Source organism: Micromonospora sp. NPDC051924, from assembly GCF_055586005.1.
In genome coordinates, this window is the sequence record NZ_JBVJJA010000045.1 from 1 (window position 1) to 48902 (window position 48902).

General features: G+C 69.5%; 46 protein-coding genes, 1 tRNA gene and 5 pseudogenes. 20 read left to right on the forward strand and 32 right to left on the reverse strand.

The genetic code is table 11. The features are described 5' to 3' along the window. Window positions 1-112: 112 nt before the first annotated feature. Window positions 113-1258 (reverse strand): LolA family protein, encoded by a 1146-nt coding sequence (locus ACZ6S5_RS28090; RefSeq protein WP_466005172.1) that lies wholly within the window; start codon window positions 1256-1258, stop codon window positions 113-115. A gap of 95 nt (window positions 1259-1353) precedes the next feature. On the opposite strand from ACZ6S5_RS28090, the gene ACZ6S5_RS28095 reads away from it, so the two are divergent. Further along, the gene (locus tag ACZ6S5_RS28095; RefSeq protein ID WP_466005174.1) at window positions 1354-2010 is read left to right on the forward strand and encodes a response regulator transcription factor; all 657 of its coding nucleotides are present in this window, start codon (window positions 1354-1356) and stop codon (window positions 2008-2010) included. Window positions 2011-2057: 47 nt separating this feature from the next. Further along, a complete protein-coding gene (locus ACZ6S5_RS28100; protein WP_466005247.1) occupies window positions 2058-3461 on the forward strand; it encodes a HAMP domain-containing sensor histidine kinase in 1404 nt (467 codons plus the stop codon). A 94-nt stretch (window positions 3462-3555) separates the two neighbouring features. Here the strand turns inward: ACZ6S5_RS28100 and ACZ6S5_RS28105 are convergent, their stop codons facing one another. From ACZ6S5_RS28105 to ACZ6S5_RS28120, 4 genes and pseudogenes are all read right to left on the reverse strand, one after another. Next, on the reverse strand, window positions 3556-4128 hold the full coding sequence (locus tag ACZ6S5_RS28105) for a hypothetical protein (protein WP_466005255.1): 573 nt from the start codon (window positions 4126-4128) through the stop codon (window positions 3556-3558). A 129-nt stretch (window positions 4129-4257) separates the two neighbouring features. Then, window positions 4258-4671, reverse strand: a pseudogene (locus ACZ6S5_RS28110) (sigma factor); the annotation flags it as partial. Between the two features lie 38 nt (window positions 4672-4709). Continuing rightward, a complete protein-coding gene (locus ACZ6S5_RS28115; protein WP_466005176.1) occupies window positions 4710-6293 on the reverse strand; it encodes a tetratricopeptide repeat protein in 1584 nt (527 codons plus the stop codon). A gap of 57 nt (window positions 6294-6350) precedes the next feature. Beyond that, window positions 6351-6812, reverse strand: a complete 462-nt coding sequence (locus tag ACZ6S5_RS28120) for a MarR family winged helix-turn-helix transcriptional regulator (protein WP_466005178.1) — start codon at window positions 6810-6812, stop codon at window positions 6351-6353. A gap of 50 nt (window positions 6813-6862) precedes the next feature. Here ACZ6S5_RS28120 and ACZ6S5_RS28125 point away from each other — a divergent pair, with 50 nt between their 5' ends. Further along, window positions 6863-7384, forward strand: coding sequence for a VOC family protein (locus ACZ6S5_RS28125; protein ID WP_466005180.1), 522 nt, complete (start codon window positions 6863-6865; stop codon window positions 7382-7384). Window positions 7385-7429: 45 nt separating this feature from the next. Continuing rightward, the gene (locus ACZ6S5_RS28130; RefSeq protein ID WP_466005182.1) at window positions 7430-8338 is read left to right on the forward strand and encodes a hypothetical protein; all 909 of its coding nucleotides are present in this window, start codon (window positions 7430-7432) and stop codon (window positions 8336-8338) included. On the opposite strand, the gene ACZ6S5_RS28135 is transcribed toward ACZ6S5_RS28130, so the two are convergent. From ACZ6S5_RS28135 to ACZ6S5_RS28150, 4 genes are all read right to left on the reverse strand, one after another. Continuing rightward, on the reverse strand, window positions 8298-8822 hold the full coding sequence (locus ACZ6S5_RS28135; RefSeq protein WP_466005184.1) for a potassium channel family protein: 525 nt from the start codon (window positions 8820-8822) through the stop codon (window positions 8298-8300). The two genes, ACZ6S5_RS28130 and ACZ6S5_RS28135, sit on opposite strands and share 41 nt — an antisense overlap. Window positions 8823-8926: 104 nt before the next feature. Next, window positions 8927-9106: a DUF4236 domain-containing protein gene (locus ACZ6S5_RS28140; RefSeq protein WP_466005186.1), complete on the reverse strand. Its 180-nt coding sequence runs from the start codon at window positions 9104-9106 to the stop codon at window positions 8927-8929. A gap of 120 nt (window positions 9107-9226) precedes the next feature. Continuing rightward, window positions 9227-9682 (reverse strand): RrF2 family transcriptional regulator, encoded by a 456-nt coding sequence (locus ACZ6S5_RS28145; protein WP_466005188.1) that lies wholly within the window; start codon window positions 9680-9682, stop codon window positions 9227-9229. Between the two features lie 7 nt (window positions 9683-9689). Then, the gene (locus ACZ6S5_RS28150; RefSeq protein WP_466005190.1) at window positions 9690-10604 is read right to left on the reverse strand and encodes a helix-turn-helix transcriptional regulator; all 915 of its coding nucleotides are present in this window, start codon (window positions 10602-10604) and stop codon (window positions 9690-9692) included. 169 nt (window positions 10605-10773) lie between these two features. Here ACZ6S5_RS28150 and ACZ6S5_RS28155 point away from each other — a divergent pair, with 169 nt between their 5' ends. Continuing rightward, window positions 10774-11553, forward strand: a complete 780-nt coding sequence (locus ACZ6S5_RS28155) for an SDR family oxidoreductase (RefSeq protein WP_466005192.1) — start codon at window positions 10774-10776, stop codon at window positions 11551-11553. Between the two features lie 67 nt (window positions 11554-11620). Here the strand turns inward: ACZ6S5_RS28155 and ACZ6S5_RS28160 are convergent, their stop codons facing one another. Beyond that, window positions 11621-12052, reverse strand: a complete 432-nt coding sequence (locus ACZ6S5_RS28160; RefSeq protein WP_007457244.1) for an SsgA family sporulation/cell division regulator — start codon at window positions 12050-12052, stop codon at window positions 11621-11623. A gap of 272 nt (window positions 12053-12324) precedes the next feature. Here ACZ6S5_RS28160 and ACZ6S5_RS28165 point away from each other — a divergent pair, with 272 nt between their 5' ends. Together ACZ6S5_RS28165 and ACZ6S5_RS28170 are read left to right on the forward strand one after the other, a co-directional pair. Next, window positions 12325-12858: a TIGR02611 family protein gene (locus tag ACZ6S5_RS28165; RefSeq protein WP_466005249.1), complete on the forward strand. Its 534-nt coding sequence runs from the start codon at window positions 12325-12327 to the stop codon at window positions 12856-12858. A 51-nt stretch (window positions 12859-12909) separates the two neighbouring features. Beyond that, window positions 12910-12981, forward strand: a tRNA-Val gene (locus ACZ6S5_RS28170). Window positions 12982-13058: 77 nt separating this feature from the next. Here ACZ6S5_RS28170 and ACZ6S5_RS28175 read toward each other — a convergent pair. From ACZ6S5_RS28175 to ACZ6S5_RS28210, 8 genes and pseudogenes are all read right to left on the reverse strand, one after another. Next, complete coding sequence (locus tag ACZ6S5_RS28175) at window positions 13059-14279, reverse strand: tyrosine-type recombinase/integrase (RefSeq protein ID WP_466005193.1); 1221 nt, start codon at window positions 14277-14279, stop codon at window positions 13059-13061. Further along, window positions 14279-14476 carry a MerR family transcriptional regulator gene (locus ACZ6S5_RS28180; RefSeq protein ID WP_466005195.1) on the reverse strand — a complete coding sequence of 66 codons (198 nt, stop codon included), beginning with the start codon at window positions 14474-14476 and terminating at the stop codon, window positions 14279-14281. Before ACZ6S5_RS28180 ends, ACZ6S5_RS28175 begins: the two co-directional genes overlap by 1 nt. Then, window positions 14473-15964: pseudogene (locus ACZ6S5_RS28185) on the reverse strand (replication initiator). Before ACZ6S5_RS28185 ends, ACZ6S5_RS28180 begins: the two are co-directional and overlap by 4 nt. 609 nt (window positions 15965-16573) lie before the next feature. After that, complete coding sequence (locus tag ACZ6S5_RS28190; protein ID WP_466005196.1) at window positions 16574-16891, reverse strand: hypothetical protein; 318 nt, start codon at window positions 16889-16891, stop codon at window positions 16574-16576. A 717-nt stretch (window positions 16892-17608) separates the two neighbouring features. Then, window positions 17609-18175 (reverse strand): SDR family NAD(P)-dependent oxidoreductase, encoded by a 567-nt coding sequence (locus ACZ6S5_RS28195; RefSeq protein WP_466005198.1) that lies wholly within the window; start codon window positions 18173-18175, stop codon window positions 17609-17611. A 26-nt stretch (window positions 18176-18201) separates the two neighbouring features. Then, window positions 18202-19443: a low temperature requirement protein A gene (locus ACZ6S5_RS28200; protein WP_466005200.1), complete on the reverse strand. Its 1242-nt coding sequence runs from the start codon at window positions 19441-19443 to the stop codon at window positions 18202-18204. A 149-nt stretch (window positions 19444-19592) separates the two neighbouring features. Further along, the gene (locus tag ACZ6S5_RS28205) at window positions 19593-20615 is read right to left on the reverse strand and encodes a DUF4331 family protein (RefSeq protein WP_466005202.1); all 1023 of its coding nucleotides are present in this window, start codon (window positions 20613-20615) and stop codon (window positions 19593-19595) included. Between the two features lie 641 nt (window positions 20616-21256). Continuing rightward, entirely contained in the window at window positions 21257-21835 is a 579-nt protein-coding gene (locus tag ACZ6S5_RS28210) for a hypothetical protein (RefSeq protein ID WP_466005204.1), read from the reverse strand. Window positions 21836-22069: 234 nt separating this feature from the next. Between ACZ6S5_RS28210 and ACZ6S5_RS28215 the strand changes: the two genes are divergently transcribed. Both ACZ6S5_RS28215 and ACZ6S5_RS28220 read left to right on the forward strand, forming a co-directional pair. After that, window positions 22070-22402 (forward strand): hypothetical protein, encoded by a 333-nt coding sequence (locus ACZ6S5_RS28215; RefSeq protein WP_466005206.1) that lies wholly within the window; start codon window positions 22070-22072, stop codon window positions 22400-22402. A 498-nt stretch (window positions 22403-22900) separates the two neighbouring features. Then, window positions 22901-23683: a transposase family protein gene (locus tag ACZ6S5_RS28220; RefSeq protein WP_466005208.1), complete on the forward strand. Its 783-nt coding sequence runs from the start codon at window positions 22901-22903 to the stop codon at window positions 23681-23683. Window positions 23684-24036: 353 nt separating this feature from the next. On the opposite strand, the gene ACZ6S5_RS28225 is transcribed toward ACZ6S5_RS28220, so the two are convergent. Continuing rightward, entirely contained in the window at window positions 24037-24288 is a 252-nt protein-coding gene (locus tag ACZ6S5_RS28225; protein WP_111211926.1) for a winged helix-turn-helix domain-containing protein, read from the reverse strand. 220 nt (window positions 24289-24508) lie between these two features. Here ACZ6S5_RS28225 and ACZ6S5_RS28230 point away from each other — a divergent pair. Both ACZ6S5_RS28230 and ACZ6S5_RS28235 read left to right on the forward strand, forming a co-directional pair. Then, window positions 24509-24865 (forward strand): annotated as a pseudogene (locus ACZ6S5_RS28230) (hypothetical protein); the annotation flags it as partial. Continuing rightward, entirely contained in the window at window positions 24862-25170 is a 309-nt protein-coding gene (locus ACZ6S5_RS28235) for a hypothetical protein (RefSeq protein ID WP_466005210.1), read from the forward strand. The pseudogene ACZ6S5_RS28230 and the gene ACZ6S5_RS28235, both read left to right, overlap by 4 nt. Window positions 25171-25305: 135 nt before the next feature. On the opposite strand, the gene ACZ6S5_RS28240 is transcribed toward ACZ6S5_RS28235, so the two are convergent. After that, complete coding sequence (locus ACZ6S5_RS28240) at window positions 25306-25848, reverse strand: hypothetical protein (protein WP_466005212.1); 543 nt, start codon at window positions 25846-25848, stop codon at window positions 25306-25308. A gap of 140 nt (window positions 25849-25988) precedes the next feature. On the opposite strand from ACZ6S5_RS28240, the gene ACZ6S5_RS28245 reads away from it, so the two are divergent. The 4 genes from ACZ6S5_RS28245 to ACZ6S5_RS28260 all read left to right on the forward strand — a co-directional run bounded on the left by ACZ6S5_RS28245 (window position 25989) and on the right by ACZ6S5_RS28260 (window position 30941). After that, on the forward strand, window positions 25989-27479 hold the full coding sequence (locus ACZ6S5_RS28245; protein WP_466005214.1) for a peptidoglycan-binding protein: 1491 nt from the start codon (window positions 25989-25991) through the stop codon (window positions 27477-27479). Continuing rightward, window positions 27466-28665, forward strand: a complete 1200-nt coding sequence (locus ACZ6S5_RS28250) for an ABC transporter permease (protein ID WP_466005216.1) — start codon at window positions 27466-27468, stop codon at window positions 28663-28665. Before ACZ6S5_RS28245 ends, ACZ6S5_RS28250 begins: the two co-directional genes overlap by 14 nt. Before the next feature lie 87 nt (window positions 28666-28752). Next, entirely contained in the window at window positions 28753-30285 is a 1533-nt protein-coding gene (locus ACZ6S5_RS28255; protein WP_466005218.1) for a HAMP domain-containing sensor histidine kinase, read from the forward strand. Further along, window positions 30282-30941: a response regulator gene (locus ACZ6S5_RS28260; protein WP_466005220.1), complete on the forward strand. Its 660-nt coding sequence runs from the start codon at window positions 30282-30284 to the stop codon at window positions 30939-30941. Before ACZ6S5_RS28255 ends, ACZ6S5_RS28260 begins: the two co-directional genes overlap by 4 nt. Window positions 30942-30944: 3 nt before the next feature. Here the strand turns inward: ACZ6S5_RS28260 and ACZ6S5_RS28265 are convergent, their stop codons facing one another. Then, a complete protein-coding gene (locus tag ACZ6S5_RS28265) occupies window positions 30945-31610 on the reverse strand; it encodes an ABC transporter ATP-binding protein (RefSeq protein WP_466005222.1) in 666 nt (221 codons plus the stop codon). A gap of 291 nt (window positions 31611-31901) precedes the next feature. On the opposite strand from ACZ6S5_RS28265, the gene ACZ6S5_RS28270 reads away from it, so the two are divergent. Continuing rightward, a complete protein-coding gene (locus ACZ6S5_RS28270) occupies window positions 31902-32465 on the forward strand; it encodes a dihydrofolate reductase family protein (RefSeq protein WP_466005224.1) in 564 nt (187 codons plus the stop codon). A gap of 461 nt (window positions 32466-32926) precedes the next feature. After that, window positions 32927-34030 carry a phospho-N-acetylmuramoyl-pentapeptide-transferase gene (gene mraY / locus ACZ6S5_RS28275; protein WP_466005226.1) on the forward strand — a complete coding sequence of 368 codons (1104 nt, stop codon included), beginning with the start codon at window positions 32927-32929 and terminating at the stop codon, window positions 34028-34030. A 359-nt stretch (window positions 34031-34389) separates the two neighbouring features. Here the strand turns inward: mraY and ACZ6S5_RS28280 are convergent. The 7 genes and pseudogenes from ACZ6S5_RS28280 to ACZ6S5_RS28310 form a co-directional block, all read right to left on the reverse strand. Continuing rightward, a pseudogene (locus ACZ6S5_RS28280) lies at window positions 34390-34611 on the reverse strand (site-specific integrase); the annotation flags it as partial. 63 nt (window positions 34612-34674) lie between these two features. Continuing rightward, window positions 34675-34968: a hypothetical protein gene (locus ACZ6S5_RS28285; RefSeq protein ID WP_466005228.1), complete on the reverse strand. Its 294-nt coding sequence runs from the start codon at window positions 34966-34968 to the stop codon at window positions 34675-34677. Between the two features lie 62 nt (window positions 34969-35030). Continuing rightward, the gene (locus tag ACZ6S5_RS28290) at window positions 35031-35531 is read right to left on the reverse strand and encodes an HIT family protein (protein WP_466005230.1); all 501 of its coding nucleotides are present in this window, start codon (window positions 35529-35531) and stop codon (window positions 35031-35033) included. Window positions 35532-35642: 111 nt separating this feature from the next. Further along, window positions 35643-36809, reverse strand: a complete 1167-nt coding sequence (locus ACZ6S5_RS28295; RefSeq protein ID WP_466005232.1) for a low temperature requirement protein A — start codon at window positions 36807-36809, stop codon at window positions 35643-35645. Between the two features lie 226 nt (window positions 36810-37035). Next, a complete protein-coding gene (locus ACZ6S5_RS28300) occupies window positions 37036-38214 on the reverse strand; it encodes a low temperature requirement protein A (protein WP_466005251.1) in 1179 nt (392 codons plus the stop codon). A 390-nt stretch (window positions 38215-38604) separates the two neighbouring features. Next, window positions 38605-39555: an NADP-dependent oxidoreductase gene (locus ACZ6S5_RS28305; protein WP_466005234.1), complete on the reverse strand. Its 951-nt coding sequence runs from the start codon at window positions 39553-39555 to the stop codon at window positions 38605-38607. A gap of 648 nt (window positions 39556-40203) precedes the next feature. Then, entirely contained in the window at window positions 40204-41328 is a 1125-nt protein-coding gene (locus tag ACZ6S5_RS28310; RefSeq protein ID WP_466005236.1) for an FAD-dependent oxidoreductase, read from the reverse strand. Window positions 41329-41358: 30 nt separating this feature from the next. Between ACZ6S5_RS28310 and ACZ6S5_RS28315 the strand changes: the two genes are divergently transcribed. Next, window positions 41359-42084 carry a TetR/AcrR family transcriptional regulator C-terminal domain-containing protein gene (locus ACZ6S5_RS28315; protein ID WP_466005238.1) on the forward strand — a complete coding sequence of 242 codons (726 nt, stop codon included), beginning with the start codon at window positions 41359-41361 and terminating at the stop codon, window positions 42082-42084. Between the two features lie 470 nt (window positions 42085-42554). Beyond that, on the forward strand, window positions 42555-43094 hold the full coding sequence (locus ACZ6S5_RS28320; protein ID WP_466005240.1) for an MOSC domain-containing protein: 540 nt from the start codon (window positions 42555-42557) through the stop codon (window positions 43092-43094). A gap of 590 nt (window positions 43095-43684) precedes the next feature. Here the strand turns inward: ACZ6S5_RS28320 and ACZ6S5_RS28325 are convergent. From ACZ6S5_RS28325 to ACZ6S5_RS28335, 3 genes and pseudogenes are all read right to left on the reverse strand, one after another. Next, window positions 43685-44527: a GNAT family N-acetyltransferase gene (locus tag ACZ6S5_RS28325; protein ID WP_466005242.1), complete on the reverse strand. Its 843-nt coding sequence runs from the start codon at window positions 44525-44527 to the stop codon at window positions 43685-43687. 82 nt (window positions 44528-44609) lie between these two features. Beyond that, on the reverse strand, window positions 44610-46034 hold the full coding sequence (gene rox / locus ACZ6S5_RS28330; RefSeq protein WP_466005253.1) for a rifampin monooxygenase: 1425 nt from the start codon (window positions 46032-46034) through the stop codon (window positions 44610-44612). A 444-nt stretch (window positions 46035-46478) separates the two neighbouring features. After that, a pseudogene (locus ACZ6S5_RS28335) lies at window positions 46479-46940 on the reverse strand (integrase core domain-containing protein); the annotation flags it as partial. A gap of 347 nt (window positions 46941-47287) precedes the next feature. Between ACZ6S5_RS28335 and ACZ6S5_RS28340 the strand changes: the two are divergent. Then, the gene (locus tag ACZ6S5_RS28340) at window positions 47288-47590 is read left to right on the forward strand and encodes a DUF4193 domain-containing protein (protein ID WP_466005243.1); all 303 of its coding nucleotides are present in this window, start codon (window positions 47288-47290) and stop codon (window positions 47588-47590) included. Between the two features lie 640 nt (window positions 47591-48230). Here ACZ6S5_RS28340 and ACZ6S5_RS28345 read toward each other — a convergent pair. After that, window positions 48231-48689 (reverse strand): SRPBCC family protein, encoded by a 459-nt coding sequence (locus ACZ6S5_RS28345; RefSeq protein ID WP_466005245.1) that lies wholly within the window; start codon window positions 48687-48689, stop codon window positions 48231-48233. Between the last annotated feature and the right edge of the window lie 213 nt (window positions 48690-48902).

Sequence of the window (48902 nt, forward strand, 5' to 3'; positions counted from 1 at the left end):
CCCCCCCCCCCCCCCCCCCCCCCCCCCCCCCCCCCCCCCCCCCCCCCCCCCCCCCCCCCCCCCCCCCCCCCCCCCCCCCCCCCCCCCCCCCGACGGGTCCCGCTTCCTCAGCTCAGCCCTTGGCCACCTGGTAGAGCCGCTCCGGGGTGACCAGCCCGGCCAGCACCCGCCCGTCGTCGGTGAGCAGCACGCTGAACAGCTTCGAGGTGAGCAGCCGGCCGCTGCCCCAGTCCCCGCTCACCTTCGGCAGCGCGTCCAGCAGCCCGGCCACGTCGGCGCCCGGGCGGTCCGCCCCGGCCGCCGGCCCGCCCCGGTCCGGCTCCCGCGGCAGCGCGGTCGCGTCGGCGCCGCCGCCCGGGCCGGCCTTGTCGAGAGGCGCCACCAGCACCGTGGTCCAGCCGGTCCCGACCGTACGCACGTCCGAGCCGTCCGGCCGCCGGTCGGTCGGCAGGTCCTTCTCCTTGCCGGGCGCGCCGGCCTTCTCCTCGGTCACCTTCACGCCGGCCGGCGGGTTGAACCGGAACTGGTCCGCCTCCGGGGCGCGGAAGTCCACCTGCGTGAAGGCCACCTCGAAGGCCGGCTCGTCGGCGCCGTCGGCGAGCACCTCGAACCGCAGCGGCACGTGCTCCTTCGCGTCCAGCGCGATCCGCACCTGGTGCACCAGGGAGTCCTTGTCGCGCGGGGTGAGCACCAGCTCGTAGACGCTCCGGCCGGCCACGGTGGCGGAGCGGCCGACGGTCACCGCGGTGCTCGGGTCGATCGCCGCGAGGGCCCGGTCGGCGGCGTCGGCCGGGGTGGCCGGCGCGGAGGACAGGTCCGCGTCGTCCGTCGGCAGCGTCCGGTGCGACGCGGTGTTGGTGCGGCTGCTCCACGTCCACAGGTCGCGGCCGTTGCGCAGCACGTCCCGCTCCCCGAGCGTGTCGACCAGCGCCAGCCGCTGCCGGTCCGGACCCGCGTACCAGACCCGCAGGGTGTGGGTGCCGGTGACCAGGCTGGTCAGCTCGTCGCCGCCGGCCATGCCGGCCAGGTTGGCCAGCGGCGGCAGCCCGAGGTCGGCGCGTTGCACGACGGTGCCGGAGAGGCCGTCGAGGCGGGACGTGCGCAGATCCTCCAAGAGCTGCGCGGCGGTCCGCGGCGGCAGGGCCGGGTCGGCGGTGGCGGCGAACGTGCCGACGGCGACGCCGCCTCCGATCACGACGACCCCCGCGGTCACCGGGACCAGCCAGCGCAGCGCGGCTCGGTTCTTCAGTACGGACATGGTGTACACCTCCTGACGGTAATGCTGCATTCCGGCCGCTGTGAGCGCGCTGAGGAGAATCCCTAGGGGGTGTCACCTGGTGGCACCCTGGACGGGTGCGTTTGCTGGTGGTGGAGGACGAGTCGCGGCTCGCGGCCGCGCTGTGCCGGGGTCTCCAGGCGGAGGGGTTCGCGGTGGACGTCGAGTCCACCGGCCCGGCCGGCCTGGACGCCGCCCGGCACGGCGAGTACGACGCGATGATCCTCGACGTGATGCTGCCCGGCCTCTCCGGGTACGAGGTGGTGCGCCGGCTGCGCGCCGAGGAGCACTGGCTGCCGGTGCTCATGCTGTCGGCCAAGGACGGCGAGTACGACCAGGCCGACGGGCTGGACTGCGGCGCCGACGACTACCTCACCAAGCCCTTCTCGTACGTGGTGCTGCTGGCCCGGCTCAGGGCGCTGCTGCGCCGGGGCGCGCCGCAACGCCCGGCCGTGCTCACCGTCGGCGACCTGCGCCTGGACCCGGCGCGGCGGCGGGTGACCCGGGCCGACGTCGAGGTGGCCCTGACCGCCCGCGAGTACGCGCTGCTCGACTACCTGATGCGCCGGGCCGGCGAGGTGGTCTCCAAGACCGAGCTGCTGGACCACGTCTGGGACGCCAGCCTGGACACCGCCCCGAACGCCGTCGAGGTCTACGTCGGCTACCTGCGCCGCAAGATCGGCCGGGACCGCCTGGAGACGGTCCGGGGCGCCGGCTACCGGCTCGGCACATGACCGGCTGGCGCGGGAGGCTGCCCAGCCTCGGCCTGCGGGCCCGGCTGCTGGTGATCGGGGTGGCCGGGCTGAGCGTCGGGCTGGCGCTCGGCGGCATCCTGCTGCTCGGCGCGCTCGGCTGGACGTTGCAACGCTCGGTCGACGCCGAGGCGTTGCGGACCGCGGACGCGGTGGCGCTGCTGGCCGATTCCGACGCCCTGCCGGACCCACTGCCGGTGGCCGGCGGGCAGCTACGGGTGCAGGTGCTGGACGGGCAGGGCCGGATCCGGGCCGCCTCCATCGACGCCGACCGGCTGGTGCCGATGCTCCGCTCCGACCAGCTGCGCGCCGGGCAGCGCCAGCGCCTCGTGGTCGACGGGCGGCGGGTCGGGCTCACCGGCCCGGTGCGGGTGGTGACGGTGCCGGCGGGCAGCCCGGCCGACCCGCTCACCGTGCTGGTGGCCAAGTCGATGACCGACGTCCGGCACAGCCTGCACGTGGTCCGGACCCTGTTGCTGGTGGGCTTCCCGCTGCTGGTCACCGGGCTGGCCGTGGTCGCCTGGCGGGTGGTCGGCGCGACCCTGCGCCCGGTGGAGGCGCTGCGCCGGGGCGCCGCCGAGATCACCGACCGGGCCGGGCCGGGCCGGCTGCCCGTACCGGGGGCCCGGGACGAGATCCACCGGCTGGCGGTCACCCTCAACGACATGCTGGACCGGTTGGCCGCCGCCCGGGCCCGGCAGCGGGCGTTCGTCGCCGACGCCGCGCACGAGCTGCGCAGCCCGCTGACCAACATGCGGACCGAGCTGGAGGTGGCCCGCCGGCTGGGCGACGCGACGGACTGGCCGGCGGTCGCGGACGACCTGCTCGCCGACACCGAACGGCTCGGCCGGCTGGTCGACGACCTGCTTCTGCTGGCCCGCCTCGACGAGGAGCCGGGCCGGCCGGGCGCGCCGTTGCGTACCGTCGGCCCGGTCGAGCTGGGTGAGCTGCTGCGCGGCGTGGCGTACCGCTACCCGTCCCCGCCGCTGCGGCTCGTGCCGCCGGCCGGGCCGGTGTGGACCGAGGGCGACCCGGCCGAGCTGCGCCGGGTGCTGGTCAACCTGGTGGACAACGCGCTGCGGCACGCCCGCGGCGAGGTGCTGCTCGCGGTGACCGGACCGGACCCGGACGGGCCGGTGCCCGGTTCGCGGCTGGCCGGGCCGGGGGAGCGGGCGTACCACGTGGTGACGGTGACCGACGACGGGCCGGGGATCCCGGCGGCCGACCGGGAGCGGGTCTTCGAGCGGTTCACCCGGCTGGACGACGCGCGGGCGCGGGACGACGGCGGCGCGGGGCTGGGTCTGGCCATCGTGCGGGAGCTGGTCCGCCGGGCCGGCGGCCGCGTCGAGCTCGCCGACGCCGGGGCCGGCGTCGGGTCCGGGCTGCGGGTGAGCGTACGGCTGCCGGCGCTGGCCGAGCCCGAGGCGGACTAGAGCGGAGGCCACCAACGGTCGCGGGCCGACGTCGCCAGCAGTGCGGCGTCGGCCCGCGGCAGGCGTGTTGTCATGGACGTGAAGTGCGGGATGGCTACAGGTGGGGGCAGATCAGCTTGTTCTTCCACGCAATACCGAACTGCACCGGGCCGTCGGAGTCCTTGTACCCGATGCTCACCACGGCGCCCTTCGGGATGCCCGACGGGGTGATCACCAGGAGCAGTTTCCCGTCCTCCATCCTGTCGGAGAAGACCCGCTCCAGGTGCCCCGGGGGAGGCACGGAGTAGCAGACCGAGCCGACCCTGACCTCCGCCGGCACGCCGGCTCCGGACAGCGCCTCGCGGACCGCGTCCGGGTCGGCGAGCCGCTTCAGCGACAGCGTGAGGGTCACCGTGCCGTTGGGGTTGCCGACCACCGAGAATGCGGCCAGGTTTGCCGGGGCCATGCTGGCCGGCCGCTCCGCGGTCGGCGGCGCGGCGGGTCCCGAGCCGGCGAGCGGTACGGCCACGGCCAGCCCGGCGGCGAGCGCCATCCCGGCCCCGGACACCGCGGCCAACCGCCGCCGGCGCCGTGTGTTGCCCGAGGCGATGATCTCCTCGGCCGGCCGGTCCAGGTCCAGGCTGGACAGGCCGTCCGACACGACCCGCAGTACGTCTTGGTCTCTCACTGCTTGATCTCCATGGTCTCGGCAGGTACGAGTTGGCCGCGCAGCGTCGCGACGGCCCGGGACAGGGTGAGCGGTGACGGTTCCCGCAGCGATGCCGAGCACCTGAGCGGTGGTCCGGGTGTCCAGGTCCAGGAAAGCCCGCAACGCGATCACCTCGCGCTGGCGGACGGGCAGGCCCCGCAGCGCCGCCATCAGCGTCGCGTCCACTCCTCCGACGTCCGGGGCAACCGCCACGTCATGCCCGTCCGCCAGGGCGACCTCGCGACGGCGTCGCCGCCACGCCGACACCCTCAGGTTCAGGGCGGTGCGCACCACCCATGCCTGTGGGGCCGGGTGTCGGCTGACCTTTCGCCAGGACATCCAGGCCCTGGTGAAGGCCTCTGCCACCAGATCTTCAGCGCCCAGGCGATCGCCCGTGGCTGCCACCACTGCCTTCAGGCAGGCGGCACGATGGACCTGGTAGAACTCTGCGAATTGTGCGTGCTCACGTCCCACGTCTCTTACACGCCTGAGCCCGTCGGGCCACTTACCCTCGGTCCGCATTCGCACGGGGAAAGGTAACCGCACCGGCCGGTGCGGGATCAGCCCCGCCGGGTGCAGACGGGGGCGGCCCGGGCGACGGTGTCGGTGGACCAGACCACCGCGACGGTGAAGCAGTAGTCCTGGCTGCGGTTCAGCCCGTACGCGATGTAGCTGTCGCTGCCGGCCGGCAGCTCCTCGAAGGTGTGCTGGGTGTCCCGCGAGCGGCCCCCGGCGATCACGACCGGCCCCTCCGCGCCGGCCGGGTACGTCCAGCTCAGCACGATGCTGTCCCGCCGGTCGGTGAGCCGGACCCGTCCGGGCGGGGTGCCCGGGGCGGCGGGAGTGGCCACCGGCGTGCCGGTGGGCGCGGCGGGGGTGCCGCTCGGCGACGCGCCGGCGGTGGTGCGGGCCGGCGTCGGGTTGCCGCGGGAGCGGTCCACCCGGGACACCCCGGCCACCACCGCGATCGTGCCGAGCAGCAGGGCCACGATCACCCCGGCCACCACCAGCGGCAGCCAGGGCGTGGCCCGGCGTTCGGGCGCGGGCGCGCGGGGCACGTGCACCGGCAGGTAGGGCGACGGCGGCTCGGGTTCGGTGGCCCCGGGCACGCGGCGTACCCCGGCCGGCTCGTCCCCGGTCAGGCCGACCACGGTCGGTGGCAGCGCGCACTCCGCGGCGGCCCGGTCGTCGAGGGGCGGCTCCTCCGGCGGCCACCAGTCGTCCGTCGCCCCGGCGAGGTCGTCGTCGGCGTCCGGCGGCGTACGCGGGGTGGGCACGTGCGCCGCCTCGGCCGGCTCGGCACGGTCCGGCGGGTAGTAGAGCAGCTGCTCCGGCGGCGGCTCGGTGTCCGGCGGCTGGGGGAGCAGCGGCTCCGGCGGCCCCTCGGCGGCCGGGGGGATCCGGGCGCCGGGCACCACCGGCGTCTCGCGGGCCGGTGGATCCGGCGCGACGCAGACGTGGTCCGGGTCGGCGGCCGCCCGGGCCAGCGCGGCCACCTGCGCGGCGAGCGGGTCGTCGGGGGCCAGGTGCAGCGAGCACAGCTCCTCGGCGAGGGTCAGGTGCTCGTGGGACTCGGCGTACCGGCCGCAGTCGCGTTCCATCGCGCCGAGCTTGGCCAGCATCTTGATCCCGCTGGGGTGGCCGTCGCCGTACACCTCCCGGTGCAGCTCCCAGGCGTCCTGGAGGTGGTCCCGGGCGACCTCGCACTGGCCCCGGGCGTACTCCACGGTGGCCAGGTCGGCGTGCGCGGCCAGCACCCGCTGCGACTCCGGGCCGTCGTGGGCGGTCAGTTCGATGATGACGTCGGAGTAGAGCCGGGCGGCCCGGGCGTCGCTGCCCACCCGGTGCAGCACGGCGGCGAGGGTGGCGGCGGCGGTCACGGTGCGCTCGTCCGACTGGCCGTACAGCCGGGTGGCCGCCGCGTACGCGAAGGCGGCCCAGCCGCGCGCCGAGTGCGGCTCGCCGAGGGCGATCAGCACCCGGGCCTGCAGGCCGGCGGCGTCGGCCAGCTCGGGGGAGGCGTTGGCGGGACGCGGATCGGCGTCGGTCAGCGCGTCGGCGAGCAGCCGCTGGGCACCGGCGAGGTCGCCCTCGGACACCAGGTGGTGCGCCTGGACAGTCAGTTCACCGAAGCCGGAGGACACGTCCCATCGTGCTCATCCGACGACGGTAAGTACAACCCCTGGAGTGGATCAGTTTGGTCAGGATCCGGTCAGGTGGTCGGCGAGGGTCTCGCTGATCCGCCGGAGCTGGTCCACCTGGGCCGGGCTCAGGGCGTCGAAGAGGTGCCGGCGTACCCCCTCGACGTGGCCGGGCGCGGCGGCGGCGAGGGTGGCGAAGCCGGCGTCGGTGAGCACGGCGATCTGGCCCCGCCGGTCGGTGGGGCAGTCCTGCCGGTGGACCCAGCCGGCCGCCTCGAGGCGGGCGACGGCGTGCGAGAGCCGGCTGCGCGAGGAGCCGGTGGCCTCGGCCAGTTCGCTCATCCGCAGCCGGCGCTCGGGGGCCTCGGAGAGCCGGACCAGGATCTCGTAGTAGGCGTGCGGCATCCCCGCGTCGCGTTGCAGCTCGCGGTCGAGGGTGTCCATCAGCGCCCGGCTGGCGGCGAGGAAGGCGCGCCAGGTCCGCTGTTCGTCGGGGTCCAGCCACCGGGTCATGACGACCATCATAGCCGAGGTTGTTGAACGCTCAACCAAATCGGGGTACCGTCGGTGGCATGGGAATCCACCGCCTCAACCACGCCGTGCTCTACGTCCGCAACCTCGAGCGCAGCGTCGCCTTCTACCGCGACGTGCTGGGCTTCCGCCCGGTGTCGATGACGCCGGACGGGTTCCGGGGCGCCGCCTTCCTCCAGGCGCCCGACTCCACCAACGACCACGACCTCGGCCTGTTCGAGATCGGCGCCGCCGCCGGTCCGTCCCCGGCCGGCCGGGCCACCGTCGGCCTCTACCACCTGGCCTGGGAGCTCGACACACTGGACGAGTTGGCCGCCACCGCCGAGCGGCTCTCCGCCGCCGGCGCCCTGGTCGGCGCCTCCGACCACGGCACCACCAAGAGCCTCTACGGCCAGGACCCGGACGGCCTCGAATTCGAGATCGTCTGGATCGTCCCCGCCGACCTGCTCGACGACGACGCCCTCGCGGCCCGCAAGCGGATCGGCCGGCTCGACCTCGACCGGGAGCGGCAGCGCTACGGCGGCCAGACCCGCGGCGGGGTGGGCATCTCCATCCCCGCCTGACCCACCGCCGCGCGGGCCGGGGCGCCGGTGCGGTAGAACGGCACCATGTCGACCGAAGCCGTCCTGCGCGAGCTGCTCGTCCGGCAGCTCGACCACTGGCTGCCGGGAGCGATGCACCGCTCCCGCCGGGCCACCCTGGCCCTCGCGTACGCCGGGAGCGACACCGGCGGCGCGGAGGCCGCGTTGCGGGTGGTGGCCGAGTTCGCCGACCGGCTGCGCGGCCGGCGGCTGACCGTGCTGGTGCTCGCCGAGGGCGGCGCGGAGCTGCCGGCCCGGCTCGGCGCGGCCGAGGCCGCCCTGCCGGCGGAGGTGGCGGTGCACGTGGTGCCCGGCCACCCGGACCGGCTGCCGGTGGCGCTCAAGGCCGCCGGCGCGGCCGGCGCCCCGTTGCTGGCCGTGGTCGACGGCGGCGATCCCGACCCGGCCCTGCTGGCCGCCGTGGCCGCCGGCCGGCCGGCCGAGCTGCTGCTGGTCACCGCGCCGGGGCGACCCGTCCGGCCGGCCCTGACCGCTGCCGGGTTCCCGCTGGTCACCGAGGTCGAGCTGGTCCCCGCGGACGGTGGGCCGGCCCGGCTGCTGGGCTACGCCACCGCCTCCGACAAGGGTCTCGAAGCGCTCAAGGACGCGCTCTGGGCGGTCGACGAGTACGCCGGCGTCCGCTACCGCGATCCGGCCGACCCGGCGGGGCGGCTGCTCGACATCAGCCTCGACCCGGACCCTGGCCCGCTGCGCCGGGAGCTGCTCGCCGAGCTCACCCGCTCCGGCCCGCGTACGGTTGCCGAGCTGCGCCGCTTCGCAGCCACCTCGACGGTCTACCGGGCCGCCGACGCGAACCGGGCGCTGGCCTCGCTGCTCGCCGCCGGGGCGGTGACCCGGGAGCCCGAGCACGGCCGGCTCGGCGGCGACGTGGTGGTCAGCGCCGCTCCGGCCGGGGGCGCTGGGTCATCTGCTTGACCACGATGGACGCCCCGGTCGCGATCACCCCGATGCTGAAGATCATCTGTACGCAGACCACCACCCGGGCGACCTGCCCCTGGGCGTGCACGTCGCCGTAGCCGACCGTGGTCAGGGTGGTCAGGGCGAAGTAGAGCGCGTCGATCCGGGTTCGCAGGCCACTGAACTCGCCGGGGCGGGTGTTCGCCACGACGTAGTCCGCGAGCGCGAAGACCAGCAGGCCGGCGATCAGCGCGACGGCGAGCCGGATCAGCGCCCGGGTCTCCGCGTCGCCGGTCGGTTGTTCGAGGGCGAGCTGGCGGCGGACCTGGCCGGTGACCAGGAACGCCACCACAATCACCAGGACCAGGGTGGCGACCGAGCGCAGGGCGAGCCGCAGCCCGTTCGGGTCCGGCTCCACGGGAACGGCGAAGTAGGCGACCAGCAGCAGGGCGATGGCCACCGCGGCGCGCCGCCGCTCCCGCCGGAAGGACTCGTTGGCCATGCGGCGATTGTCCTGGGTCGCGCCCCCGGTGTCGGCGGAACGGCCAAGCCGGACGCCGAGCGGGGTGCCGGTGATTCACCGGCACCCCGCTCGACCTCGGGACATCACGCCCGGGACTTGTCCTGCTTCCAGGACAGCGGCCCCGGCAGGTCCACGCGGTGGGCGCGGGTGCGGGAGTTCCACGACCACTTGCCGATCTTGACGCTCCAGGAGGAGAAGCCGTTCTCGGTGAAGTTCAGGATCAGCGGGCCGAACTTCTGCCGCTTGCGGAACACGATGCCCATCGTGGGGCTCCTCTCGTCTCTCCCTGCCTCTGCGGCATCGAACATGCCCGAAACGGTGTCCCGCGAAACCGGTCCGGGTCTGCGATGGACGGTGTCGAGCCCGGGTGGCCGGGCTAGGCGTCAGCGGGGTTCCCAGGCGTCGGGGAGGGCGGTCAGCTTGCGGACGTGGGCGGGGAGCCGGCCGCTGACCAGCTCGGCGAGGCTCACCTCGTCGACCACCCGACGGACCGAGGCGCGCACCGCCACCCACAGCCGGGGCAGGTTCTCCGCCGCGCCCGCGTAGCTGGTCTCCTCGGGGCGCAGCCCGCGTACCCCGGCCAGCGGGCCGTCGACGGCCCGCAGGATCTGCCCTACGGTGAGCTCGCGCGGCGGCCGGGCCAGGGTGTAGCCGCCCTCCGCGCCGCGCTGCGCCCGGACGATCCCGGCCCGGCGCAGGTCCGCCAGCACGGCCTCCAGGAACTTGCGGGGCATGTCCTGCTCCGTCGCGATGGCCTGGGTGGACAGCAGGCGGGGGTACGCCTGGGCCAGGCTCAGTGCGGCCCGAACCGCGTAGTCGCCGCGCGCGGAGATCTGCACGCTGCCATCATGCCCGGCCGGGTCGGGCGGGGGAGTCGGCGGGCGGACGGGGGCGCACCACGCGGACCGGGATCGGCCGCTCCCGGGCGGCCCGGAAGGCGCCGGGGCTCACCCCGACCTCGCGGGTGAAGAAGCGGCCGAAGTTGGTCGGCTCGGGGAAGCCCAGCCGGCGGCCGATCCGGGAGATCGGCTCGTCGGTGGCGGCGAGCAGCCGGCACGCCTGCAACGCCACCCGCTCGTCGATCACCTGCTTGGCGCTGCGGCCGGTCACCGCCAGGCAGGCGCGGGTGAGCGTACGCACCGAGCAGCCGATCCGGGCGGCGTAGTCCTCCACCCGGCGGGTGTGCCGGTAGTCGCGTTCCACCTCGCGGCAGAGCCGGCGGAAGGTCTCCGCCTCCGCGCGGTGCGCCGGCTGGTCCTCGGCGACCGGGAGCAGGCTCAGCCGCAGCAGCAGCACGGCGAGCTGGTGACGCAGCAGCGCTGCGGCGGCGGGTACCCCGGCGTGCCGGTCGGCGTCCACCGCCAGCTGGGTCACCTCGCTGATCACCGCGTCCTCGTCCTCGCCGGCGAGCTGCCGGTACGCCGGCACCGCGTCCGGGTCGACGTCCAGCCCGCGCAGCGTCCCGGCTCCCCAGCGCACCACCGTCGCGTCTAGGTGGGGGCCGAGGCAGCGCAGCGCCTGGCCGGGGCGGACTCGCAGCAGGGTGCCGGGGCGGCAGGGCAGCGCCCGGAAGTCCAGCTCGGCGGTGCCGTGACCGCCGGTGACCAGGATCAGCAGCTCGGCGGCGAGCAGGACCGGGCGGGGCCAGCCGGGCTCGGGCCCGAGCTCGGCGAGAGCTCCGGTGACGATCTCGTCGGCACCGGGCCGGGCGGGAGGCAGGTCGGTACGGCTGGCCGGGGTGAGCTGTCCGGTAGTGACCATCGTCCCGACGTTAACCGGCGGCGGTGCATCTTGCATCTCGACGTTTCCGCCGGTCGCGCCGGGTCTTGTCGCCCCGGACGCGGGACGGTTAGGTTACCGGGCGGTAGCGTCAGGGTCGCCGGACCGCCGGACCGACCCGCGACCACCGCCGACTCGCGATGGGATGGGCATGACGGATCTGTTCTCGGTCGAAGGCAAGACGGTCCTGGTCACCGGTGGGTCACGAGGGATCGGGCTGATGATCGCCCGGGGCTTCGTGCAGGCCGGCGCGAAGGTCATCATCTCCTCGCGGAAGGCCGACGTCTGCGAGACCGTGGCCAGGGAGCTGGCCGCCGAGGGCTCGTGCGAGGCGATCCCCGCCGACCTGAGCCACGACGAGGGCGCGCTGGGGCTGGCCGCGGCCGTGCGCGAGCGCACCGGGGACCGGCTGGACGTGCTGGTGAACAACGCCGGCGCCACCTGGGGCGCGCCGCTGGAGTCGTACCCGGAGGGCGCCTTCGACAAGCTCTGGGCGGTCAACGTCAAGGCCGTCTTCCGGCTCACCACCGGCCTGCTGCCGGCGCTGCGCGCGGCAGCCACCGCCGACGACCCGGCCCGCGTGATCAACATCGGCTCGATCGACGGGCTCCGGGTGCCGTGGATGGAGGTGTACGCCTACTCCGCCACCAAGGCCGCCGTGCACATGCTCACCCGCAGCCTCGCCCACCAGCTAGCCGGCGAGCAGATCACGGTCAACGCGATCGCGCCGGGGCCGTTCGAGAGCAAGATGATGGCCTTCGCGCTGGACGACCCGGCGTCCCGGGCCGCCATCGAGCAGCAGGTGCCGCTGGGCCGGATCGGCCGTCCCGAGGACATGGCGGGGACCGCGATCTACCTGTCGTCGCGGGCCGGGGCGTACCTGACCGGAGCGGTGATCCCGGTCGACGGTGGGATCACGACGCGCGGCTGACGTCGTACCCGATGACGGCCCGGGGCCGCGCGGACTCGGCAGATCCGCGCGGCCCCGGGGTGCGTCGTCAGCGGCCGGCGAGCAGCCGGTTCACCGCCGTGTCGACGTCCAGGTGCTCGGCCTCGCGGCCGCGCGGGACGACGACGTAGGTCCGGCGCAGGAAGCGCACGAGAACGCTGCGCGGGACCTCGAAGAGGGCGTTGCCGTCCGGGGACGACAGCGCGAGGGCGACGAAGTCCCCGCGTGGGGTGGCCCAGGGCCACACCCGGACGTCGCCGATGCCGGCCGGCTCGTCGAGCCCGGTGACCAGCAGTTCGCGGGCGAACGACCAGCTCACCGCCTCTCCGCCGGCAGATTCGGCATGGAACAGGACATGGACCGCATACGGGTCAGCAGGGTCGTAACGCAGACTGGCACGCACCGGCAAGGCGGTGGCGTCAGGCGCGACGAGCCTTAGCGACGTCTCGACCTCTACGGTCGTCGGTCGGATGACACTCATGGACGTTCTCCCCCCGGCACCGCTGCGGAACGCGCGTGTCCCGCTTTTCCCATACTCAGGTGCTACTCCTGGCTACGCTCCGCCATACGCTGACTTCACCCAGTGGTGGGAAGGGGTTCGGAACGCCTTCGAGAATGTGAAAATTCTTGTAGGATTTCCGCTTCGCCCAGTCCGTGATCCCGCCCGGCAACGGGTGGTTCAGTCGTCGACTTACTCCGGTAACGTCCAGTCCTCAGCAGGGGTGACGGTCCCGGGCGACACTGGGGGTGGAAATGGTCCTCGGCTCCACTGAGGAACCCTTCGTGACCACGGCCGACCCACCGAAAGGAGCGGCCCGAACAGCCGAAAGGCGGGGGTACGAGGTGCCAGTCGAACGCGGTTCCCGGGGTGCTCTCCTGGAGCGGCGCCGCAGCGGTTGGCGGGGGCGGTTGCACACCACCCTCGAGCTGATCCGGGCCAACCCCACCGGCCGGGTCGCCCTCAAGATCTTCATCGGCGTCCTCGGCGCGCTCATCGTCACCGTCGGTATCGCCCTCATCCCGCTGCCCGGACCCGGGTGGCTGCTGGTCATCGCCGGCCTCGGTGTCTGGGCCGTCGAGTTCCACTGGGCCCGCCGGCTGCTCGCCTTCACCCGCCGCAACGTCCAGGCCTGGACCCGATGGGTGACCAGTCGGTCACTCGGCGTGCGCTTCCTGCTCGGCGCCGTCGGCCTGGTCTTCGTGTCCGTGGTGGTGTGGCTGTCGCTCAAGTACAGCCTCGGCATCGACCTCGTCGCCCGCGTCCTGCACTACCTCGCGACGCACTGACCCCCGGGTTTTTGGTCCGGCTAGTGGATCAGGTAGAGTCATCGGCGCTGAGGGCGATTAGCTCAGCGGGAGAGCGCTTCGTTCACACCGAAGAGGTCACTGGTTCGATCCCAGTATCGCCCACGCAGGTCAAAGGCCACTTCCCGGGTTCGGGAGGTGGCCTTTCTGCTGCCGTACAGCAGCTAAGTACAGCAACGGCGTCAGCGGCCGAGTGAATCGCCGAGGCGTTTGAGGGCGTCTCTGGTCGCCTTGGTCGATACCTGGGTATAGATCTCCATCGTCACGGAGAAGCGGGCGTGCCGGAGCACCTGCATGGCGACTCTGGGATGGACGTCGAGATCGGCAAGCAGCGTGGCGCAGGTGCGCCTGGCGTCGTGGACGGTGATCAGCTTGACCTTCGCCTTGTCGCACCTTGTCTGCCACGACCGTTGGAAGTTGCGCGGCTCGATGGGTGTGCCATAGCGAGTGGTAAATGCAAATCCGGTTTCGTGCCACGCCTTGCCGGCTGTTGCTCGGGCCTCGTCGCGTTGTTCCTGTCTGAGCTTGAGGGCGGTCAGGCAGATGTCGGGCAGTGGGAGGGTGGCGTCGGATGCCTGTGTCTTGGTGTCGCGGTGTAGGAGCTGCCCGCGTACGCGTTGGAGCTGGCGGCCGACGGTCAGCTCTCCGGCGTCGAGGTCGACGTCCTCCCACCTCAGTCCCAGGGCCTCGCCCTTGCGCAGGCCTGTGACGAGGACCAGGGCGTAGGCGGCGTAGAGCGGATCCTCGTCGGCGCGGGCCGATTCAAGGAACTTGCGGGCCTCGTCGCTCGACCATGACTTGCCCCGCCGGCGGCGAACCGTGGCCAGGGTGACGGGCACGGCCGGGTTCTTGGCGATGAGGTCTTCGGCCTGTGCGTGAGTGAGGGCGGCCCGCAGTGCGGCCCGGATGTCGCTGACCGTGCGTGTCGACGGGACGGCCTGGCAGCAGCGGCCGAGCGCGCAGCAGCGCCGCTTGTGCTTCGGCCGGGCGGCATCCTTGCCCTGGGCGCAGCACTGGCAGGTGCGAGCTATCTGGTTGATCCACGTCTGCACGTCCCGCGACTGGAGCCGGTCGAGCCGCTTCGCCCCGAGGCCGGGGGCGATGTAGCGGCGGACGAACGTCTCGTAGGTCGCGTAGGTCAACGGCGCCCGGTTCGGCTGGATGATCTCGGCCAGCCACCACGTGAGGAAGCTGCCCACCGTCGGGACGCTCGTCGCCACCGGCCCCTGCTTCGCCTGCTGGTGCAGCTTGATCCACTTTTCGTGGACGGCCTCGCGCGTCTTGCCGTAGACGTATTTCCGGTTGCGCCGGCCGTCCCGCTTGGTGACCCAGACGTAGGCGGCGAAGCCGTTGCGGTAGGGAAAGATGGAGCCTTCGCCGTTGGCTCGTGCGCGTCCGGGCATCAGGCGGCCTCCTGGCGTTCGACCTGTTCGAGGATGTAGTCATCGACCCATTCGGGGAGGATGCGCCGGTACTTGCCGTCCTTGATGGAGCGCAGCTCGCCGGTGGCGATCTTCATCTTGCCCTTGGAGATGCCGAAGCCGAGCAGCACGGCGACCTCGGCTGGCGAGTACCAGCGGGGGCGGAGGTCGTGGGTCATGCGGCGGCTCCGGTGAGCCAGGCTTCGTGGGCGAGTTCTTCCCGGCCGATACGTGTGCTCTCGCGGCGTTGCCGGGCGGCGGTGTTGGCGAGAAGGGCGTCGCCTTCGGTTAGCCAGCCCGACCCGATGTAGGTCAGGGTGCCGACGCAGATCGTGTCTGCGGGTTCTTCAGCTTCCGTGCGCCGGTAGGTGGCGCGATTGTCGCGGAGCAGGTTGAAGGTGACGGAGTAGCGGCGGGCTTTCGTGAGGAAGTGGCCGCCGAAGCCGAGCATGTGCGCCCAGCGCCGCAGCCCTGCATAGGGGCGCGGTTCGGTGTCAAGGCTGTCTTGACGGTCGTCGGTGGTTGTGGCGCCGTTGGCGGCGTCGGTGTGGGTGGGGCGGCCCAGGCGCCAGCAGGCGTCGATGAGGCGGGCGGTGTGGTCGCCTTCGGGGTCGGCGTAGTCGTCGATGGTGGCCGGGGCGAGGCGGTTGGAGGAGTGCCCGGTGGCTTCGGTGGCCTTGGTGGCGTACTTGGCGAGGTAAGCGGCGACCTTGCCGTCGGTCAGCTCGCCGCTCGTGCTGTTGATGAGTCGGACGTCGACCTGCTCTCCCCAGGCGACCAGCCAGCCTTGCGGCTGGTCCGGGTGCGGGGGCGTGGTGACGGTGATCCGCCGAGCAGCGTCGTGGACGGCGGCCTCCAGGTCGTCGACGGTGATGCCGGCCGGCGGCGGCACGAGAGCGTCCGGGTCGTCCGAGTCGACGCCGTCGAGGCGTAGTAGGACGTGAAAGTGCACCGCTGCCCGGCGCTGCATCTCGGCGGCCTTTCCGTGCGACACCCGCACGGGTGGCCCAGCGGACCTTGCCGGAGGCGGTGACGATGCCGACCTTTGGGATGCCGCGTTGGCGGCAGAGCGCGGCGAGATAGCGGTCGGCGGCCTGCTTGGTGCGCCGCCACAGCTCACCGGAGAAGTAGTTCCAGACGACCTGGTGGGCGTGGTCGTAGCAGTCCAGGCACAACGGCCGGCCGAGCCGCGGATCGTCGGCGTCGTGGCGGGCGAAGCACGCCGCGGACTGCCCGTGCGGGCAGGTGCCGGCGTTGCTGCGGGCGCGGCAGGGCGCGGGCCGGCAGTCGCAGCGTCGCCGGTTGCGGCAGGTGTGGCGGGCGACGTGGCGGCGGTGGACCGGGCCGAAGGACGGGGCGGTGAAGGTGGCGAAGACGACCGGATGCCGGCCGACCGAGTCGGGGACGCCCTTTCCGCCGGTCAGCCCGCGACAGACGACTTGGTAAGCGTCGCCCCGGTAGACCCAGGCGCAGTCCGGGCACACCGATTCGCGGCGGTTGCCGCACGCCTTGTAGAGCGTCCGGTCGGGCAGCTCGTCGGTGTGCAGCTGGCCGGTGATACGGCCGGTGCCTCGGTCGACGGCGGCGATCGTGCCGGTGAGGCGGATCGGGCGAGCACAGCCGCCCGCCGGGCGGGTGTGCTCCAACCAGCCGGAGAACTCCGGCATGGCGGCGCGGCGCAGGACCTGGGCGTCCCGGCCGACGGCGAGACCGAGCGGGTGGATGGTGAGCGGGATGGTGGACACGACTGTCTCCTCTTCCGGGGGTGGCAGGGACGGGAGACGAAGCACCACCAGCCGTGGACGGGTGTCCGCTGGTGGTGTTCGTCGGGTCTCCTGGCACCGCCGAGAGGGCGGCTGACGCCGGAGGGCGGAATCGTGGTCGCCACTTCCCGCCGATCGGTCATGTCCTTTCACGCTCGTGGACCTGGCGAATGGGCCGACACGGGTGGGGAGCCTGGGATGTCGGCATCCGGCGGGTTGCCGCAGGCTGCCCCCACCCGTGGAGGTGTGCGAATCCGAGGCCATCGTGGACGGCAGGGAAGACCATGCTGGGCCGCTCAGCGGATTCGGACGGCATGAGAGCCGGTGCGATCGAGAGCCGGCGGGACGTGGCCCGCATCAGCGGCAGAAGGCCGCTCGGCATCTCTGACATCGAGTCCAGCGGTTCGGCAGGAAGGCCGCGCTGGTGTGCTCGACGAGGGTCAGAGTAGCACCGGGTACCGACACGTCAACGTGCCGTGAAACTGCTGTCGAGCCAATCAGGTTCGGCGCTGCCTACAGAGCGATGCGGTTGACGACCGATCGCTGGACCGGACCGGTGTATTCGGTGAGGCTGAAGCGGCGATGCTCATCCGTGGGATGAACGGTCACGGCGACTACGTTCTCGTCTTCGAATCGCAGCGTGAAGACGGGGTCGAGTTCGCACAGGAATGCAAAAGCCTCTCGGTCATCGTCGCTCTCGCTGACCAGGCGACCGTCGGCCTTACAGCCGCCGGTGACGGCGGCAATTACGACGGCCACCTCGACGCTGCCGAGCAGGGTGGAGGAGTTCGCCCACCAGTCCAGCCAGCACCGGCCCTCGAAGCGGTCCATGCCGTCATCTTTACAGGGCGAGGCCCGGCCGGCCGCCGGCCGAGTGGGAGAACTTTCCTTACATCGATCAAGGCGGCCCTTGACGGGCCGCACGCGCCGCCGCCTGGGCGCGGGCCTGCGCTCCGCTGTCGCTGCGCTCCGGCCCGCCTGTGCCCGTCGGCTGGCGCGGACCGCGGAGGGCCCAGAGGGCCGCCGCAGAACGACAGGCCGTTGACGGGTGAGGTCGTGGGCCGGCAGCCGGCCGGGCCGCGCGGCCATGACCCCCGCGGCGTAGGGGAGCGGACGCCGGCTGCGTCGGCGAGCTGCCGGCGGTCGCGGGGTTGCGGTAAGGGCGCCTCCGGCGGAGGCGCTCCGGCTCCAGGATGGCCGGGGCGCCGTCGGCGGGTCGCGGTCCGTGGGTGGTTGCGGTAGGCCATCCCGCCTGCTATCGACCCGGGCAAGCCGAGCAGACCACCGCCCGACCCGCCAGCGTCCGGACCTGCGTCAAGGTCCGCTTGACGTGGCGGGCCGGGCGGCGGCCCGCTCCCCGGAGGGCGGGTCGACGGCAGACAGGATGGATGTTCCTCGCGTTAGTCTGCTTACCTACCTGAAACGCTCGACTGCACCGCGTAGAGAAAGAAAAGCTTGTGAGTCTTTACCTTCTCCAGTCGCTGACTCTGGTCTGCTTTTGCCTTGAGAAGGGCGGGAGCGGCAGCGAAGATTGCGGGTGCGAGCGCACTAAGACCAAACGCCAACCCGTTTGCCGCGACAGTTAGGCGAGCCAGGATCAGCGTCACGGCGTCGACCGCCGCCCTTGCTGGCGGCATACCCGGCGTAGGTGGGCAGCGCGATCTTCACGATCGAGGTCGAGAAGTTGATGATGGCGCCGCCGTTGCGGGCCCGGCGGGCCGCCTGCTGGTCCACCACGAAGGTGCCGCGGATGTTGGTCCGATGCATCCGGTCCAGGTCGTCGAGATTGAAGTCGGCCACCGGCGAGAGCAGCAGGATGCCGGCGGTGTGGACGATGACATCGACGGCGCCGTACTGCTGCTCGACGGTGTCGAACAGTGCCGCCATCTCCTGCTCGTTCGCGACGTCCCCGGGCGCGATGGACGCCGTGCCGCCTGCGGCGACGATCTCCTCGACTTCCTGCTGCGCGCGGTCGGGGTTGCCCACGTAGTGCACCATTACGCTCATGCCGTCGGCGGCCAGGCGGCGGCAGATGTCATGGCCGATGCCGCCGGAGCTGCCGGTCACCAGGGCGACGCGGGTGGAGCCGACACCGGTACCGCTGGACTGAGACATGACTTCTTCCTCGTTCTGCCGATCCCCTATGCGGGCGGTGCGGGCCGTTCCAACCCGTGTCGGCGGGCGTGGGCCACGTCGAAGGCGGCGACTGCGGCTAGGACGAGGGTCGCCGCAGCGGAGGTGATCTGCGGTGGCAGGTAGACCACAGCGGGCGCGATTGCGGCCAGGACGAGGATTCCGATCAGCCGTGGCGGCGTCACCCGTCCGAAGATCAGGTATTCGAAGCCGGAGCGCCCGGCCAGAAACAGGGCGGGGCCGCCGGCAATGCCGGCGATCCATGCCGGTACCGGCCGCTGGCTGGGGTTCTCAATGATGAGGGTGAAGCCGACAGCGGTCAGGATGATGCCAGCGACCATGACCATGTGCAGGTATGAGCACCATTGGCTGAGCCGGTGGGGGTTGGCTGAGGCCGCTATGGCCGGGCCGAGTTGGGTTCCGGCTCGGTAGATGTAGAGCCGCCATATCAAGGCGGTGCTGACGGCCGACAGCACGAGCACAGCGGTGCGGGCGGGTGTGAACCCCGCGGCGCCGGTGCCGGAGAAGGTCAGGCCCATGATCAGGATGATCTCGCCGAGGGCGACGATGAACACCTGTCGGTACCGTTCGGCGAGGTGGGCCTCGGAGATCGCGAGTTCCCAGCCGGGTGCCCGGCCAAGTCGTGGCGTGGGCCAGCGCAGCGCCGCCGAGACGTAGTCCACGGCCACTGCCAGCAGCCACAGGACGCCTCGTCCCCACCCTTCGACGAACGCCCCGGGGACCCAGAGCAGCGTTGACACGCTGAACCAGAAGCTGGCCCGCGTGGCACGTTGGGTCAACTGGGTTCCCCGCGCGGCGAGCCGGACGAAGAGGACCCGACCGAAGTTGATTACAACGTAGATAGCCGCGAACATCAGGCCGTGCCCGGTGAACGCCTGGGGTACGAGGATGGCCATCAGCAGGATGGCGATCATGACCAGGATGACGTGCCACTGCACGGCCGGATGCTGCGGGTCGAACTGGTCGGTCAGCCAGGCCGTGAGGACCCAGATCCACCACAGGGCAAGCAGCAGCACGAGCGCCTCGAAGGCGCCCTGCCAGGTGAGGTTGTCGATCAGCAGGTGGGTGAGTTGGGTGAGAGCGAAGACGTAGACCAGGTCGAAGAACAGTTCGAGGAACGCGGGCTGCTTCGGATCCTCGGGCTTGCGCAGGAGCCTCCGGTACCTCCTCGCCAACCTCACGGAGGCGGGGAATTCGGGGTCTGTCCGCTCGGAGGGCTCGTCACTCAAGGCATCTCCAAGGATCCGGTTGATTCGACGGTTCCTCACACCGCGGCTTCACCCCTTGCTCCGGCTGGTTGCCGAGTACGGGTCGAAGTCGGGCCAGGGTGCGCCGTGACGGGCGGATCGCGCCGATCCGGAGAGGCGCGCGGCGGCGGTCAGGCGGGCACCACGTACGGGAACGTGTCGGAGCGGGCGTCCTTGGTGACCTCGGGGGTGAGCCCGGAGGTCATTCCGGTGTTGAGCACGAGCGAGAACATGACCTCGGGGGCGTTGTCGAGCAGGGTGCGTCCGTTGCGGACGGCGAAGCCGTAGTTGGCCGGCGAACCGATCCGATAGGACAACAAGTCGGGGAAGACCTGCTCGGCCACGCTACGGCCGTAGCCCTTCGGGTCTGGGGCGGTTCCGTTGGCGGCGACGACGCGGCCGACGGCGGTGGCGATCTCGTCGCCCGCAGCTCTCAGGTCGTCGCAAGGGTGGCGGAAGTTGGCCGGGTTGGAGAAGTCAGTGTCGGTCGGCCAGAAGATCGGCCACATCATAGGGTGGCCGGCGCGGTTGATCTGCCGCCACCCACCCGCGTCGGTGGCCAGCATGGTGCGACACCAGACGCCGAGCTGGGTGCCGTCGCGGAGCATCGGCTCGTCTGAGGAAACTTCGAGGACGATCGACTCGACCGTGGTGCCGGCGAAGCTGTTCTTCGCCTTCTCCGGCCGCCACTTCGAACGGTCCAGCTTGGCGCCGTTCTTAAAGGCGTCGTTGACGGTGGCGAGCTGGTCGAGATCGATGAAGAAGGGGTCGATGATCCGCCCGGCCCAGATCCGAATGTTGGTGCCGTCCGTCACCTCGCCGGTCAGCCCTTCAAGCAGGAGAGTGCCGGTAGCGCCGTCGTCGCGCGCCTCTGCGCCAGTGAGTGCGTGCAGGGTCAATGACTGCTGCCCCCCGCCATCCGGCTCGCCGAAGGCGACCCGGTAGGTCAGCTCCTCCATCTCTCCGCCGCCGAAGTGAATCTTGAACTCGTACCGCGCCTCGTGGTGGAAGCCCCGCTTGATGTCGGCTCGGGTCACCGAGCTGTTGACGTCCATGACAAGCACGGTGCCGCGCTCGCCGTTGAAGACGTACAGGTCGTCGGTATAGAGCTGGCCGCTCTGCGCGGCGAGGGGGGTGTCGAGGTGGTGCGACATAAGTTCACTCCCGGGCTTCTCGACGTTTGGGACGAAAACGAACATACCGGCGAGAGCCCTTCCGCTCGCCCCGTTGGCCGAATCCGGTCGCATCGTCCGTCCGCACGCCATCGCGCCGCCCGCGCCGATGTGGCATGGACGGGGGATCAGACGGTAGCCAGGCCGTCGCCAGGCCGTCGGCCGTCAGACAGTAGTGACGCACGACGACCAGTGGCGACGGTGCCTGCCCAGGTCACAAGGCGTGACCGACCCGCTGGCCGGCTGGGATGGCTAAGGCCTACCTGTAGTTGGTGTACTGCTGGCCCGCCGGATGCAGGGTGTAGCAGCGCCTGTAGCAACGATGACGGACGACGGCGCACGATCACGTGCTCCCGGAGGGCCGGACGGGGCGGGCCGGCCGCGGGTGGACGCAGTCGGAAGGTTGCCCAGAACTTACAAATGAGGGGCCGAGACGCTCGCGATGGCAGCCAGGCTGGCGGTGTCAGGGTGAGTGTCTAACTGAGTGACTACGGATGCGAACAGGGCCGCACAACCATGGACGTCGGCGCACCGCTCCCGCAGGTGAGAGGCTCAGCAACGCCAGCTCAACGAAGCGGAATCGTTGCCTGGGGGTCAAGCAGTCGGGCGTCGGCCTTCACCTCTCACACGTAGTCACGCCAGAAAGTCACAGTCACCCTGGACTCTCGGAACTCCTGATCGATGTAGTGGGCGAGGTCGTGGCCAGACACGATGGTGTCGGTCAGCTGGTGGATGGACAGCACGAGATGGCCGAAGGAGCCGCGGCCGGCCGGCAGGTAGCGGTGGGCGTGCACGGGAACCATCCGGGGAACGTCGGCGAGAAGGCGCTTCGCCTTGGCCATGCGCCGGACGAGGTCGTGAGGGGGATTGCCCCACCCGGGTGGCCACTCGCCGTGCTGGATGTCGTCGAGCGCGGTTGTGAGCGGCCAGTCAACCTGCGCTTGCAGGTTGGTGGAGTCGAGTTGGCGCCAGTTCGGCCAGCCCCAACTTGCCTTGTCGGGGTGGTCATCGTGGCTAGGTGTCCAGACTGGCAGCCCGGCCGCGAGGAAGGCGCGGTGGTCGTCGGCGAACTCAAAGCCGAACCGTCGCTCGATGCTGACGAACTCGGCGTCGGCGAGCCCCGGCTGGATGTCCACCAGGTCCAGCTGTGCTAACCGCCGAGCGGCCTCGATACCCAATGCGACACCGGCACCATTCGTCACCGGAGAAGCGTAGCGACCTGGCCGCCGTACGCGTGTGGAATGACAGGAGGCGCGGGAGCAGCAGAGAGGCAGCGAACGCGACGGCAACCGATAACACCGGACGTCGCTGGAGCCCGAACAACGCGCATGGACTGAGGTTCTCCGGCAGCAGATGACAGCCGTCGGTGCCCTGCAGCCGCGTTCACACCGAAGCGGTCGGGTAGACCAGCGACACCAGGGGCTAACCTGGCCGGCATGTCGGACGATCAGGTGACGATCACGCTCAGTCGAGACCAGGCGCTTGTGCTATCGCACTGGCTGTACATGGTCATGGGTACGAGATCGTTTGACGGCGGCGTCGACGAAGACCCCGCTGTCTGGTCTGCGCTTTACCGCATCAGCGGAACCCTGGACAAGGAGCCGCTCATCTTCGCCCGTGACTATGGTCAGCGGCTTGACGAGGCACGCGGCCGGCTGTGCAGCGAACTGGGAGAAGAGTTCGTAGCGAGCCGGGCCGCCGCCAAGGGCGGTCAAGGGGTCGACGAGGAACAGGTCCAGGCCGTCGCCAGGCCGTCAAAGGTAGACTAGCGGTGACCACCGACAACCGTCGATGCCAAGCGTTCTCGCAGGTCAGAGCCGGAATGCGCTCCCTTTGTCGGACATGCCGATAGGCCGGTGACAGTTCAACGCCAAGTGATGCCTGGGGCCCTGCGCTCCCTGGTTGTTAGCCGCCCTCTGGCTTGAAGAGGGCAACCCAACCTGCGATCGTTCCAAGGATGGTCATCGCTAGCGTGATGCCCTCGTAGACCTTCCGTGCTAACCCTGAGCTCGGCGGCTCTGCTGTCGAAAGGGCTGGGCGTGAGCGGGTGCGTTTGGCCTGTGATGGTTGAAGAGGGCGAGTCCTGGTGGTCCTGCTGAAGACTCGTCTCAGCTTGGCGAGGCGGTGTGTGTGACATCCAATGAGCCTTTTCCAGGCTGATCTTGCAGCTCAGGGTAGGTGCGGCGGGCCCGGAGATCGATGAGGGCGAGGCTCCAGGTAAGACAGCAGTCGACCAAGATCCGATGCCCCGACCGGGAGCCTCGCCTGTGCTGTCTTACCCCTCCACGATCCCGCTGTCCAGCCGAACCTTGAACCACCTCGCCGACCTCATCCGAGCGCATCGCACCCAGCATCGATCCCGGTGGCGGCGCCTCGATCCGGGCCGACAGGCTTTACTCGCCCTGGCCCACCTGCGCAACGGTGACACCTACAGCCGGCTCGCCGCCGGGTTCGCCGTCGGTGTCGCCACCGCCTGGCGCTACGTGCAGGAAGCAATCGTGCTGCTCGCCGCGGTCGCCGAGGACCTGGCCACGGCGATGCGGCGCATCCGGCGATTGGCGTACGCGATCCTGGACGGCACGCTGATTCCGATCGACCGCGTGGCAGACCAGAGGCCGTACTACTCCGGCAAGCACAAGCGCCATGGCGTGAACGTGCAGGTCATCGCCGACGCCGCCGGCCGACTCGTGTGGGCCTCACCGGCACTGCCGGGTTCAGCACACGACCTCACCGCCGCCCGCAGCCACGGCATCATCGACGCGCTGACCAGCGCGGACGTGATGACCTTCGCCGACAAGGGCTACCAAGGCGCTCGGGGCAGCGTGCGCACCCCGTTCAAGCGACGCCGCTTCCGGCCGAAGCTGTCACGCCGGCAGAAGGCGGTCAACCGGGCGCACGCGAGGATCCGCGCCCGCGGCGAACGAGCGATCGCCACCCTCAAGAACTGGAAGATCCTGGCCAAGCTGCGCTGCTGCCCGCACCGCGCCACCACGATTGTGCAGGCCATCCTCGCCCTGCACCACGTCGAAGCCAACCGCTACGCAGGATGAAAATGGCTCAATGAGTACGCCCCAGCCTGCGTTCCGGCAGGGGCTGCCGTCCCGACGGACCGGTTCTCGACATTGAAACGGCGCAGCGAACGCGATGTACGGCAGCAGTCCAGCGAGGACGGTGAACCACCCATACCGGGCTTGGTCGCCAGCAAAGAACACTGCTGCGACTCCGGCGATCAGCCCACCGACGACCAGCCTGTCTGTTCTGGTTATTTTCCGACCAGTCACGCTAGGAGGCTAAGCGTGATGCTTTAGCTACGGATCGCAATCGTCGGGTTTGCGACTCACTGCCACCGACTCCTTGTTGATCAATGGTTCGAGGGCGGGACTCGGGCAGTCGACGGTCCCGGCTATTCCGCGACGAAGACTCCCACGCCGGGCAGAGTCTCGGTCATGCCTTTGATCCTTAGCACCTGCATGGCGCGGTCGATCACTGGCTCCGTGACCCCGTAGTGCTCGATCAACTCTCGCCGGCTGGGCAGCTTGGAGCCCGGTGGGAACTCGCCGGATGCGATGCGTTCGGCGAGGTCGTCGGCGATCTGCTCGTAGCGGTAACGCGGTGGCACGGTGTTTCCCCTCGGTTGGCAACACGAGTAGACCACCTACGTCAGCCCTTGACTACCCAACGGTACCTGTGGGAGGTTGCCGAGGAGGTCGATTCCCTCGGTTGGCGCTGTGGGGGCGTCCTCGCTGGCGTGGATGTCCGGCGCATCCCCCGCGATCGGGCATCCACGCCTCCGATTGCTGCGGCACGAGGAGGCGGCAATGCTCCCTTCACCTTGGCCGGTACGACAGTTCAGGGTCGAGTGATGCGCCGATGAGGCGAGTCTCCTACGACGAGTACGTCCTGGCGGTCGCGCTGACCCTCGCGCGGCGGCATCGGCCGGTCTGGTGTTGGCGACGGTGGCGGCGGGTTTGCCGATGCGGAGCCGAGCTGCCGTGCCATGCCCGGCATCGGATTCCGATCAACCGTGGCCACTGGCCGGGGGAAGGGGAGCAGTGAACGACGGACAGGAGCAGATGATCCTCGCGGTTCACGTCCGAGGGCTCGACGGCATGTGCGCCGGCTGCCGTGCGTGGTGGTCGCGGCTGGCGCCGTACCCGTGCTGGCAGGTGGATTGGGCGACCAGTCGGCAGGCCTGGACGATCACCGCCCGGTTCCTGGGCGGTGTCCGGTGACAACCCACGGCCCGGTCATGCCGATCTGGAACTGCGGTGGCTGCGACTTGCCCTGGCCCTGCCCGACCCGGAAGCGGGAGCTGCGTGCGGAGTACGCCGAGGCTCCGGTGTCGCTGGCCCTCTACCTCGGCTCCTACCTCGTCCAGGCCACCGCGGACATGCCCTGGACGCCGGCCGGCGTGCTGCATCGACGGTTCCTTGGCTGGACCAGGGAAGCCGACCGGCCCATGCCAGCAGTACAGCAGCGAAATACAGCAACCGTGCCAGCCGAACCGAGCCGCAAAGCGCCCCAGCAGGCCGTTTGACCTCGCATCAAGCCCGATCGGACCCGCTTGCCGAGAGTTCACACCGAAGAGGTCAAGCCAGCCGAGTCAAGGGGTCATGTAGCGGCCGGGTCAGCTATCGGCGAGGCGCTCGACTGGACTGAACCGCCCGGCCCTTCACTTGCGGTCGGCGTAGCGCGGCAGCTGAATGTTGATGCCGTCATGCGGGCACGACCGAAGCGGCGCCTCGATGAGCCGATTGCCGTTCGGCGGCGCGTATCGGCCGGGGAGCGGGAACAGCCCGTCCGCGGTCGGGTCCGGCCAATCGGAGAGATCGTGCTCGCGCATGCACTTCGCGAAGTCCCGCAACTTCGTCATGTCGACTTGGGACCCTTGTTCCGCGATGTTCTGATTGACAGCCCGCAATTGTCGATAGACCGCCTCGCAGGCCGCTGGCGCCACCGGCTTGCCGACCGATGCCGGAAAACCCCAGTCGCCGCTGGCGTCCTGAATCGGGTCCGGGAAGTTCGGCTGTCCGTTCTGACGCATGCATTGGGCGAACTGGAGATAAGCCGACTTCTGATCGTCCTTCCCCAGCGGCGCGGAGGCCGTCGGGGTGACCGAGTTGTGCCCGCCGCCGCATCCCGCCAGCAGGAAGAGCGCAGTCGCGACGCCGATGACACCGCGAAGGTTGTCCGTGCCTCTACGAAGATTGTCCATGCCCTACAATCGCGCGGCACGGGCGCCCACGCTTCCCCGTAATGTTCTGCCCTGGAGACATCATTTGGGGGGACTCGGGCACACTACCTCAACGGTGCTTCCTTCATCCACCGTTGCCTATGATCCTTCGCCGTGGCCGGGTGACTCGTATCGTCAGGGCGGCCCAGCCGACCACCTACTTCACCTCGACGATGTGGTTGTGGCGCGAGCACGGCTACGAGGAAGTGCTGCGGCTGCTGTTCGCCCGGGTTGCAGGCCCGGTCGCCACCGACGGGATCCCGGGGTGTTTCTGGCGCGGGCTGCGGCTTGACGCGGCCTCCATCCCGCCGCCAGCAGGTTGCCGCCGCGCGTCCGGTGCGCGCCCGGGGCGCGAGACCCCCGAAGGAGTGGAACAGCCTGTGACGTTTAGGGGAGGTGCCGGTCGAGCCGGGTCCGGCAACCTGAACGCCATGGCGCGTGGAAAACCAGGCCTCTCGACGCAGGAGCACTCCACCTCGGCTTCGCTGAGCGGGAGTGGCAGAGCGCGACGGAATGCCTTGATCGCGGTGGGCGTAGTCGTCACAGGGCTGGCCGGCGCTTTGGGCTGGCTAGTGTTCGGCAACCGGCCCGTACCCGCGGGCCAGCCCGTCCCGACCAAGGTGCTGACCGGCGAGGCTGCAGTGGTGCGCGCGGACGTGGCCGAGCGCAACCAGTTCTCCGGATCGCTGGGGCATGCCGGCTCCTACACCGTGATGGCTCCGGCGAGCGGTACGTTGACCGGCTCCCGCGACATCGGGCAGGTCGTGCGTCAGGGCCAGAGGCTTTATGAGGTCAACGGCAAACCGGTAGTGCTCATGTACGGGAAGCGGCCGGTGTGGCGGGCCTTCTCCTCCGGGATGTCCGACGGCGCCGACGTGAAACAGCTGCAGGCCGCACTCAAAGCCCTGGGCTATGGACAGAACCTGAAGGTCAATAGCCATTTCTCCACCCGTACCTATTGGGCGATCCGCCGCTGGCAGGCCGCAGCCGGTCTGCCGGTGACCGGCACGGTGCCGCTCGGGCAGGTCGTGTTCCTGCCGCAGGCGATCCGGATCACCGGCCACAGCGTCGAGCTCGGCGCGGCGGTGCAGCCGCAAGCCCCGGTCGAGACAGGTACCACCGAGCGGCCGGTGGTCATCGTCCAGTTGCCTCCTGCCGACCTGCCGACTACGAAAGTCGGCGACGCGGTCATGGTCGTGCTGCCCGACGGCCACACCCAACGCCCGGGCCGGATCATCGCTATCAGCGCGGCCGCCACGACAACGAGCTCGTCGGGCTCGTCCGGCTCAGGCTCGGAGAACGACGGCGGCGGCAGCGAGCCGACGGCCCAGGTCTCCATCGCGGTGGACGGCACCATTCAAGGGTTCATCGAGCAGGCTCAGGTACAGGTATTCATCACTGCCGAGCAGCACAAGGCCGTGCTCGCGGTGCCGATCGTCGCCCTGCGCGCACTGCCGAGCGGCCAGTACGAGGTGGTCGTGGTCGACGGCAGCCTCACCCGGCATGTGCCCGTGTCCGTCGGGCTGTTCGACGACATCGCCCGGCTCGCCGAGGTGTCCGGATCCGGCCTCGCCGGGGGCCTGCAGGTGGAGGTGCCGAGTGGCACCTCGTGAGCATTACCGGAGTACGCTGCGCATCGCCGACCTGGTGCCGATCAGCACGTTGGGACTGCGGTCCCGCAAGCTCCGGGCGCTGTTGTCAGGCGTGGGGATCGCGATCGGAATCGCCTCCATCGTCGCCGTCCTGGGCGTCACTCGCTCCAGCGAATCCCATCTGCTCGCGCAGATCAACCTGCTCGGGACGAACCTGCTCACCGTGGTCAACGGCCAGGACAACAGCGGGAACGAGGCCGAACTTCCGACCGAGGCCGCGTCGATGATCCGGCTGGTCCAGCACGCGCAGAGCGTGGCGCCCACCGCCCAGATCACCGACGCGAACGTCTATCGCAACGACCACGTATCGGAAGGGCTGGCCGGTGGTCTGGCGGTGCGGGGCTGCGATGACAGCCTGCTGGCCACACTGGACGGGTCGCTGCTCACCGGACGCTTCCTGGACGACGGCGCGACCAACGCCACAGTGCTGGGCTACGACGCCGCCACCACGCTCGGCGTGACGAACACCGGTCCCGATAGTCAGGTCTGGCTGGGTGGACACTGGTTCACGGTGATCGGCATCCTCAAACCCATGCCGCTGGCCCCCGAGATCGACCGGTCCGCGCTGGTGTCGTTCGCCGTGGCCAACCGGCTGCTCGGCTATGACGGGCATCCCAGCCGCATCTACCTTCGGGCCGACCCGGACCACGTGCCCGAGGTGTACCAGGTGCTAGGCGGCACCGCCAATCCGGAGAACCCCTCGGCGGTGGCCGTGAGCCGACCATCGGACGCGCTCACCGCCCAGCTCGCCGTCAAGGACGCGTCCGGCTCACTGATCCTGGGCCTTGGCGCCATCGCGCTGCTGGTCGGCATCATCGGTATCGCCAACATCATGATCATCTCGGTTCTGGAGCGCCGTACGGAGATCGGGCTGCGCCGGGCCTTGGGGGCCGCCCGACTCCATGTCGCCGCCCAGTTCCTGACCGAGTCGCTGGTGCTGTCGGTCTTCGGCGGTGCCGCGGGAATCGCTGTCGGCGTTCTCATCACCGGCGTCATGGCCCGGACCCATGGCTGGGTCGTCCTGATCCCGGCGCAGGGGCTGTGGGGCGGTGGGGCTGTCGCGGTCCTGGCCGGTGCGATCGCTGGGCTCTATCCCGCTCTGCGTGCCGCAGGCATTCCTCCCACTGACGCCCTGCGCACCACTTGACCCGCCCTAGGAGGGCAAAAGCGAATGTTAGTGCCGTGCAGGCTACACATACGTAGCCTAGACGGCACTCGACCCAGGAGGCGGCCCATGTTCTCGCGGTTCGGGCTGCGTTTCCGGATGGCCGCCTCATACGTGACGGTGTCGGCCGTGGCCGTGCTGATCGTCGAGGCCATTCTGCTGACGACCCTCGTTCCACAGATCCGGTCCGCTCGCAACAGCGCGCAGGCCGCTGAGCAGCAGGAGACGCAGGCCGAGGCCAGTGGGGCCCAGGCCAAGGCCCAGGTCGCCGCGCTCGGAATCGCCTCGTCCGTCGGGTCGTCCGCGAGCTCCATCGCTCACCGTCGACCAGCGCTGAGCGACGGCAGGCTGTTGGCCGAGGCGGCCAAGGAGCTGGACAAGTCCGCGACCGGGGCTGCGAACACGACGGACGGTCACGATGGTGGCACCGCGACCGGACCGAACCCCGACTCCCCCGAAGCGACCATGGCGCTGACCACCCTCAACGGCGACATCATCTCGGCGGTGGGGATCGTCACGCCGACCCTCCCGGCGGAGGCGCTGTCCGGCGGGGCGCACACGGGGCTGAAGACGGTCGACGGCCGACTCCGCGCCTGGGCCGTCGAGCCAGTCACCATTACCAACGAATCCGGCGATCCGGGAGCCCGGACCATCGGGCTGGCCTACGAGGAGCTGCCGGGCCCACATCCCGACACGTCGGTCACGCCAATCTCGAACAGTAAGACGCGGATCACCGAGAGTGTCACCGGGCTGCTCACCGCCGGGGCCCTGATCCTGGCACTGCTGGTCCCGGTCGGCGCGCTCTTCGGCCTGTTCAGCACCGGCCGGTTGATCCGGCGGATCCGGCGGCTGGCACTCGGCACCGAGGCGATGGCGGAGGGTGACCTGCGATCTCGCATTCCTGTCTTGGGACGAGACGAGGTCGGCCAGCTCGAGCACGCGTTCAACACGATGGCCGAGCGGCTGGAACAGGCCATCAAAGCCGAGCGGGACGCGGCTGGCTCAGCGGCCCGGCGCGCCGAGCGGACCAGGATCGCCCGCGAGCTGCACGACTCGATCTCCCAGGACCTGTTCTCGGTGAGCCTGGTGGCCACCGGGCTACGCAAGGCGCTGCCGTCCGAGACGAAGCTGTGGCGCCAGGCCACGTCCATGGAGGTCACCTTGGAACGGACCCGCAGGGAGATGCGGGCGATGCTGATGGAACTGCGGCCCGTTGCCCTGGAGGACGCGGGCCTGGTCGCGGCGCTCGAAGAGATGTGCCGGGCGTACGAGGCTCGGCTCGGGATCCCGATCACCGCGCGGATCGAGCTGTCGGACCTGACTCCCTCGGTCGAGCACGCGGTGCTGCGTGTGGTCCAGGAAGCGCTCGGCAACGCGGTACGGCACGGTAATCCCGCGACGATCGAAGTAGACGTGAACGGTGGAGGAGAGAAGGTCAACGTGACGATCCGAGACGACGGAACAGGCTTCGATCTTGATCGCGTCGCGGAACGACACGGAATGGGACTCGAGCTGATCCAGGAGCGGGTCGAGGAGCTCGGCGGCACGGTCCAGGTGATCACTGCCCCGCGGCAGGGGACGACGGTGCAGGTGGTGTTGTGATCAAGGTACTTCTGGTAGACGATCACCAGGTGGTCCGGGAGGGCCTGCGGTTCGTCCTGGAGCAGGAGTCCGACATCGAGGTGGTCGGCGAGGCCTGCGACGGGCGGGCGGCCCTGCAGGCGATCCGCGACCTGGCGCCGGACGTGGTCCTGCTGGACATGGTGATGCCCGTCCTGGACGGCAAGGGCGTCTTGAACACCCTGCGGCACGAGGAACTCAGCCCCGCAGTGGTGGTGCTGACCTCCTACCCCGGCGAGGACGAGGCGATCGCGACGGTGCGCGCGGGCGCGCTGTCGTATCTGCCCAAGAGTTCCGCGATCGACCGCGTCATCGACGCGGTACGAGCTGCCGCGGCGGGCGGCAGCGTGCTGGAACCTGGGGTGACCGCCGTGCTGGTCAACCAGCTGCGCGAGCTGGACAGCGCCGGACCGCTCGGCCGGTTGTCCGCCCGGGAGCGCGACGTGCTCGCGGAGTTGTCCAGGGGGCGGTCCAACCGCGAGATCGCCCGGGCCTTGTCGCTCGGCGAGCAGACCGTGAAGTCATACGTCTCCAGCGTTCTCACCAAACTGGACCTGAAGGACCGCACCCAAGCCGCGATCTTCGGCCTTCAGCAGGGCCTGGTGCCGCTCGGCGAGGCGCTGCGGTCCGACGAGTGACCGTCAGCCGACCAGTCGGCCGTCACGCATGATCACATGCCGATGGCAGGCCTCCGCCACGGCCGGCTCGTGGGTAACGATCACTATCGTTACGCCGCCCTGGTTGAGCTCACAGATCAGCTCCATGATCTCGGTACCAGTGGCCGAATCCAAGTTGCCGGTCGGCTCGTCGGCGAAGACGATCGCCGGGCGCCCCACCACCGCACGGGCGATCGCGACGCGCTGACGCTCGCCGCCCGACAGCTTGGTGACCCGGTGGTGGACCCGGTGCCCGAGGCCGACCTGGTGGAGCGCCGACTCGGCGGCGGCCCGCCGGGCGCCGGCCCGGACACCCCGGTACAACAGCCCGTGCGCCACGTTGTCCAGGGCGTCCAGCGCCTCCAGCAGGAAGAACTGCTGGAAGACAACACCGACCCGGTGCGCCCGCAGCCCGGCGAGTTCGCGGTCACTGAGCGCCTCGACGGGCTGGCCATCGAGGCGTACCGAGCCTTCCGTCGGACGGTCGAGCGCCGACATGAGGTTCAGCAGGGTCGACTTGCCCGAGCCCGAGGCGCCCGTGATGGCGAGCATCTCTCCCGATTCCACGGCGAGGCTCACCCCGCGGACCGACTCGACGGGCGGCTCACCGGGATAGGTCTTGCGCACGTCATGCAGTTCCAGGACCGGCATACGTAAAGGATCGCGGCCCGCCCTCCCGGCTGCACCCCTAAAACGTGGGAAGCGGGTTGGTTCCTTTGGGGGAGCACACACTGGTGTGCTGGAGCTGGATGGCGCTGGGCTGACGGGAATGAATGTGGCGTCCCTTGCCGCCGGCGACGACCGGGCGGAGATCGTATCGTCGTCCTGGCGCTACGGGGTCCTGGCGTGGTGGTGGACCGGCCCTCGGTGTGGCCTGACCGATGATTCTTCCGCGCCGTGCTGGTCTGTACGCCGAGTACCGACTCACGGGAGGCTGACACCATGCGAAAACTGACCTTCGGCATGAACCTGAGCCTGGACGGCTACATCGCCGCGCCCGGCGACGACCTCGGCTGGAGTGTGCCGAGCGACGAGCTGTTCCAGTGGTGGTCCGACCGGGTGAGGGCGACAGGCACGGCGCTGTACGGGCGCAAACTGTGGGAGACGATGAGCTCCCACTGGCCGACCGCCGACCAGCAGCCGGGTGCCACACCGGCGGAGATCGAGTTCGCCCGCCGCTGGCGGGACATGCCGAAGGTGGTGTTCTCCTCGACGACCAGCCCGGTCGACTGGAACACCCGCCTGGTCACCGGCGACGCGGTCACCGAGATCACCCGGCTGAAGGCCGAGGACGGCGGCCCCATGGATATCGGCGGCGCCACACTCGCCGCGGTGGCCATGCGGGGCGGGCTGATCGACGAGTACGTGATCGTCACCCATCCGGTCCTGGTAGGTGGCGGCACGCCGTTCTTTGCGGCCCTGGACAACTGGGTGAACCTGACCCTGGTGGAGACCCGGACGTTCCCTGACGGCGTGGTCCTGACCAGGTACGAGACCAGGCGCTGAGTACCCCAACCTCGGATCGGCCCGGGCTTCGGGCCGCCCAAGGATCTCGTGGCGCTGTGTTTCGAGGCGATCGTGATACCCGTGCCGGATCACAGACCGTGTATGGCACAGGACACGCCTTGCCGTGCGCTGTCTAGTCCCACCGGATGCTCGATGTTTCCGTCCCAGCTGTTGCTTGACGTTGGTCCAGGTTTCGGTGGCGACCTTGCGCGGTCGGTGGGCTTTGAACCTCGGGCGTGGCGCTGCAAGATCGTCGTCGGATTCGTGTCGGCAAGTTACGAACCACGGCGCTGTGAGGTCCAGGGCTGCTCCGCTCGCCGTCGGATGGCAAGCTCGTGTCTCGTGATCGATGATTTCGCTAAGGACTATCCGCACGGCCAGCTCAGGTCGATACGTCAGGCGCTGATCTGGAAGCCCGGTGGGGACGCCGTGAGAAATCCGGATCTCGTGGAGGTTCGCCCGTGAGGGCGGTCATCGTCGCGGCCGCGGTCGCGTTCCTCATCTCCCTGTTCGGCACGCCGCTGGCGATTCGCGTCTTCACCGCGCTCAAGGCCGGCCAGCCGATCCGATCCATCGGGCTCGCCAGCAACCAGGGCAAGCACGGCAGGCCCACGATGGGCGGCGTCGTTTTCATCGTGGCGACCGTCTTCGCCTACGTGGCCGGGCACATCGCCCTGATGACCCTGCCTGAGCGGCAGATCGCGCAGGAGGGGCCGACAATGACGGCCCTCGTCCTGCTCGGCCTGTTCGTCTTCTGCGGCGCCGTCGGCTTCCTCGACGACTTCCTCAAGGTGCGCCTGCGCAACTCCGACGGACTGTCCGCCAAAGGCAAGCTGCTCGGCCAGGCGATCGTCGGCGGCGGGTTCGGCATCGCCGCGCTCTACGTGCCGAGCACCAACGGCCAGACCGTGGCCAGCGAGCACATCTCGCTCATCCGCGACATCAGCTGGCTGAACGTCGGCAAAGTCGGCGCGGTCATGGTCATCGTCTTCGTGATCACGGCGATGTCCAACGGCGTGAACCTCACCGACGGCCTCGACGGCCTGGCCACCGGCGCGTCGATCCTGGTGCTCGGCGCGTACGCGCTGATCGGCTTCTGGCAGTACCGGCACTGGTGCGCCGACGACACGTACGCCCGCGTGAACGACTACTGCTACCAGGTCCGGGATCCCCTGGAGATCGCCATGATCGCGGCGGCGGCGGCCGCCGCCTGCGTGGGCTTCCTGTGGTGGAACACCTCCCCGGCGCGGATCTTCATGGGTGACGTGGGCTCGCTCGGGCTCGGCGCCCTGATCGGCGGGCTCGCGGTGGCAACCCGCACCACGCTGCTTTCGATCATGATCGGCGGGCTCTTCGTCCTCATCACGACGACCTGGGTGATCCAGATCGTCTCGTTCCGGACCACCGGTAGACGTGTCTTCCGGATGGTGCCGTTGCACCACCACTTCGAGCTTGCCGGCTGGAGCGAGGTCAATATTGTGGTCCGGTTCTGGATCGTGGCCGGCGTCTGCGTGGCGGTCGGCCTGGGCCTGTTCTACTCGGATTTCTTGGCGGTCGTTGGATAAAGGCCACGCGGCAAGCCTGTGTCGTGCCACCGACGGTGATCCGCCGGGCAGCCTGGTTCCCCACCGGGGTGCCAGGGTCTGGCAGCAGCATTGCCTAAGCCGGTCGCGGCCAGACCCCTCGGTCGCTGTGTCAGCAAGAGGTCTGGCGTCATCCATCACCGGGCGACCTCCGGCGGCGGCTGGAGCGCACGCGACGACATCACGTGGTATCGGTTGTGAATTGGCGACAGGCGAGATCGACGTTCACACCGAAGAGGTCACTGGTTCGATCCCAGTATCGCCCACGCAGGTCAAAGGCCACTTCCCGGCTTCGGGAGGTGGCCTTTCTGCTGCCGTACAGCAGCGAAGTACAGCAACGGTCAGCGGCCGAGGGAATCGCCGAGGCGCTTGAGTGCTTCCCGCGTCGCCTTGGACGAGACCTGGGTGTAGATCTCCATCGTTACGGAGAAGCGGGCGTGCCGGAGGACCTGCATGGCGACTCTCGGATGGACGTCCAGGTCGGCCAGGAGCGTGGCGCAGATGCGCCTGGCGTCGTGGACGGTGATCGGCGTGACCTTCGCCTTGTCGCACCTCGTTTGCCAGGAGCACTGGCAGCTCCGGGCTACCTGGTTGATCCAGGTCTGCACGCGCTGCTATCCCGATCGTCAGTCGCTCCAGTCCACCTGGTGCTGGGGAACACCTACCGTCCTGCCGTATTCGACGGCCTCAGCCCGCCCTACTTCGTCGCCGCGTCGGTAGCGGAAGACCCAGTTCGCGAAGACCACGACATGGTCCCGTCCGACCGTGAAATCCGCGTACCAGCCGCCATCGCTCGCCAATGACTCGGCGAGAGCCTGCGAAAGCTCGTCGGCTACGTCGTCCGCCGCCTCGAAGTCGAGAAAGGTCCAGACGTCCGGCTGGGTTTCCGACGCCGAGCCCGACACATCTTTCCGGGTCACACGCGTAATGCTCAGCCCCGCTTACGGCTTGCGCTCAGTGCGTCCGATCGTGCGTGTGGCGTTCAGGCTTGGATGCGACTGCGGATGTCCCGCGCCAGGGCTGCCTGGCTGTTGTCGTCGACCCGTAGGACGCCGTTCTCGGCCATCACCGCGTGGAACTGCTGCTGGTGGTACGGGACGCCTGGGGGCAGCGGTGCGAGGTGCCAGTGCAGGTGGGCGTTGCCCTGCCGGCTGCCAAGGCTCATCGAGTACATCCGCTCGGTTGGCAGCGTCGCCGCGATCGCACGCGCGACCGTGTGCACGATGCCTTGGAAGCGGAGGAACTCGGGCTGCGCCATGTCGCGCACCCAGCTTTCCAGGTGACGCTTCGGCGCAACGAGGCAGTAACCGAGCAGTGTCGGGTCGCGGGAGAGGAAGGCGATGGTGTCGTCGTTCTCGTAGACGAGATGGTGCCGGTAGTCGGGGTCGCCGGCTACGAACGCGCAGACGAAGCAAGGTCCTTCGCCCACCCGACGCGCGTACTGCTCAAAGTCGAACGTGACCTTCGTGGGCTGGTTCCCCATGCGAGGAAACTAGACCGGCTCGGCAACATGACGTGAAGAGCCGGCTGCCGGCTGTCGGGTCTCAGGACCGGCGTGACAGAACAGTCTCAAGACATCGGTCACACTTTCCGGCTAGCCGGGTGGTGACGGCGGCTCGGGCGGGCGTCTGCGGGCGCGGGCTGCGTCGGATATGGCGATCCCCGTCAGGACGAGGGCAGCAGCGGCGGCGGCCACGACTGGCGGCAGGGGGAGCATCGCCGGTGTCAGGGCGGCCAGCGCAAGGACGCCGATCGGCCGGGACCTGGACACGCGGCCGAATACCGCGTGCTCGAAGCGGGCGCGCCCGGCCAGGTACAGCGCGGGTCCGCCGAAGATGACGGCGATCCAGGCCGGTGGGGTGTGCCCGAGTGGATGGGCGATGACAAGTTCGTCGCCGACGGCTGCAGCGACCACGCCGGCCACCATGGCCAGGTGGGCGTATGACGCCGATCGGGCGAGGCGGACCGGGTCGGCAGACACGGCAATCGCCTCCGCCAGGAGTTGCCCAGCTCGGTATATGTAGATCCGCCACAGCAGCACGGTGGTTGCGATCGACACTGCGAACGCGACGGCCCCGTCCGGCGCGAAGCCGCTGCTGCTCAGCGCCAGTCCGGTAACCAGGATCAGCTCGCCGAGCGCGACGATGAAGAACTGCCGGTAGCGCTCGGACAGGTGCTCGCCCGAGATCACAAGGTCTTGGCTGGGCGTACGGCCCGCCCCCGGGGTGGGGAAGCCGATTCTGCCTGCCGTGTGGTCAAGGACCACCGCGAGTGCCCACAACGCGCCACGCGCCGTACCGTGCACGAGCGCCCCCGCGATCCACGGCAGCGCCGACAGGCCGTACCAGAACAGCCCGCGCACGCTGTTGCGCTGCAGCTCGTGGCCACGCAGAACGGCCACGAGGACGAGCCCGCGGCCGAGCTGGATGGCGACGTAGGCGCCCGCGAAGATCAGGCCCGTGCCGCCGAATGCCTCGGGCACCGCGGCCGCCATCACCAGGCTGCCGACCATGGTCGCGATGACCAGCGCCTGGATTACCGGTCGTTGCGGGTTCGTCCGGTCGGTTAGCCACGCGGTGCTGGACCAGACCCACCACATGGCCCCCAACAGCACCAGCGTCCGGAAGGCACCGCTCCACCCGAGATCTTCGGCCAGGCCACGCGAGAGCTGAGCGAGCGCGAGGACAAACACCAGGTCGAAGAAGAGTTCCAGGAACGTGGCCCGCTGTGGATCCCCGGCTTTCCGCATCAGCTCGGCCACCCTGCTCGTCGTCATCGGCTCGCCCGTTCTACCAGCTCTGCTCCAGGTTTGGGGGCATTCTGACATGCGGCAGCGGCGGTGACCGCGGACGTGCTGCCGTGGACTGGATTGAGCGACCCGCGTTACACGGACGGGCGACGGTCGGGGCCGGTGAGTTCCCTCCATCCGTCGCCGCGGGTTCGGATCAGCTCGTCGACCATGCCCAGACGTGGGGGGACACTTCCGTCTAGCCGGGTGGTGACGGCGGCTCGGGTGGGCGTCCGCGGGCGCGTGCTGCGTCGGCGATGGCGATCCCGGTGAGGACCGCGATGGCGGCGACGGCGGCCACTAGCGGCGGCAGGAGGAGCATCGGCGGTGTCAGGGCGACCAACACGAGCAGCCCGATCACCCGGTCCCGGGACACGCGGCTGAACACCGCGTACTCGAAGAAGGAACGCCCGACCAGGAACAGCGCGGGCCCGCCGAGGATGACGGCGACCCAGGCCGGCCGTGTGTGCCCGAGTGGATGGGCGATGACGAGTTGGTCGCCCACCGCGGTCGCGACGATGCCGGCCATCATGAGCAGATGAGCGGTTAGCGCCGACACGGCTAAGCGGTCCGGGTGGGGCGCCGCTGCGATGGCAGCCGGCAACAACTCTCCCGAGCGGTAGATGTAGATCCGCAAGAACAGCGCCGTGCCGACGAACGACACCACGAACGCCGCGGTCCGATCAGCCGCGAAGCCGCTGCCACTGAGGGTCAACGCGGTGACCAGGATCAACTCGCCGAGCGCGATGACGAAAAGCTGCCGGTACCGCTCCGCCAGATGCTCGGCCGCGATCGGGAACTCCGATTCGGGCGAGCGACCCAACCCCGGCGTGGGGAAGCGGAATCCGCGTGCCGTGTAGTCCACGGCCACCGCCAGCGTCCACAACGCCCCACGCGCCGCACCGTGCGCGAGCGCCCCCGCGATCCACGGCACCGCCGACACACCAAACCAGAACAACACCCGTACGCTTCTGCTCTGCAATTCATGGCCACGCAGTGCGAGGACGAGGAAGAGTTGGCGGCCGACATGGATGGCGACGTACGTGCCCGCGAAGACCAGACCTCGCTCGCCGAACGCATCGGGCAGCGCGACCACCATCACCAAACTGCCGAGCATGGTCGCGGTCACCAGCAGCTGTATCGCCGGCCGCTGCGGGTCGTATAAGTCGGTTATCCACGCCGTGACGGACCAGACCCACCACATCGCCAACAGCAGCACCAGCGTCTGGAAAGCGCCGCTCCACCTGAGATCCTGAATCAGCCCTTCCGAGAGCTGGACGAGCGCGACGACGAACACCAGGTCGAAGAACAGCTCCAGAAAGCTTGCCCGGCGGGGCTCTTCGGGCCGTCGCAGCAGCTTGGCACCGCTCGTCGTCATCAACCCGCCCGTTCTGCCGGCTTTGTCCCAGGCTTGAAGCATTCGTACCACGCCGCAGCGCCGGTGAATTCGGATATGCGGCCTGGCCTGGAACCGGGCGGCCCCCGCTGCACGGGCGGCCTCGGTCCAGGCGGCCACTTCTTCCTTCTACCCGGCACCGCCGGTCCGGATCAGCTCGTCGACCATGGCGCTGGCGTCGCGGCGGCTGGCGCGGAAGCGGGGAGCCCGAGCGGGCCGCAGCAAGACGATGGACTTGCCTGGTGAGGAGGTGGGCCGGCGGCCGGCCCGGCCGCGCAGCCACGAGCCCGCGGCGTAGGGAAGCGCACGCCGCCCGGATCCCGTCACCGAACAGCAGGCTGCAGGTGCCCACAACGGCACCGACGGCAGTGACTAGTCAGCGACGTGGATGACGATCTTACCGCGGCGTTTGGCCGTCTCGAGCGCCTCATAACCTGAGCGCGTCTCAGTGAGGGGCAGAACACGGTCCAGCACCGGCCTCAACCGGCCGTTGTCGACGAGCTCGGCGATGGAACGCAACGCGTTCTGGTTGGGCTCGACGATGAAGTACACACCACGAACGCCATGCCGGGCTGCTTCCCGCTGGTCGGGTGGGGTGACGAGGGTGACCAGGACACCGCCCGGTTTCAGGACCGACCAGGACCGCGCCTGCGTGGCTCCTCCGACAAGATCAACGACCACGTCCACGTCGCGAACATGATCCTCGAAGCGGTCGTGCGCATAGTCGATAACCTGCTCGGCACCCAGACTCTTGACGAATTCCAGGTCGGCCGCCGCCGCCGTGGCGCTCACCCGAGCACCGAGACCGGCCGCCAGCTGCACCACGAAGATCCCCACGCCGCCGGCGCCGCCCTGCACCAGCACGTGCTGGCCGGCCTGCAGGTCGGCGTGGTCCACCAGTGCCTGCCAGGCACTCAACGCAGCCAGTGGGAGCGCTGCGGCGTGGTCGTGGTCAACGGTGGCGGGTTTGGCCGCCAGGACGGCCGCGGGCAGGGCGACGTACTCGGCCGCCGCGCCATCGCGGGTGAAAGGGACCAAGCCGTAGACGGCCTCCCCCTCGGCGGGGCTCTCCACCCCCGTCCCGGACGCCGCGACGACTCCGGAGAACTCATGCGACGGGATGATCGGCGTGCGCTCAGGTCCTGACCCGTCCGAGCTGTACGTCCAAGTCTGCGGCCAGGTGAGTTCAGTGGGTGTCATGGAAGCAGCCTTCACGGCCACCAACACCTCACCAGGCCCTGGCTCAGGCCGCGGCGCCTCCTCGTACACGAGCTGCTCCGGCCCGCCTCTGGTGTGAGCTCTCACGGCGTGCATCGTGCTCATCCGACTGCTGCTCCCTCCCGACCGCATTTCGATCAGCCCACCGGCCGCCCCTGGGATAAACCGCAGGCTGACTCCCGCATTATCTGGCGGTTCGGCAGCGCGCCTGTCGGACTTCCGTAACCCTTGCCCCTTCGGCGCTGGATCAGGGGCTCCGGGGCAGCAGCACGCGGCGGTCATCTGGCGGCGACCGCCGAAGCCAAGCATGTGCGGATGACACGATCAACGCTCAAAAGACGAGGCACTAGGTCGGATGCTGCTGTTGTCCGGTTTCGCGACCCATGAGCCAGGCTCCCGATCCTTTCCCGATACGGCCGCACCGAGCGCCGGCCTGCCTCGGACTTCGGGTAGGGCTTGATGGTGACGTGACCTGAGACCTCCTCGGCGACGCGGATGATCCGGACCACGCCCAGGGCGAGGTCGAGGGCGTCCCACTGCAAGCCGGCGCACTCGCCCCACCTCAGGCCGCTGCCGGCAGCCAGGGCAACGAGTGCGCGGTACTGGGCCGGCACCGCCGGAAGGAGTCGAGGTAGGTCGTCACGGCTGATGGTCAGGTCATCGCCGTCGCAAGGTCCCCTCATGCCGAGGAGCGGATATCTGATCTTCCAGGGCAGGGGCGTCTGCAAGACGGGGCTGGTGCGCAGCGTGTTCTCAATCTGCGGGTGCCGGCTCGGTGGGCCGGGCCGTGAAGAAGCGGATGATGTCGTCAGCTGCGGTTGGGGACAACATCATCGCCTGGACTCGTGCGGACATTTCGGCGATCGGGTGGGTCCTGGTGAACATCGCCTCCTCGTACGTCCGGATCGCCGAGTCGGGGTCGGCGGGGTTGGCGGCGAATTCGCCGGCGAGTTCGGCGGCATCGAGCATGGCCTGATTGGCGCCCTCGCCGACCGGCGGCATGAGGTGCGCGGCGTCACCGATGAGGGTGATTCCCGGCTGGTTGGCCCAGCGTGTACCGATGGGCATCGCTTCGATCCTGCGAGGCGTCGGCGCGCTGTCGCCGGCTTCGATGAGTGCGGTGAGGCTTGAGTCCCAGCCTTCGAACATGTCGAGCAGAGCGCGCTTACTACGGTATGTGTCGATGTCACGATCTTCTGCGCGCAATGAGATCCCGACTCGTATGCTGCCATCGCCGAGACGTTGCGCTGCAAGGATCTGGTTCACGCCGATGCACCACAGGTTCCCGGGGCCGACCAGCTCGGCGAGATCCGGGTGGCGCCGGTCGGCGTCGCTGATGCCCAGCTCTACCAAGGTGGCCACGTAGGACAATCTCGCGTCGGTCAGCAGCGACCGGACGACCGAGCGCGCGCCGTCCGCGCCGATGAGGACGTCGCAGTCGGTTCTGTGGCCGCCATGGAACGTCAGCCCGAAGCCCCCGTCAGGTCGTGGCGTCGCCGCGACGAGCCGGTGCTGCCACGCGACCGCGTCGCCCGGGAGCGAATCGAGCAGAAGATCACGCAGTGCGCTCCGATCGATCTCGGGACGTCCGGAGAATGAGCCGGGATCTGGCTTGTGGTGCACGAGGGTGCGTCCGGCCGGGTCGAGGATGCGATGTTCCTCGCCCTCCGGCCGCGCCTCAGACCGGAACCGGCCGGCAAGACCCGCCTCGGCCAGGGCCTGTTGCCCGGACTCCGGGTGCAGGTCGAGCATTCCGCCCTGCGATCGCGCGGATCGGCTTGCCTCGCGCTCGTACACCACCGCGTCGATGCCGTGCCGGCGCAGGATTCGGGCCAGCGTCAGGCCGCCGAGGCCGCCACCGGCAATCGCGATTCGCATCCCCATCTCCCTTGCCGTACACTGTATTTCGTGGATACACCGCACGGTAGCGAACTATTGCCCGTTTGGGAACGGCCCGAGCCTCAGCCGCGGGCGGCGCCGGTGCCGTTGAGCCGCGCGAAGATCGCCGCTGCAGCGATCCGGCTTGCCGACGCGCACGGCCTCGACGGACTGTCAGTTCGCAAGATCGCCAAGGAGCTCGGAGTCGGTCCGATGCGGCTCTACGACTACGTGATCAACATATCCGAACTGCTCGATCTGATGGTCGACGCCGTCTATGCCCAGATCGCCGAGGTCGGCCAGCACTCAGAGTGGCGTGCCACGGTACTGGCCATCGTTCACCGGACCCGCGACGCCGCCCTTGATCATGAATGGTTCTCCGACCTGCTCGGCGGAAGGCCACACTTGGGACCTCATGCGCTCGCCGTGGGTGAATCGACCGCGGCGGCGCTCAGCCAGGCCCCCGGCGTGCGCGACATCGACGACCTCCAGCGGGCCTTGGGCGCCCTCAACGCCTTCATCATCGGAGCGCTCCGCAGAGAGGTCACCGAGCGACGCACCGCCCGTTCCACCGGCACCGACGTGACCGCCTGGCAGGCCAGCCTCGGACCCTACCTAACACGCATGCTCAAAACAGGCCGCTATCCCACCGTCGCCCGGCTCGTCATCGACGGCGCCCACCTCGACGCCGAGGAAACCTTCAACCACAACCTGACCACCCTCTTGGACGGCATCACCAGCCACCCCCACACGTGACCCAACTGCTCGCAGGCCAGTAGTCGGCTCGACACCGATGCACCTCGCGCAGACATCCGGATCTGGCCGCGATCAGCGCGCTGTACGTGCGGACACTGCCGCCTGACGTGGCTGTCCCCGGCCCGCGCGGTCAGTCGTCGATCGCTTGGTAGACAGCGGTCCAGAAGTCGTGCCACCTCGGCAGCCTCTGGTCGCCTGCGTGCGCCCGCTGCATGATGAAGATCGTCGTCATGTCCTCAGCGGGATCGTTGTAGCAGGCGGTGCCGTAGAAGCCGGGCCATCCGTAGCTCCCGACCGATGGGCCCAGGTGCGTCCGTAGCCGCACGATGTGCGATTCATCAGTCGGCCTGTCGGCTGGGCTCGCGCACCGCAATCGGCAGCTCGTGGCCGCGCGGTCGGCGGCAATAGCGCCCCGGCATGCTTCCCACCTCTTCAATCCCCGGTGTCGGCGCGCTGGCAGGATCAGGCGCATGAGTCGTGAGGTCGTAGCGGTCCATGTGAGTCCGGCGCACACTTTCAGCAAGCTGACGGTGGACGCCATCATGCTGCACGAGGGTCTTGGGGTGGAGGGTGATGCCCACTTCGGGGCCACCGTGCAGCACCGATCGCGAGTGGCCGCCGATCCCTCGCAGCCAAACATGCGCCAGGTCCACCTCATCCACGCAGAGTTGTTCGAAGACCTCGCCGAGGCAGGTTTCCATGTGACGCCCGGTGACCTCGGGGAAAACATCACGACGCGTGGCATCAATCTGCTCGGTCTAGCCGTCGGCACACGCCTCACCATCGGGCAGGCCGTCATCACGGTCATGGGCCTGCGCAACCCGTGCCAGCAGATCAACAACTTCCAGCAGGGCCTGCTCAAGCAGGTCGTGCATCTCCATGAGGACGGGCAGGTGGTCCGTCTAGCTGGCGTCATGGGCATCGTCTCGCGCAGCGGCCAGGTCAGCGCCGGAGATCACGTTGAAGTCGAGCTGCCGCCCAAGCCGCATCACCCGCTTACGCGGGTGTGACGCCTTCTGCTCACCGTGCGGCAACTGCTCGAGCAAGTGGCGCACCGCGCTGTGGTCCAACCGCCATAGGGCGTGAACAACATCCGCAACTCGGCAGATCCGCGCACACTCAGCGGCAGATCCGTGCACTCCAATCGGAGGTGCCTGGTCAGTGCGGTGACATCACCAGCTCGACGTGTTGCGCTTCCGCTACGTCGTCCACGTTGAACTGCAGCAACCAGCGACCCGGCTGAAGCGCGACTTCGTCGCTGTTGTCGGCATCACCGATATCGAGTCGTTCCGAGGGACCCTCGAGGGCGTGTCCTGCTGCCGGACACCGCCGACGACCGGTGCCACGAGCACTCGGCCGCCGGCTGAGCCCCCGTTACGCCAGGAAACGCGCGGATCGCGGCTACTTAGAGACTTTCCGCAGGATCGATGTCCGGCCAGACTCGGTCCAGGTGCTCGGCGAGACGCTCCCACCTTGCGGCTGCCCACCGGTGTCATTGGTGTGGCTCTCTCATGGCCATGACAGTGCCCGGTGCCGGCTCCTCGACGCGGCGAAGCGAAGCACCCGGATGCCGGGCGACGTCTCGCGAGGGAGCAAGGACTCAGCGGGCGGAAACCGGCTCGGACGACGGCCGCCACTCCCGCCTGATCAGCCCGTAGACCCACGAATCAGAGACCTCGCCGTTCACGACGCAGTCTTCCCGCAACGTCCCTTCACGCACGAACCCGAGCTTCTCCAGCACGCGGGCAGATGCCACGTTGCGTGTATCGGTCTCCGCCTGGACGCGATTCAGGTCCAGCGTGTCGAATGCCCACCGCAGCAAAGCGCCCGCGGCCTCCGTCGCGTAGCCGTGGCCCCACGCTGCATCGTCGAAGCAGTAGCCCAGCGATGCGCTGCGGTAGTCCGGATTCCACCGGTTCAGGCTGCACCAGCCGATGAACGCCCCGTCGGAGACACGATCCACGGCCAGCCGCGCCCCGGTGCCCCCCTCTGCCATCTGCCGGCAAGCCGTGATGAACCGCTCGGAGCGCACGCGTTCGCTCCACGGCGGCGCGTCCCAGTAGCGCAACACGTAGGCGCTGCTGTGCAGCGCGAAGAGGTCGTTCGCATCCGCGTCGTCGAAGGGACGCAGTCGAAGGCGAGCGGTGTGCAGCGTGGGGGTGGGCAGCGACATGCGCGTCATGTTCTCTCTTGTGATCGGTTGCCGATCAACCAGACTTCTGATGCCGGCCACTCGCAACGGGTTTTCTCGGCGGGCGGGCAGAACGACGTGTTTGATCTGGTTGATGTCCGGCAGTGGGCTGAAGCACATCACCTCGGCCGGCCCCTGCCGCCGTGCCAGCTCCTTCAAGGCCCGGGCCAGGGCCGTGTGGTCGGTCGCGTCCGCCTGGCAGGTCTGCACCTCGACCTCTTCGGCGGTCAGCGCGCTCGCCAGGTCGTCCAACTGGCTCTGGTTGCGGGCAATGAGCCCCACCGCGTGCCCGGCCCGGGCGAACCGGCGTGCGTTTTCGGTTTTTCAGGCGAAATTAGTTGGCGGGCTTGCCGAACCAGCGGGAGAGGTGGTCGTCCAGGTCCTGCTGATCGTCGCCGATCCAGGCGACGTGGCCGTCGGGGCGTAGCAGGACGCACGGAACATCCAGTACCGCAGTGGGATCCCCGAGGTAATCGACCCGGTCCGACCAGCCGCCGACGGTCAGGCGTTCGGTGCGGTCGAGCAGCAGGCCGCGGCCGCGATGCAGCAGACCGTAGAGGTGGCCCTGTTTCACGTCGATGTCGCGTAGGCGGCGGCCGAGCAGGTCGGGGCCTGCGCCGAAGTCGTAGCGGATGCCGATTGCGGTGATCTTCTCGATCAGATAGCGGTTCACCTCGTCGAAGTCCATCAGTTCGGTGAGCAGCCTGCGCACGGCCCGCGGACCCGGTTCGGTGGACAGCAGTTCCATCTGGGCGCGAGTGTTGTCCAGCACGTCCTCGGCGACCGGATGACGTTCGGCCTGGTAGGTGTCCAGCAGTGTTTCCGGCGCCCAGCCGCGGATCTGTGCGGCCAGTTTCCAGCCGAGGTTGAATGCGTCCTGAACGCCCAGGTTGAGGCCCTGTCCGCCGGTGGGTGGATGGATGTGTGCCGCATCGCCGGCCAGCAGTACCCGCCCGACCCGATAACGTTCGGCTAGCCGGGTGGCATCCCCGAAGCGGGACAACCAGCGCGGGGAGTGCACGCCGAAATCGGTTCCGGCGATGGTGCGCAACTGTTGTTTGAAATCCTCGAGGGTGGGCGGTTCCGCGCGGTCGCTGACTCCCGCGGCGGGGACTACGACGCTGTAGACTCCTTCGCCGAAGGGCCGGAGCCAGAATGGCTGATGGGTCTCGTGGATTTCGGTCACCTTGGCGGTGATCTCCTCCTGCGGTACACCCACTTTCATCTCGCCCATCAGCGTCTCGGTCCGTGAGGGCTCGCCGGGGAAGCCGACGCCGAGCAGTTTGCGCACTGTACTGCGCCCGCCGTCACAGCCGATGAGATAGCGCGAACGCAGCTGTTCCCCGTCGGCCAGCTCGACGGTCACACCCTCGTCGTCCTGCTCGAAATCGGCCACCGCGCAACCGCGCCGGACCTGCGCACCCAGGTCGATGGCATGTTCTTCGAGCAGATGTTCGATGACCGGCTGCGGGATGCCCAGCAGGTAGGCGTGCGCGGAATCCAGGCTCTTGGGCGCGGGTTTGGTGATGGCGGCGAAGAAGCCGCCGGCCGGACGCTGTCTTCCGTGTTCGAGAATGCGCTCCAGCAGCCCGCGCATTGCCATCAGCTCGAGACTGCGAATATGCAGACCCACTATGCGGACGAACGACTTGGGCTCGGTTTCCTTCTCCAGAACGAGTACCCGCACATCGTGCAGCCGCAGTTCGGCGGCCAGCATCGCGCCCGTCGGCCCGCACCCGGCAATGATCACGTCGAACATGAGGGGCGCGCGATCGGCGCCGGAGGCCGGCGATGGGAGTCCGGGGACGTCGCCCACGGTGGAGTCGCGCTCGACCGTATCGTTCGACGACGGCTCGGCGGTGAACTGCAGAGAGTGCATAGGTGTTGCCTTTCGGGAGTGCCTTGTTGGCGAGGCGCTCCCGGCGACACCTACGTCAATCGCCCGACCGTGACGGGAAGGGGGAGCGCCCACATCGATACAGCGTTCATGGGTCTCACCTCCTCGGGCGGTGTCACGTTCAGCTGCAAGCTACAAGCCCGAGCGTCATCCGTCCAGTCCTTTCCCGGCCACGCGATCACGACTCCAAACGGGCCCGTGCGGCGGCGATGCTGATCAGGGTTTGCCACCACCCGGCCATGGCTGACTTTGCCGGAGCCCTGGCCTACGGACCGTCGATCGGATGGGCTCGGTGTTGCGATACCGTCAGGCGCCCACGCCGGCGTCGAGCAGTCCGGCGTTCGCGGGCTGGCGGTGGTCCGCAGGGCGGCCCACGAATCTAGGGAGATGTCGATGCCGGAGCTCGAGCCCGCTCAAGACGCCCACGCCGAGGATGCCGACACGCCAACCACGGCCCAGACCGAGACCGAGACCGGCGAGCCTGCCGTTTACGCAAATCGGGCTGCCCGACGCGCGAAGGGCAAGGTCGCCTCGCCTCAACCGTATGGAAAGGGCCAGCGCCTCGGCGGCCGGGGCTCGGTTCAGAGCCCGCGCCAGTGGGGTAACCGCCGAAGTGGCTGATCCGTTGGTGGAGCCTTCATTGGCACACGGTCGGTGCTCGTTGTAGTGCGTGACGTATTCGGCCAGGGCTGTCAGCAAAGTGCCGGGGTGGTAGATCAGGATCTGGTCGAGGCACTCGTGCCGTACCGTGCGCACCCGTCTCTCCGCGTACGCGTTGGCCGCGGCGAGTGCGGCGGGGTACGAAGGATGTCGACGCCGTCAGAGGCAAAGAACGCGGGCGTGCACTTCGCGGCGCGGTCACGGATCACCTCTTCGCCAGAGGGCGACAGACGGCAACGGCCGGTCCGGGACATCGTCTCGCGGTGCCCTTCGGGACCGGCCATGGCCGGGGGAGGGGGAGTTATTAGTATTTTCCGTCTGGTGGCGACCACCGCCGATGGTGCCCCTCGCATCCAAGGGCGAGCGCTACCCTTCCACCGCTCTCTTGAGCACCACGACATGCCCCCCGCGGTCTACCGTCGTGACACCCATATCAAGCGGGAGAGGCCATCACGATGAGCAAACCCATCGATTACGACGCACCGCGCCGACCCGCTGTTGAGGTTGAAGACGACAGCCTGGAGGAACTCAAGGCGCGCGGCGCGGCGTCGCAGTCAGCGAGAGTCGACCTCGACGAGGCCGAGGCTGCCGAGAACTTCGAGTTGCCCGGCGCGGACCTGTCCGGCGAGGAACTGACCGTGACTGTCGTGCCGATGCAGCCGGACGAGTTTCGATGCGCGCGCTGCTTCCTGGTACACCACCGCAGTCAGCTCGCCGCGCAGCCCGACGGCCGGGAGGTCTGCCGGGACTGCTCCTGACGTCCACTGTCAGGCACCATTTCCCGCCACTCCGGGCGACCACCCAGCCACGCGTCGGCGAGGATCTTTGCCGACGCCCGGCTCGGACAGCGGTGTAGCTTCGACCGGCCCGCGATGCCGCCGGTCTGCGCCTCTACTTCCCATCGCTGGCCGTCGGTGCGGATGTAGACGTCGCGACGCCCCCGCGGACTCCGGTCCCCGTTCCACCAATGACGCTCGATTCTCACGTGCTGACCGTATAGCACCACCTGCGGAAAGACGAACGATAGGGATCTTGAGAAGAGGCGGCCGGCGTGATCGACCAACCACGGATTGTGGACGAGAGGCGTCCGCCGTAGGGCGGCCGTCGGTGATCTGCGCGGGTCAGCTCCACCTGCACGTAGCCGTGGCCAGCAACCCGACCGGCAATCTCGCCAACGCCATCAGAGTGGCTCATGTTCGCCGGCTCCGGTGTCTGACGGCAGGTCCAGCAACTGCTGGCAACGGTCGGTCGGTGCGTCTGCCTGGGCGACACCCACGTCCTGATACCGGTCTGTCATCCGTGAAGGAGCCGGACCGGTGGAGGCTGATTCGCCCCTTGCTGTCGGGCGCGATGGATGGTGGGGGCCAGATCGCGCGGGCAGCGGCATCACAGGATGGCTTAGCCCGCTTCGACGAGTCTGGCGAGGTTCGCCAGGGCCATGCGCGTACCCGTCTCGTTGTCTTCGACCGGGATCGCGTCCGGAATGCCGTCATGCATGACGACGACTTCGGTGCCGCCGTCCACGTCGGTGAGCGTCGTGGTCATGGTCATCGCGCCGTGGAGCGCGGGGTCGTCGGTCTCGAACTCGACGACCTCGACCACCTGCTTGTCGGGCACGATCTTGACGAAGTGGCCGTGGTAGCTGTCGGTGTGCGCCGTCGACTTGCCGCTATTGTCCGGTGTCTCGTAGGTGAGCGAGACGCGCAACGAGCCGCCCTCGCGCGCGTCGAACTCGTGCACGTGGCCGCTCATGCCAGTGGGCACCCGCCACTGGGCGACCGCGGCCGGGTCCAGCAGGGCCCGATAGACGGCCGAGCGCGGTGCCTTGACGTGTTGGGATACCTGGGTCGAGTACATGGAGTGAATCTAGTGTTTCGCGCTCGGGATGGCATCGAGGTCTTAGCCGCCGCCGTGGGGGGGGGGGGGGGGGAGGGGGGGGGGGGGGGGGGAGGGGGGGGGGGGGGGAGGGGGGGGGGAGGGGGGGGGGGGGGGGGGGGGGGCGACGCCGGCACGATCGGGCGGAGTGGGGAGCATACGAGAGGGATAGACGAGCGGTCGTTCCTAGCAAAC

What these genes read in the sequence shown, in the direction of transcription:
- ACZ6S5_RS28090 (WP_466005172.1), bottom strand. Translation starts at nt 1,258, where the DNA reads ATGTCCGTACTGAAGAACCGAGCCGCGCTGCGCTGGCTGGTCCCGGTG.
- ACZ6S5_RS28120 (WP_466005178.1), bottom strand. Translation starts at nt 6,812, where the DNA reads ATGGTCGTCATGACCCGGTGGCTGGACCCCGACGAACAGCGGACCTGG.
- ACZ6S5_RS28125 (WP_466005180.1), top strand. Translation starts at nt 6,863, where the DNA reads ATGGGAATCCACCGCCTCAACCACGCCGTGCTCTACGTCCGCAACCTC.
- ACZ6S5_RS28130 (WP_466005182.1), top strand. Translation starts at nt 7,430, where the DNA reads ATGTCGACCGAAGCCGTCCTGCGCGAGCTGCTCGTCCGGCAGCTCGAC.
- ACZ6S5_RS28135 (WP_466005184.1), bottom strand. Translation starts at nt 8,822, where the DNA reads ATGGCCAACGAGTCCTTCCGGCGGGAGCGGCGGCGCGCCGCGGTGGCC.
- ACZ6S5_RS28140 (WP_466005186.1), bottom strand. Translation starts at nt 9,106, where the DNA reads ATGGGCATCGTGTTCCGCAAGCGGCAGAAGTTCGGCCCGCTGATCCTG.
- ACZ6S5_RS28150 (WP_466005190.1), bottom strand. Translation starts at nt 10,604, where the DNA reads ATGGTCACTACCGGACAGCTCACCCCGGCCAGCCGTACCGACCTGCCT.
- ACZ6S5_RS28155 (WP_466005192.1), top strand. Translation starts at nt 10,774, where the DNA reads ATGACGGATCTGTTCTCGGTCGAAGGCAAGACGGTCCTGGTCACCGGT.
- ACZ6S5_RS28160 (WP_007457244.1), bottom strand. Translation starts at nt 12,052, where the DNA reads ATGAGTGTCATCCGACCGACGACCGTAGAGGTCGAGACGTCGCTAAGG.
- ACZ6S5_RS28165 (WP_466005249.1), top strand. Translation starts at nt 12,325, where the DNA reads ATGGTCCTCGGCTCCACTGAGGAACCCTTCGTGACCACGGCCGACCCA.
- ACZ6S5_RS28175 (WP_466005193.1), bottom strand. Translation starts at nt 14,279, where the DNA reads ATGCCCGGACGCGCACGAGCCAACGGCGAAGGCTCCATCTTTCCCTAC.
- ACZ6S5_RS28180 (WP_466005195.1), bottom strand. Translation starts at nt 14,476, where the DNA reads ATGACCCACGACCTCCGCCCCCGCTGGTACTCGCCAGCCGAGGTCGCC.
- ACZ6S5_RS28190 (WP_466005196.1), bottom strand. Translation starts at nt 16,891, where the DNA reads ATGGACCGCTTCGAGGGCCGGTGCTGGCTGGACTGGTGGGCGAACTCC.
- ACZ6S5_RS28195 (WP_466005198.1), bottom strand. Translation starts at nt 18,175, where the DNA reads ATGTCTCAGTCCAGCGGTACCGGTGTCGGCTCCACCCGCGTCGCCCTG.
- ACZ6S5_RS28205 (WP_466005202.1), bottom strand. Translation starts at nt 20,615, where the DNA reads ATGTCGCACCACCTCGACACCCCCCTCGCCGCGCAGAGCGGCCAGCTC.
- ACZ6S5_RS28215 (WP_466005206.1), top strand. Translation starts at nt 22,070, where the DNA reads ATGTCGGACGATCAGGTGACGATCACGCTCAGTCGAGACCAGGCGCTT.
- ACZ6S5_RS28240 (WP_466005212.1), bottom strand. Translation starts at nt 25,848, where the DNA reads ATGGACAATCTTCGTAGAGGCACGGACAACCTTCGCGGTGTCATCGGC.
- ACZ6S5_RS28255 (WP_466005218.1), top strand. Translation starts at nt 28,753, where the DNA reads ATGTTCTCGCGGTTCGGGCTGCGTTTCCGGATGGCCGCCTCATACGTG.
- ACZ6S5_RS28265 (WP_466005222.1), bottom strand. Translation starts at nt 31,610, where the DNA reads ATGCCGGTCCTGGAACTGCATGACGTGCGCAAGACCTATCCCGGTGAG.
- ACZ6S5_RS28270 (WP_466005224.1), top strand. Translation starts at nt 31,902, where the DNA reads ATGCGAAAACTGACCTTCGGCATGAACCTGAGCCTGGACGGCTACATC.
- ACZ6S5_RS28290 (WP_466005230.1), bottom strand. Translation starts at nt 35,531, where the DNA reads ATGGGGAACCAGCCCACGAAGGTCACGTTCGACTTTGAGCAGTACGCG.
- ACZ6S5_RS28300 (WP_466005251.1), bottom strand. Translation starts at nt 38,214, where the DNA reads ATGACGACGAGCGGTGCCAAGCTGCTGCGACGGCCCGAAGAGCCCCGC.
- ACZ6S5_RS28305 (WP_466005234.1), bottom strand. Translation starts at nt 39,555, where the DNA reads ATGAGCACGATGCACGCCGTGAGAGCTCACACCAGAGGCGGGCCGGAG.
- ACZ6S5_RS28310 (WP_466005236.1), bottom strand. Translation starts at nt 41,328, where the DNA reads ATGCGAATCGCGATTGCCGGTGGCGGCCTCGGCGGCCTGACGCTGGCC.
- ACZ6S5_RS28320 (WP_466005240.1), top strand. Translation starts at nt 42,555, where the DNA reads ATGAGTCGTGAGGTCGTAGCGGTCCATGTGAGTCCGGCGCACACTTTC.
- rox (WP_466005253.1), bottom strand. Translation starts at nt 46,034, where the DNA reads ATGTTCGACGTGATCATTGCCGGGTGCGGGCCGACGGGCGCGATGCTG.
- ACZ6S5_RS28340 (WP_466005243.1), top strand. Translation starts at nt 47,288, where the DNA reads ATGAGCAAACCCATCGATTACGACGCACCGCGCCGACCCGCTGTTGAG.
- ACZ6S5_RS28345 (WP_466005245.1), bottom strand. Translation starts at nt 48,689, where the DNA reads ATGTACTCGACCCAGGTATCCCAACACGTCAAGGCACCGCGCTCGGCC.